Here is a 45,704-nt window from a genome sequence, read left to right on the forward strand (position 1 = left end):
ACCCTGCTGCTGGTGGGCATGGTCGACAGGGATATCGGTGATTTCCAGAAAGCCACCTTCAAGTGGGCCGTGCTCACCTCTCTGGTGATCACTGCGCTGGCACTGCTGACGGGCGCCTTGTCCTTCATGGTTTGAAGCACTCAGGGCGCCGCTTGCGGGTACGGTGATATCCCACTTCTGGAACTATCGTGCTGTTTCAAGCAATCGATTTTGTCATTTTACGACCCCTCTCCAAGCCCCATTGAGCTGCATAAATCAAAGGTTTCAGGGCGCGTCGGGATTTCTCGCAAAAAGCACTGATGGCACGTTGACTCTCCCCTTAGGGGGAGACTTTAGACTCCCGGCCCCCGATAGATCTGGCCTCAAAACAGCTTTTTTTTGGCCCGATGACTTTATTCATTCAATGCGGCTTTTGTAGGGAAACACTCAATGAATAATCCGTTGGAACTGGACAGCGTTATCAGCAGTACACAGGAGATTCTTGCGCAGTTGCTGGTATTGGATAGGGGCGACGTGACAGAGCACAGCAGTATCGTTGACGACCTCAGCGCCGACTCGCTGGACATCGTCGACCTGAGCTTCCAGCTGGGCCGTCAGTACGGTTGCACCTTGCCGAAAACCAGCGTGCTGGATCACGCGGTAGCGGTGTTCGGCGACGCCACCCGGTTTGTCGAAAATGGCCGAATCACGCAGGACGGCGTGGCCTTGCTGGAGCAGAGCCTCAGCGCTTATGCGCCGGGCCAGTTGCACGTGGGCATGCAGCCGGGCGATGTCTTCTCGGCCACCACCGTGCGTAACTGGGCGCAGCAATGCCATAACGTGTTCAACCACCTCCCCGAAACCTGCCCTGAGTGTGGCGCGGTTCATGCCCAACTCAATGAACGCCAACAAGTGGTGTGTGGCGGTTGCAGTGCTCGCCTGACCCCTCTGGACGGTGACTCGATCTCGCGTCTGTTGGTTGAGCAGTACGCGGCCGCCCAGTTGAAGGCTTCGGCGTAGGGGGTGCCTTGATGCAGGCCCGAGAGGTTCTGGTCACCGGCTATGGACTGGTGGCTCCCACGGCACTGGATGCGGCCTCGCTGTTCACGACGATCAGCGAAAACCGTTCCTGCATTGGCCAGCACCCGGCGTTTGTCGAACTGGGGTTTGCGAACCCGGCGGCCGGATTTATCGATGAGCAACAATGGCAGGTCATCGCGGCGGCCTTTCCGGGCGACCTGCAGACCACCTCCCGCCAGGAATGGCTGGCGCATTACGTGGCCCGTCAGGCGCTGGCCCATGCCGGGTTGGCCGACGGCGCTTTTGCCCGAGTCGCCAGCGGTATTTTCGTCGGGGCCAACAAACATTGCGTGAGCGGTGATTTGCGGGACGCCAGCCGTTACATGGACGATCAGGGGCGGGTCGATCTCGACCAGTTCCTGGATAACCACACCCTCAGCGGTGGGGCGTTTGCCCGGCGGGTTGATCAGCAAACCTGCCATCTCGCCGAATGGCTGGGCGTCCGTGACCATATCTCCACACATTCCGATGCCTGTGCCGCCGGCACCATGGCCATCGGCAGCGCCTATCGAGCGATCGCCCGTGGCGAGATCGACCTGGCGTTGTGTGGCGCGGTGGAGTTGATGGCCCATGAATTGTCCTACTACAGCTTTGATGGGCTGGGCGCACTCTGCCAGCGCGTGGACTTTTCCCCACAAGAACAGAGCCGGCCGTTCATGCCGGACCGCTGCGGCTTTGTGCTGAGTGAAGGGGCGGCGCTGTTGGTGCTGGAATCCCGCGAGCATGCCGAGCGTCGTCAGGCCTGTTCGCTGGGCCGGGTGCTGGGTTACGCGAATCTGTGCGAGGCAGAGAAAATCACCTCCAGCAGCCGCGACGGCAGCAAGTATGCCGCCTGCATGACGGCGGCCCTGGCCGATGCCGAACTGACCAGTGCGGCTGTGGACCATGTGAATGTTCACGGTACGTCGACACAGGCCAATGACCGTTGCGAGGCCCTGGGCCTGGCGCAGGTCTTCGGCGAAACCCTGGAGCAGATGACGTTCACCGCCAACAAATCTGCCGTAGGGCATTCGTTGGCCGGCAGTGGTGCCATTGAGGCGGTGCTGTCGTTGATGAGCATTCAGTTGGGCGTGGCCTTGCCGACCCTCAACTTTCAGCCGGAAAAATCCGAATTTCCGGAGTTGAAATTCCTTTGCGAACCGTTGCAGCAACCGATCAATGTCGTGCTCTCCAATTCCTTCGGGTTTGGTGGCGTGAACAGTTCGTTGGTGCTGGGCAGGGCATGACATGACCAGATCCAATTCAACCGCTGTTTATATCACTGCGGCGTCGGTACTCAACGCCGCCGGTACTGAATGTACGCCTCGTGACAGTCAACCTCAGGCCGCACAACCGCTGGATTTCGACCCGGCACGTCTGGCCCATTGTGTTGCAGCGCCCGCCTTGCCGGCGGGTGTGTACGACCGCAGACTGTCCCGTAGCCTTGAGCCTCAGGGCGCGCGCCTGCTGTATTGCGCCGGCCGTCTCGCCGAGACCTTGCGTGGGCTGGAACTGCCCGACGAGCGGATCGCATTGACCGCTGCCATTCCGGAAGTGGATGGCCCCAGCTCGTGCTGGGATGCAGTGCAGGCCATTGGCGCACAACCGGCAGATCTGTTGGCGCAATTCTTTGCCCACACACCGCCACTGCATGCGCTGATGATGCTCAATAGCAGCGTCATGGCCCACGCGGCTGAGGCCTTGCGTTGCAAGGGGCCCATGGGCGGTTTTTGCTCCCAGGGCAATGCGGGGCTGGATGCTTTGATGGAGGCCGCTGCCCATCTGAGCGAAGGTCGTGCCGATGCTGCCGTCGTCGTCAGCAGCAGTCCGAACATCACCCCGGCGTTGTACCTGCGTGACGCTACTCACCCACCTGTGAACCCCGGCCCGTGGGTTTTCGGCGAAGGTGCTGCGGCACTGTTGCTGACGACCAACCCAGGCAGCGGTGCTCGATCTGCGTTGCGTATTGCCGGGTTTGCCCGTGGTTACAGCGCGCAACCCGAGCGTGGACTGGCGGTTGGTCGCGACGTCATTGAGCGCGCTTTGAGCAACGAAAAACTGTGCCTCAGCGATGTCGGGCAAGTCGTCGCCGATGCACAGGATCCGCAGATTGCCGCGTTGTTTACCCTATCGGGGCACACCCTCGAACACTCCAAGGCGTTGCTAGGTGACTTGGGCGCCAGCGCCTTGCTCAGTGAAATCGCTGTGACCTGGGCACTGGATTGCAGCCGTTACACGCTGTTGCTCGAACACAGCCGAGGCGGACATTGGGGCGCGGTGCTGCTGGCCAGAACGTCGTCGGACACAGAGACAATGGAGAGTTACCCATGAGCCCCACACGGATCGTGATCACGGGCATGGGCGCCGTCACCGGCTTCGGTTTCGAGTGGCAGTCCATGTGGCAAAGAATGTTGGCCGGCGAGCATTGCATTCGGCCATGGCAACCGGAAGGCGTCGAGGCGGGTGCGTTCCCCGTGCGTTACGCAGCGCCCGTGGATATGGGCTTGATGCCGGCACACTTGAAAGACCATCCGGCCTGGGGATTGTCGCTGGAAAAACGCACCCGCTTTGGTTGGGTCGCGGCCACCCAAGCCATTGCTGATAGTGGTCTGAGCCCCGAACAGTTGCGTGGCGCGGCGGTATTGGCAGCGTCCGGCGCACCTGCTCATCGTTTGCAGGACATGCTGCTCAGCCTGGCGGATAACCCGGCACAGGCGCCGTCCTGGGCTCAATTGATGGCGCGACAGGCGCAGGTCGATCCTGACAGTTCACTGTGTCAGAGCAACGACCGCCTTGCGCGGGTGATTGCCGATGGCATCGGCAGTGAAGGCCCGGTGATCAACGTCAGCAGCGCCTGCGCGGGAGCGTCCCAGGCCATCGGCAATGCATTCCAGATGATCCGTCGCGGCGAGGTCGAGCTGGCCATTGCCGGGGGCGCCGATTCGGTGCTGAGCCTGGACACCATGACCGCGCTGTATCTGCTCGGCGCCGCCAGCAGCGAACAGCGTTGGGGCACCGAACTGTGTCGGCCGTTCGACCGCCATCGCAGTGGCTTGATTGCGGGTGAAGGCGGTGGTTTCGTAGTGCTCGAAACCCTCGAACGGGCGCTCGCCCGAGGGGCAACGCCTTACGCCGAAGTGCTGGGTTTCGGCAGCAGCCTGGATGCCTACAAAATCACCGCACCCGACCCGCAGGGCCGGGGCGCGGTGCTGGCGATGCAGGCGGCCCTGACGGATGCCGGGCTGGCGCCGCAACAGGTCGATCTGATCAATGCCCACGGTACGTCGACACCCCTCAACGATGCCGCCGAAACCCTGGCGATCAAGACCCTGTTCGCCGAGCGCGAACATTATCGGCGGTTGCTGGTGACGGCCAACAAATCCCAGTTCGGCCACCTGATTGCGGCCGCCGGAGCACCGGAGTTCATGCTCACGGCCCTGGCCTGCCGGGATGATCGGGTCACGCCGACCCTGAACCTGCAGGATGCCGACGAACAATGCGACCTCGACTACTGCGCCCACCAAGCGGTCAAGCGCAAGGTCGACGTTGCCCTGAGCAACTCCTTCGGTTTCGGCGGCCTCAACACTTCACTGGCGCTGGGCAAGTACCGGGAGGCGCCGCGATGAAACAGGCGGTCGCGATTGCCGGTGCGGGTTGCGTGTTGCCCAGCGGCTGGGGTGTCGAGTCTTTCTGGGCGGCCGCAACCGAAGGGCGCAGTGCAATTACGGCGCTGAACGCCCGACGGTTCAGCAGCCAACGCGTGGTGGCGTTCGGGCAAATTCAGGATCAGGACCACCAACGCAGCCGACAAGACCTTGCGCAAAACCTTCAGCGTTACTGCACGCCGGCAGTGATCTGGGGTGTCAGCGCGGTACGTCAGGCGTTGGAAGAAGCCGGCCTGGCCGATGAGCAGCCGGATGTCCGTTTCGGTTTGTATTGCTGTCAGGGCGGCTACACCCATCCGTCTCTGGAATCCTATGCCGAGTTGTTGCACGGCTGTCGGCAGGACGGCGTCGCCGACATGGCGGCGTTCGCCAAACGGATCCTGCAAGACCGTGCCCAGGACCCTTTTCTGGTGCTCAAAGGCTTGAGCAACTGCTTGCTGGGTGTCACCAGCCTGGCGCTGAAACTGGTGGGTGAGTGCAACGCCTATATGCAAGGTGTCGCCGGCAACCTGGCAGCCTTGCGTGAGGCTACGGCCGCTTTGCAGGCTGGCCGGATTGACGCGGCAATCGTTGTCGGTGCGGGCAGCGAGCTGGATGCCCTGGCGCTGTCCGGGTTGGTCCAGGCGGGTGTCATCAGCGCCAACGGCTCGAACACGCTGCTGCCGTTTGACCTTCGGGGCACCGGCGGCATTGCCGGGGAGGGCGCGGCAGCGTTGGTGCTGCGCCGGCGCGAAGACCTGCCGGCCGGTCCTCAGGCGTGCCTCGCCGACATGACGGCCCATGCCACCCTCGGTCGCTTGAGCCTGCCCGACAGCCCAACCGATGTGTTGGTGTGCAGCGGCACCGGCGATGCGCACAAAGACCGCGTGTTGTGCCAGACGCTGGCCCTTGCGCGCGCCTCGCACATCACCAGCGGGTTGGCGATCAACGGCATTCTCAGCGCGGCGCCGAGCCTGGTGGATCTGATGCTTGCGCGTTGCGCATTGCAGGCCCAAAGCGTGCCGCCGATTGCCGGTTTGCAGCAACCAGTGGCGAACCTGCCGTTCATTCAGGGCGCGCCCCACGCCGCGAGCCTTGCGCATTGCCTGGTGCTGAACCGCGACGACAACGGATTCAGCGCCGCCTATCAAGTGCTCTACAGCGCAAAGGCCACTCAGGACTGCCGCTGACTACCGCCTCTTTTTTACTTTCAAGGGATATGACTGTCATGGATTATCGCGATTTCGTTCGGCCCAAATTCGTCGGCCTGCTCCAGGCACTGGGCCTGGAGTGTGAATTTCAGCGCGCCCTCGGTAGCCAGTTGTTCTACCGCAACCCCAAGGGCGACATGGTCACGGTCACCGACTTTCTCGGCGGTTACGGTGCGGCACTGTTCGGCCACAACGACCCACAGTTTGTCGATCAGCTATGTGCGCTGCTGCGCAGCGACGTGCCGTTCAACGCACAAATGTCGATCCGCGGTGCGGCCGGGCAATTGGGGCGAGCGCTCAGTGACGCCTTCAATCGCGAACTGAAGAACACCGAACGTTATATTTCGACTTTCTCCAACAGTGGCGCGGAGGCGGTGGAAATTGCCGTCAAGCACGCGGAGTTCCGTCGCCAGAAGAGCCTGCAGAAGCAGTTCGACGACATCGATTTCACCCTGGCCAGCCTGACCGCCAGCGAACACGCTTACCGCGAGCTGGATGTGGCCGACCTCGACCTGCCTGCAGGTGTCCTGCCAGCCACCCTGAACAGCGTGACCTTGCGTCAGGTGGTTGAAGCCGTTCGCCAACACAACCTGGCGCAGTTGCACATCGAACCGGTATTCGTCGCCCTGCGCGGCAGCTTCCACGGCAAATTGGTCAATACCGTTCAACTGACCTATGGCCGTCAGTACCGCGCGCCGTTTGCCCGTTTTGGTCTGAACGTCGAGTTCATCGACCCACAGCAGCCCCATCAGTTGCAGGAATTGCCGGCCCGGCACACGCACCACTGGTTGAGCCTGCAATGGGACGGCGAACACCTGAACGTACTGCAACTGCCGTTCAGTGCGATTACCGCCGTGTTGATGGAGCCGATTCAGGGCGAAGGCGGTATCAACGAGTTCGCGGCGGAGTTCTATCTGGGGCTGCGCAAGCTGTGTAACGAGCAACAATGCCCGCTGGTAGTCGATGAAGTTCAGTCGGGTTTTGGGCGCGCCGGGACGTTTCTTGCCAGCAGCCAGTTCAACCTGCAAGGCGACTATTACTGCCTGTCCAAGGCCCTCGGCGGCGGCTTGATGAAAATCGCCGCGACGGTGATCCGCAGCAGCCACTACGAAGGCGAGTTCAGCTACATCCACAGCTCGACCTTCGCCGAGGACGACCCGTCCTGCCATATCGCGCTGTCGGCATTGCGCCGGTTGTTCGCCAATGACGACGCGATGCTCAAAGACATACGCACCAAGGGCGCCTACCTCAAAGCCTCGCTCAATGAACTGAAGATGGCCTATCCGGATGTGATCGCCGATGTGCGCGGGCGTGGCTTGCTGGTGGGTCTGGAATTGCACGACTTGAGTGTCAGCAGCTCGCTGGTACAGGCGTCGGCCCAGTACAACGATGCCTTGGGTTACTTGATCGCCGGTTACCTGTTGCAATTCGAAGCGTTGCGGGTAGCACCGTCGGGCAGCAACTCCAACGTGATTCGCCTGGAGCCGCCAGCCTGTATCACCCTGGGCGAAGTCGACGGGCTGATCGCTGCCCTGCAACGGGTCTGCGACATGCTGCGCCGTGGCGATGCGTTGCCGTTGGCGGCGGGTATCTGCGCGGACTCGATGCCCACCGTGCCAGCCCGTCAGGACGATTTTCGGGTGGCCGAGCCCGTTGAAAACATCGATGCCAAGGTCGAAATCGTCGCTCGGGTAGCGTTCATCAACCACCTGATCGATGCCGATATCCTCGGTGACGTCGATCCCTCGCTGGCAGCCCTGAGCCCGGAACAAAAACGCACGTTCATCAATCGCACCAAGCCTGAACGCCGCGCTGTGCCAGTCGGCCCGGTGATCATTCGGTCGCGCCTCGGCATGGCGGTGGAGTTCACGTTATACCCGCTGTGCATGGACTCGGATGCCATGGCCGAGTACATCCGCAGCGGTGACCTGGACAGCATTCGCGAAGAAGTCGGCAGGCGTGTCACCGATGCCCGCGCCGATGGCTGCAACATCGCCGGCCTCGGGATGTACACCTCGATCGTCACCAACAATTGTCAGGCGCTGAAGATTGCCGACATGGCGCTGACGTCCGGCAACGCCCTGACCATCGGCATGGGGCTCGAAGCCATCGAGCAAGGCTGTGTACAGCAAGGTCTGGCACTGCGCGAGCAAACCGCTGCCGTTGTCGGTGCCGCCGGTAACGTTGCGTCGACCTATGCCTCGGTGCTGTCCGCCACCGTCGATCACCTGATTCTGATTGGCAGCGGTCGTGACGGCTCGGTTCGGCGCCTGGAGAAAACCGCGCAACAGATTTACGCCGACGCGGCCCGTTCGATTCTCAAAGGCACAGCCGAACACGACCGGTTGGCGCAGCGACTGCTGAGCCTTGATGGTTTTTGTGGCTTATTGCACTCACATGGCCAAAAAGCCGACCTCGGTTTGCACATCGCCCGCCTGGTGGATGAGCGCCTTGGCGCGAACGCCTTCATCACGGTCACCAACGATCTCGACGCCATCAAGGGCGCACGGATTGTCCTGTGCGCTGCCAATGCGCCTCAGCCGTTCCTCGGTGCCGAACATTTCGCCGAGCGCAGCGTGATCTGCGATATCGCCGTGCCGCTGAACGTCCATCAAGACCTGCCGAGCCAACGCGAAGACGTGCTCTACATGCACGGCGGCATCGTCCAGACGCCGTTCGACGACGGCCTGGCGCCCAACGTGCGGGCCTATCTGAAAAAAGGTCAGCTGTATGCGTGCATGGCCGAGTCGGTGTTGATGGGCTTGTCTGGCATGAGCCAGCACGGCTCCTACGGCGATATCAGCCGTGAGCAAGTGCAGCAGGTCCGCGCACTGGCCGCGACCCACGGCTTCACCCTCGCGCAATTCAAAACTCAAAATTCACTGTAAGGAGCGGTCATGACTCAGAAAATAGCTGTCGTGACCGGCGGCAGTCGCGGCATTGGCAAGGCCATCGTGCTGGCCCTGGCCGGCGCGGGTTATCAGGTTGCCTTCAGTTATGTCCGTGACGAGGCGTCAGCCGCTGCCTTGCAGGCGCAGGTCGAAGGGCTCGGCCGGGAGTGCCTGGCCGTGCAGTGTGATGTCAAGGAAGCGCCGAGCATTCAGGCGTTTTTTGAACGGGTCGAGCAACGTTTCGAGCGTATCGACTTGTTGGTCAACAACGCCGGTATTACCCGTGACGGTTTGCTCGCCACGCAATCGTTGAGCGACATCACCGAGGTCATCCAGACCAACCTGGTCGGCACGTTGTTGTGCTGTCAGCAGGTGCTGCCCTGCATGATGCGCCAACGCAGCGGGTGCATCGTCAACCTCAGTTCGGTGGCCGCGCAAAAGCCCGGCAAGGGCCAGAGCAACTACGCCGCCGCCAAAGGCGGTGTAGAAGCATTGACACGCGCACTGGCGGTGGAGTTGGCGCCGCGTAACATCCGGGTCAACGCGGTGGCGCCCGGCATCGTCAGCACCGACATGAGCCAAGCCCTGGTCGGCGCCCATGAGCAGGAAATCCAGTCGCGGCTGTTGATCAAACGGTTCGCCCGGCCTGAAGAAATTGCCGACGCGGTGCTGTATCTGGCCGAGCGCGGCCTGTACGTCACGGGCGAAGTCTTGTCCGTCAACGGCGGATTGAAAATGCTATGAGCGCACGCACGATTGTGATTACCGGCGCGGCCAATGGTATTGGCCGCGCCGTCGCGGAAAATTTCGCAGCCCAGGCCGAGCACCTTTTGATCTTGCTTGATCGGGATCTGGCAACCTTGCAGAGGTGGGTCACCGAGGGCGAATTTGCCGCTCGCATCGAAACCCATCAAGCGAACATCGCCGATCTCGCCAGCCTGCAACTTCTGTTCAAGGGCCTGGCCGACCGGGTTGGCTTTGTCGATGTGCTGGTCAACAGCGCCGGGGTCTGCGACGAGAACGAACCCGAAGACCTCGACAACTGGCACAAGGTCATTTCGATCAACCTCAACGGCACCTTTTACGTCACCTCGTTGTGCCTGCCACTGATGGCGGAGGGTGGGCGGATCATCAACATGTCGTCGATCCTCGGCCGGGCGGGCAAGGTCCGCAACACCGCTTACTGCGCCTCCAAGCACGGCATCATCGGCATGACCAAAGCCTTGGCGCTGGACCTGGCGCCACGGCGAATCACCGTCAATGCCATCCTGCCCGCCTGGATCGACACACCGATGCTGCAAGGTGAATTGGCGGCTCAAGCGCGCATCGCCGGGATCACCCACGAGCAAATCCTGCGCAATGCCAAGAAGAAGTTGCCCCTGCGGCGCTTCATTCAGGGCGACGAAGTGGCGGCCATGGTTCGTTATCTGGCGAGCCCGCAGGCGAGTGGTGTCACGGCGCAAAGCCTGATGATCGACGGCGGTGCCGGGTTGGGAATGTAGCCATGGCTCGACTGGGATTGAACCGCGGCCTTTTGGCCGCGCTGGTCAGCCTCGGCTCGCCAGTGGCGATCGCCGAGTGGTTGCCGGAGCATCATGAAGCGGAGATCGGCGTTGCCACGGCCGTGCGTCTGCACGGTGACGACCAGGTCACGCAAAAGGCCGTGTACCTCAAGTTCAGCCTGGAGGATGCCTGGGACAGCGGCTACTACAAGGCCAAGGGCCGAGCCCGTTACGACTTCCGTTATGACGGCAACAACCCATACAGCGCGCAAGCCCGGGACGATTACCGGGCGACTGCCGATTGGCGGCACCTGTACTGGGGGCTCTACGTCGGTGACGGCGAGCTGACGGTGGGCTGGCAGCAGGTGGTGTGGGGGCGTGCAGATGAATTACGGGTGCTCGATCAGATCAACCCGCTGGATTATCGCGAGGGTGTGATCGGTCTGTTGGAAGACAGCCGCATCGCCGTGCCGATGATTCGCCTGGTGCAGCCGGTCGCCGAGTGGGAGCTGGAAGCGCTGGTGATCACTGATTTTGTGAAAAACCAGGCGCCGGCCGTCGGCAGCGAGTTCGATGCCCCGATCTTTGCCACACCCGATCCGCAGATGTTCGTGGTCGATTCGCGGCCCGGTTATGACGGTCACAGTGGCTTCGGTTACGGCGCCAGTGCCAACGGCCAAATCGGCACGGTGGATGTCAGCTTCGTTGCCCTCAACGCCCGCCAACAGGACCCGGTTTACGCCGTCGAAGGCCAGACCGAAGAGGGCCTGATTCGCCTCGAACGGCAATTCCCGCGCTATTCCATGGGCGGCGCCGGTGTGGCCATCGATGCCGGCCACAGCATCGTGGTACGCAGTGAAGTCGCCTACTTCGACAATTGGCGCGTCACCAATCCTTACCGCGCTTACGGCAGCGACCAGACGGCGATGACCAAGTCGCTGCTGGGCGTCGATTACCTATTGCGGGACTGGCTGATCTCGACGCAGTGGCAACATCAGCGGCTGCTCGACTGGCAGCCCGGCATGGTCCAGGGCAAGCGCGACGACCTGTTCACCGTGTCTGCCGAAGGCTCGCAGTTCCAGGATCGCCTCAAGACCCGTCTGGTTTTTGGCATGTCGCCGCCAGCGCAGGACGACAGTTTCGTTCAGGGGATCTTCACCTACAAACCGGTGGACTGGCTCAAGTTGGGGCTCGAAGTCGATGTGTTCTTCGGCAAGCCCGACCGCCAGTTCGGTGCGTACGACAACCGCGACCAGGTGCGCTTGTCCGCCGGTTATCTGTTCTGACCACACCGGTGCGGTGTGCGAACCACTCAAACAATGAAAAGGAAATCGCCATGTTGCCCATCTTCAAGACCCTGACTGTAAGCGCACTGCTGCTGAGCGCCGCTGCCGCCATGGCAGCTGAAACACGCACGGCCGACGACATCATTCGCCAGGCCCGGGACCGCGATGACGGCAAGAGCTTCATGTCCCAGGTGTCCCTGATCCTGATCGACAAGCAAGGTAACAGGCGCATCCGCGAGTTCAGCTACCTGCAAAAGGATTACCCGGACAGCGACAAATTCACCATGTATTTCTCCGCGCCGAGTGATGTGCGTGACGTCGCGTTCCACATCGAAAACCCGCGCGAGGTCCTGGGCCTCGAAGACAGCCAATGGATGTATTTGCCGGTCAGCCGACAGACCCGAAGGATTTCCACCACCGACAAACGCGGGGCGTTCATGGGGAGCGACTACTCCTATGCCGACCTCGACAAGATTCGCGCCGAAGACTATCGCCAAACGCTGGTTGGCGAAGAGCAGTTGCAGGGCCGCGATTGCTACGTGATCGAGCGTGAGCCGGCGACGCCTGCCGTGTTGGCCAAGACCGGCTACAACAAGCTCAAGGTCTGGGTTGACAAGAAGAACTCACTGGTGCTGCGCCAGGACTTCTTCGATGTAAAAGGTGTGATGTTCAAGCAGATGCGCACCCTGAAGACTGAAACCATCGACCAGATCGACAGCATTACCTTCAGCGAAACCGAGGACTTCATCGCCGGTACGCGCTCTCAGCTGCGCTTCAACCAGTTGCAGTACAACGTCGCGCTGGACGACCGCCTGTTCACGCAGACCGCGATCAAGCGCGGGCTGAAAGCCGGCGACTTGCCGGAATACGCCGTGTCTGCCCGCTAAGCGCCGCTACCGATTCATCTGGAACCCTCATTCATGGAAAGATACCTGAACTTCGTCGAGCGCTATGCGCGGGCAATTGTGTTCGTGCTGGTGGCGATCACCGCCTACTTCACCTACACCCTCGGCACGCTGATGTCGGACACCAATCCGTATCTGCTCAAGGACACTCACCCGGCGCGCAAGACGATCATTGATTTGCAGCGCGAGTTCACCGGCACGTATGACTCGGTCATGGTGGCGCTGAACAACCCCGAGAGTGTCTTCAACACCACGTCGCTGAACGCCCAGTTCGAACTGTCCCAGGCCATACGCCAGTTGATGCTGGCGAACGATGAGGACCGTGTCGAACTGCAGCGCATCGTCGGCCTGCACAGTGGCGACCCTGATGCTCAGGCTTTGCTGGTGCAGATCCTCGCCGAGGGTTTTTCGCAGAACGATTACGCTGCCGCCAAAGCGCTGCGCGACCTCGGGATTGCCCGGCACTGGGACAGCCATGACCTGCAGTTCCTGAGCTTTCTTGCCGAGCGGCTCAACCCGATCCAGGAAATGGCCTCGATGGCTGACCTGGAGAACATCAGCTTGAGTGCCGATGGCGAGTTGTGGATCCACAAGACCCTGCACGCCCTGGATATGGACCCGATCAAGGTCGAAGCGCAGATCATGGGCAACGAGCAGATGGTCGGTGGCGTCGTCTCGGCGGACAAGAAAGTCGCCATGGTCGTCGCCGAACTGGGCACCAAACAGGACGATGCTCAGGCCCAGTTGCGTGCCTATCACCAGGTCCGCGAGATCATCGCGAAGTACCAGGCCGCCCACCCGGAGTTCACCGACGAGGTGTTCATCGCCGGCATGCCGATCTTCATTGCGGCCCAGCAGGAAATCATCGATCACGACCTGGCGATGCTGTTCCCGATCGTGTTCCTGCTGGTGACCTCTCTGCTGGTTTTCTTCTTTCGCAAACCACTTGGCGTGGTGCTGCCGCTGTTCAATATCCTGTTCTGCACCATCTGGACCCTTGGCCTGATGGCGCTGCTGCGTGTGCCGATGGACTTGCTCACCAGTGTCTTGCCGGTGTTCCTGTTCACCATCTGTTGTGCCGACGCGATCCACGTCATGGCCGAGTATTACGAACAGCTCAATTCGGGTAAGTCTTTCCGCGAAGCCAACCGTGAAACCCAGCGCCTGATGGTCACGCCGGTAGTTTTGACAACGGTCACGACTATTGCGACGTTCCTGATTTCCACCACCAACAACATTGTCAGCATCCGCAACTTTGGCGTGTTCATGTCCATCGGCCTGACGGCGGCGCTGATCATCTCGTTGCTACTGATTCCGGCGTGGATTTCGATCTGGGGCAAAGATGCCGTCCCGCGCAAAGTGCAACTCAAAGCGTCGCTGATCTCCCACTATCTGGTGGTGTTCTGTGCCTGGCTGATTCGCTGGCGCAAGCCGGTATTGCTGGTGACCCTGCCGTTGTTGGCGATGATGACGGTGTTCACGTTCAAGGTCGATATCGAAGACTCTGGCATTGCCTACTTCAAGAAGGACAGCCCGGTGCGGATGTCCGACGAGTTCATCAACCGGGCCGGAGTCGCGGGTACATCGCCGGGCTGGATCGCTTTCGACACCAAGACTCCGCGTGGCGCGCTGACCACTGAAACCGTGCAGTTCCTCGAACGTCTGGACCAGTTCATCAAGGCCCAGCCGAACGTGAGTTACACCTATTCGGTGGCGACCTACATCAAGCGCATGAACCTCGTGCTAAACGACATGAACCCTGCTTTCCTGCGGGTGCCGCAGGCGGTGGAGCAGGTGACGGTGGTCGATGATGACGGCAAACCGGAGACCTTCGATGTCGATGGCAACTCACTCATCGAACAACACATCATGATGTTCGAGAACGGTGGCGGTACTGACTTGCAGAACGTGCTCAATGCCGATTACTCGAAGGCGGTGACGCTGTTCACCATGACCTCCTCTGTGGCGGGCGATTACCAGGCGATGCTCGATAAACTGGACGCCTGGCTGGTCATCAACAAACCGGCCAACCTGCAAGTCACCCATGCCGGTACGCCGTACATATGGACCGGGGTGTTGCAGGAAATCACCCAGGGTCAGGTGCTGAGCTTCTCGCTGGCGTTGCTGGCCGTGACCTTGATGATGATGTTCTGGCTCAAGTCAGTACGCCTGGGCATCCTCGGCATGCTGACGTTGTTGACCACGTCGGTGACGGTGTACGGCAGCATGTACCTGTTGGATATCGAGTTGAACATCGGTACCACACTGGTGACGTTCCTGGTGGTGGGCGTCGTGGATTACGCCGTTCACCTGCTGTCACGGATCAAGATGCTGGTGCAGAAGGGCATCGAGATCGACGAGGCCATCCTGGCGGCCATGCAGGGCGTCGGGCGCTCGACGGTGGTCAACGTCGTGATCTTCTCGATGGGCTTTGTCGCGCTGCTGTTCTCCGCCTACAAACCCGTCATTGACCTGGGGGTATTGGTGATACTGGCGCTGTCATCCAGCGGCTTCATGACCATTTTGTTGGTCACGCTGATTTCGCCGTGGTTCTTTGCCTCGATTGTGCCGCAGCCAGCCGTGCAAGAGGGCGAGCAGCCGGGGGATGGGGCTGTGCCAGGCTAAATCGACGGGGCGCCTGCGTGCTGAAAACGGCACGGGGCGCCATGGCCGTTCAGGGGCGGCGGAGCGGATTCAGCGGGCCTTTTCCAGGTGTTCGAACTGGCATTGCATCTGAGCATCCTTGAGGCTCAGCTCAAACTCAACCAAGCCGTCATGCACTTGCTGCAATGCCTGGATCTGCCCCATCAATTCCTGCTTTTTGTTATCGATGGCCTGCATGGCCAGATCCCAGGGCAGCTCCTGGCCGCGATGATCCTGCAGAATGGCCTGCATTTCCTTGAGCTTGAAACCGAGTTGCTGAGCGCATTTGATGAAGGTCAGCAGCTCTACGCTTTGCTGGCTGTAGATGCGGTACTTGCCTTCGCGTTGCGGTGGGGGCAACAGGCCGATTTCTTCGTAATGGCGGATGCTTTTGACGGTGGTGCCCGACAGCTGGGCGGCTTTGCCGATGTACATGAAAATCCCTTTTTTGACGCATCAGAAGCGAAAAGATGTCGCGTGCTCGTACAGGCGCGCGACATTTTTGCACAAGCGTCAGGGGGGGGGAAGCCAAGTTGGACAAGGCGTCACAGCAGGGAGGCTCGGCTGGACAGTGCAGGGGCACGGCCCGACCGGGGCCGATCAGCGGCTGGCGACTGCCTGGACTTGTTTGAGCCAGGCTTCACGCTGTTCCGGCCTGGAGCCCAATACCGGACCGAAGGTCAGGGTTTTCAGGGGTTTTATGCCGCAGAACTCCAGGGTGGTCTTGCGCATTTGGTGCAGGCCTGGCATGCGATACACCCACCGGTAGTACCACGGCGGCGTGTCCATGGTCACCAGAAGGTGAGCCGTGCGGCCCTTGAGCAGCTTATCCGGGAAGGGCGAGCCCTTGCGGTACTTGAAGGCAAAACCGGGCAGAAACACGCGGTCGAAGAACCCCTTGAGCAATGCCGGAATGCCGCCCCACCAGATCGGGTATACCAATGTCAGGTGTTCGGCCCAGGTAATGTCGTTCTGTGCGTTGATCAAATCGGGCTCAAGCAACTGGATCTGGTTATAGCCATCGTGCAAGACCGGATCGAAATCCAGGGTGTCCAGGCGCAGCAGGCGCACCTCATGGCCTGCTTGCGTGGCAGCCTCGACATAACGTTCGGACACAGCGCCGCAAAAGCTGTCGTTCGAAGGGTGGCCGAGGATTACGAGCATGCGTTTGCGCTTCATGACAAACTCCAGGTAATGAAGTGCCAAGGGTAAAGTCTGCCCCTTACGGTAGAGTCAAGCCTTGCCGGTTAGCGGTAGAGGCAAACAGTCCAGCAGCGCTCGGGTGTAGCCCGGCAAACCGTTGAATGAAGGGGCGCAGAAACGCAATGTGCGTTTTTCCGGCAGCTACGAGTGGATTACAGTGGAAGCACCGAGGGGGCGGTGTCGAACGTGCAATCCCTCACCCAGTCGCGCAGCTTATGCTTTGGGCTCGTCCCAGTCGCTACGCGTCGCAGCAGTCAGCGTATCCCAGTCATCAGGAGGGTTGCCGCGGCCCAGCATCTTCTCGAATACGGCGTAGGGATCGGATTTGCTGCCTGCGGACCGTAGAGTATTTTCGTCGTTCACCCATGCGTAGACGATGACCTTGGACCTTGAGTCGTAGCGAAAGAACAGCCGAAAGCGCCTACCGATTTTCGCCCGCCGCCAATGTCGGTAGGCGGTGCCCAGCGTGTTGCCTTGGCGGAACTCGTCACGGCCCGGGTCGGCAGGCACAGCCTCCATGATCAGATGGCTCAATGCCCGAAACAGCTTGACGTTGGCGTTGCTTTCAAAACCTTGCGGGTCGTTCTGCTCGGCCCGGGCGGCGGCTTCTTGCAATTTGCGTAGCTGTAAAGTCACACCTTCATGGAACAACAGTGTCCAGCCATGTCGCAGCATCAGATCGCGACCTCACCGTCGATATCTTCGTCCAGATTTACAGCGTGGCCCGCATTGGCGAGCATGGTTTGCGCCAGGTCTTCCGGCAGGGTGGTGAGGTTGCGCCCGCTTCGGATATCAGCCTCCAGCAAACCCAGGAATGCACCGATGGCAGGGTCCTCATGGATGGATTCTACGCGGCTGACCACGACTTCCCCGGCGCGTACGTCGAATGCGATCTTGCCACCCGTGTCGAGGCCTAAAAGCTGGCGAACGGACTTGGGCACTGTGACCTGCCCCTTCGAGGTCAACGTGGCGATTTCGTGGATGGCAGGCATGAACGTTCTCCCAGATGTATTGATTGAATGGTAAGGAATAATCCTTACACGGTCAATCTTGGTTTTCTGCTGATCAAGCATAGGCGGGGAGGACGCTCAGTAGCGCCGCAGGATGAGTTACACCACCTCTCGGGACACGATCCTCTAAAGACTCTCAGGGTCCCCGAAGAACATCTGTATCCGCGACCGCAGCCACCGCTCCGCCGGGTCATTGTCCTGTGCCCCGCGCCAGGCCATGTGCAGTTCGAAACTGCGCACGGGTATCGGCAGATCCTCGGCCCGCAAGCCGCCGGCGGCCGTCAGTGCATCCGCCGTGTAGTCCGGTACCGTCGCCACGATATCGGTGCCTGCCAGCAAGCTCCCCAGCCCGTTGAACTGCGGCACAGCCAGCACCACGTGGCGCTTGCGGCCGATTTCTTCCAGGGCTTCGTCGATGAACCCGGACAAGTCCCCGGCAAACGACACCAGCGCATGGGGCCGGGCGCAGAAGTCATCCAGGGTGATGCTGCCGGGTACGCTGTCGGCGCGCAGCAGTTTCGGCATGCTGCGGCGCAACACCTTGCGCTTGGCGTTGGCCGGCAGTTCGCTGGTGTAGCTGACCCCCACCGAAATCTCGCCCGAGGCCAGCAGGGTTGGCATCAGCAAGTAGTTGACCCGTCGCACCACCAGCACGATACCGGGCGCCTCGGCGCGAATGCGCTTGAGCAGTTGCGGCAACAAGGCGAACTCGGCGTCGTCCGACAGGCCGATGCGGAACACCGCATTGCTGGTGGCCGGGTCGAATTCGGCGGCGCGGCTGACTGCAGTGGAAATCGAATCCAGTGCCGGTGACAGCAGGGCGAAGATCTCGTGGGCCCGTGCCGACGGCTCCATGCTGCGCCCCGTGCGCACGAACAGCGGGTCATCGAACAGGTTGCGCAGGCGCGAGAGCGCCGCGCTGATGGCCGGTTGGCCGAGAAACAGTTTTTCTGCGGCACGGGTCACGCTGCGCTCGTGCATCAGCGTTTCGAACACGATCAGCAGGTTGAGGTCTACACGACGCAGGTCGTTTCGATTCATCGGTGCGCTTCGCCTAATGTGGGGCAGAGGTGAATCTTAAGGCCAAAGGCTGTTACCCTGCACGGGTTTAGGGGGACCAATCGCAGGGAAAGTCAGGTGCCCAATCGATGACAAGCATGTCGACTATTAATGCCCACTGATGGTCTAACGGGCAAAGCCCGGATAGAGTCAGTGGTAATTAGAGGTTCACAAAGGCGAGGTATGCGATGTCCCGCATGATCCGTTTCCACAAGTTCGGCGCTGCCGACGTGCTCCGTTGCGAAGAGCAGGCCGAACCGTCACCCGCTGCCGACGAGGTGCAGATCCGCGTCGAAGCGGTTGGCGTCAGCTGGTATGACGTGCTTTGGCGCCAGAATCTGGCACCGTCCCAGGCGCGTCTGCCAGCGGGGATCGGTCACGAAATGGCCGGGGTGGTGACTGCGGTCGGGGAAGGGGTCGATGACATTGCCGTCGGTGACCGGGTTGCCAGCTTCCCGGCTACCAGTGCCAACGACCACCCGGTGTACGGCGATGTCATTGTACTGCCCCGTACAGCCATCACGCGCTACCCGAATGTGCTCACCCCGATCGAGGCCAGCGTGCACTACACCCCGCTGCTGATCGCCTATTTCGCCTACGTCGACCTGGCACGGGCCAAGGCCGGGCAGACAGCACTGGTCACCGATGCCAGCCATTGCGCCGGGCCTGCCTTCGTGCAGCTGGGCAGGGCCCTGGGGCTGAAAGTGTTCGCCGCCACCAAGGAAGCGGCGCAGCGTGACTACCTGCTGGGCTTGGGCGCAGACAAAGTGATCGTCACCGAAGAGCAAGACCTGCTGCTGCAGATTGGCAAGTACACCGATGGCCGGGGTGTGGACATGGTGCTCGACGGCATGGGCGGCCCGCAGATGTCGCTGTTGGGTGATGTGCTGGCGCCGCGTGGCAGCCTGGTGCTGTACGGTCTGCAAGGCGGCAACCAGACGCCATTCCCGGCTTGCGCGGCATTCCAGAAGAACATTCAGTTCTATGTGCACTGCATCGGTAATTTCACCGGCAAGCCAGAGCTTGGCATCAGCCAGGATCAGGTGGCACTGCAGCGTGCCTTGCGCGATATCAACCAGTTCACGGCCGACCAGCTGCTGACACCGCAGATCATCAAGGTGTACCCGTTCGAACAGGTGGTCGAGGCGCATCGCTACATGGACCAATGCCCGTGCGGCGGGCGCGTCGTGCTGGACATGGCGCATCACTGACGGTGGATGGCGCAAGCGGCGAACCCGGGCAAGGTCCCGGGTTTTTTGTGCGCGGGATAAAGTGATTCAACACTTAAAGTAGGACTGTTCCTACAATAAATCACGATATGGACTACATATAAGTCCGTATCTTTCGGGAAGTCAGAAATATCCCGGCAAATAATCAGCCTTGAACGCTTTCGCCTTGCGAGTCACTGTGAACTGACACGTATGCTGAATGGTTTTTTTACCCTGAACTGTATCTTCAATTCGCGCTGCCTCCCTCTCGATAATGGCCCAATGATAGTTTGTGCAAGGAACGTGGGATGAGCATGGCTATGCCTGATATAGAGCAGTATGTGACAGCGACAGGCCATCGCAGGGGCGGTTTTTTCTCGATGGCTTGGCGACAGTGAAGGGTTACGTCATTACTTTCATTTTGTTGTAAGAAATTTCTTCTAGGTAAGTTTGGCGCATGTTCACGTGCAAATGTTAGGTGCCGCATGCGCTGGCTGCATGAAGTTGATGAGGTGATTGCGTGACTGCTATTCACGACCAGGCGATGCATTATATCTACCAGCAAGTACTCGAGCGCTTGTTGAATCACATGTCCCAGGCGCAGCGCGCTTCCTTGCAGTTGCTGATACAACGCCTGTTGGTCGCTGCAGGCGGGCCCGAGTACATCGGTACTTTCAGCTTGCAGGTATTGCAAGGGAGCGACCGCCATAGCAGCCGGCTGCTGGCCATGTTGCGTGCCGCGCAACTGAGCATTGCGCTGCGTTCGCCGGTAACCTTCCAGCTGCGGGTATTGGTAGTCAGCCTGCCGGTTGCCGATAGCGCCACGCTGGAAGCTCACGAGCGCAGTTTTAGCGCGTTGTTCATGCAGGATGACCCGCGGGTGCAATTGCAGATGATCGAGGGGCGCGCAGTGGTGCCGTTCAGTCGTCGGCTCTCGGTAATGCCTGAGCGCTGGCTGCTGGCGAGGGACGCGATGTTGATGTTCGGCCACATGATCGATGCCAGGCCGGAAGCCCTGCTGGGCTGCCGCCTGCACCTGGAACTGGCGGGGGCCGTGGTTCAGGCCCTGCAGGCAGCGGTGCCTCCCGATGCGTTGGTCACCGCCATGCCCGGGCTCCAGCGGCGCCGATACCTGGCGTGGGCCCGGCGTAGCCTGCGCCTGGCCGGCGTGCGTGGCTCGCATGCAGTGCACCAGTGCCTGGCGGCGCTGGCCCAAGGGCTGAGCCGATTGCACGGTGCTGCTGGGGGCGCGCCGGGTGGGCAGCACGAGCCGGTTCCAGGCGCCGTACCGGAGCGCGCGCCGGTGCGGCTGATTGCTATTGATGACCTGTTGCCGCACTTGCTTGAAGAGCAGCAGCTTGACGCGATGCTGGGTTGTCACTTCGAGACGCCTGCGGATGCTTTGCCGCTGTCCGAATTCGTCGACTCGCTAGCCACGGCACAGCTGCATGAACTGCGCGCCCGCAGTCTGGAGCCGCTGGCCGGGCGCCCTGCACTGAGGCTGGCAGGGCAGGCGGGTGGCCGCAAGCAGTGTGACGCCGCGCCGTTGCTATTTGGCAAAGCTTATGGCATCAACCAGGCCCAACTGGTGTGCCTGCTGTTCAGCCCGTTTGCCAGGCAGGGGAAAAACCTCGAGCGGTTCTTGCAGTGTCGGCACGCCGACATGGTGGTGGCGTTGCCGTACCTGCACAGGGCCTTGCAAGGCAAACCCTGCCCCGATGCAGTCAAAGCCTGGCTGGTGAATACCAGTGGCTTGCCGTTGGGGCAACTGCGGCAAATTTATGATGGGCAGTTGCCGTTGGCGGGATGGCGCCTGCTTAACAACCTGGCCCGCCGCGATGCACACCTGAGGCTGCTGCCACAGCTGGCGTTGGGGCGGCGGCGTGGTGTTGCGGGGCTGCCTTGATGGGGCGAGCGGCCCCAGGCGAGTTCGCGTATCGCAAGGTGTATCGCTACCTGGAAGCGTTGATCGATCAAGCTGCAGGCGTTGGCACATGCCGGTTGCCGTCATTGCGTGAGCTGTCCCGGCGGCTGCGGGTGTCGTTGGCCACGGTACAAAGTGCCTACAGCCTGCTGGAAGAGGAGGGCCGTGTACACTGCCTGCCGAGGTCGGGCTATTACGTACAGAACGGTGGCAAAGATCAGGCCGTGGCCGTGGCCCGGCAGCCTCCCTTGCCGACGCAGCCACTGTTGGAGCGCATGCTGCTTGGCCACGAACGGCGTTTGGCCCGTCAGCGTGACCGCAGCGTTGCGTCCTGGGAAGCGCTGGGTAGCGCCCGTTTGCGCAATGCCGTGGCTGAGCGATACACCCGCTGCTCCAACCAGTACTGGCATGCCGATGACGTCCATCTGGCCCCCGATGTGCTCGCGTTGCTGGAGACGCTGCTTGCGGCGCTGGCCATGCAAGGTGGTACCGCATTGGTGCATTCGCCCTGTTGCTGGCAAGTGTTGCGCGCCCTGGCGCGTGCCGGCATGCGCGTGCTGGAAACACCACTGGATGCCCGTGGCAACCCAGAGCTGCACGCATTGGCCAAGCTGCTGGGAAGCGAGCCGGTAAGCCTGCTGGTCATGCCGTCATGCCTGGGCATGCCACAAGGGCGGCTAGCTTCACCGCATTACCAGCAGCAGCTTGGACTTTTGCTTGACCAACACCCTGTATGGCTGCTGGAAAACGACCTGGACAGCGAGCTCTGTTATGACGGGCCGCCGAGCACACGACTGCGTGACTGGATCGACCCGCGCTGGCTTTTGGTGATGGGCACGTTCGAGGCCGCAGTGGGGGCAGAGGCGCCGTATGCCTATTTACTGAGCCGTGACCCTGTGTTGGCCAAGGCATTCGCTGAACGGGCGTTTCGGCTTGCGCCGCTACGTTTGCAGGCGCTTGCTCACATGCTCGGCAAGGGGGAAATCGAAACGCAGCTGTTACAGCTACGCACAGACTTGCAAAGGCGTACGCAACACCTGGCGGATGTACTGCAATCGCAATTCGGCCAACGGGTGGTTTTCGACATGCCGCAAGGTGGGCAAATGCTGTGGGTGAGCTTTTGCCAGCCGCTGGCGTGGGACGGTATTGCCGCAGCGTTGGCAGGCTCTGCATTGCACGCACTACCGGGCGAGCAGTTCGGCCTGCCGGGGCATTACCCTCAACACCTTGCGCTGATCTGGCTGGGGGGGCGCCCGGATGAACTGCAACTGGCGGTAAGGCGACTGGCGCAGGCGCTGGAGGCGCGCTGCGGGCGAAACACCCGCTTCTCAAGTTGAAATCAAGACGCTTGCAGGTGCCGCCAAGTGCTGCGAGAGAGCCGACAAGTAAAATGACGGCCTGTAAACCTCAAGGCTCATTCGCAGCACATAGAGCCACCTGCAGGGGGCGTAAATTGAGCACTCCTCAGGGTTGCTCTTGCCCCTGACGCAAACGGGTACTGATCAGCGCCGCACCTACCAGCAACGCCGCAATGACCCACAACCCGTTGCGGGTGCTGCCGGTAGTCTGCTCGATCAAGCCCATCACCGACGGCCCGACGAAGCCGCCAAACAGACCGCAGGTGGTGACGAAGGCGAGGCCCGCCGCCAACGCACTGCCGCTCAGTCGGCTGGAGGGGAAGACGAAGATGATCGACTGCACCACGAACAGCATCAGCGCGGTCAGGGAAAACCCGAGCAGGCCAATGAACGAGTTGGCCAGCGATGCCAGCAGCAATCCGGCCGCCATGGTCAGCAGGCCAAGGAACAGCAGGGTGCGGCAGCGGCGCGGCGAGGTGGCCAGGCGTGGGAAGGTAGCTGCGCCAATGGCTGCTGCAATCCACGGCACCGCTGTCAACAGGCCGACCTGGAAGGGCGAAAGCGCAGCGTAGGTGCCGATAATGCCCGGCAGGAAGAAAATCACCGTGTAGATGGTGATCTGGTGCACGAAGTAGACCGCGATCGCCAGCCAGATCTGCCGGTCGCGGAACATCTGCCCCAGCTTGCTCTGCTGCGGTGCGGCCGCCTGCTCTGCGGCCAGGCGGCGCTCGATGTCCTGGGCGTCGGCAGCCGTCAGCCAAGGCGCCGAGGCTGGACCGTCCGGCAGCTTCTTCCACACCACATAGGCCAGGGCTACGGCGGGCAGGCCTTCGAGTACGAACAACCATTGCCAGCCATGCCAGCCCAGTACACCGTCCAGCTCCAGCAGGGCACCGCCCAGCGGGCCGCTAAGGATGTTGGCCAGGCACACACCCAGCAGGAAGTACCCCGTGGCACGGGCGCGTTGTTCGCGGTCGAACCAGTAGGTCAGGTACAGCATTACCCCGGGGAACAGGCCAGCTTCGGCTACCCCCAGCAACAGGCGCATGATGTAGAACGAGGTCTCACCCTGAACGAAGGCCATGCCCGCCGAGAGCAAACCCCAGGTAATCATGATACGGGTGATCCAGAAGCGCGCGCCCACCCGGTGCATGATCAGGTTGCTGGGCACTTCGGCCAAGGCGTAGGTAAGGAAGAACAAGCCCGCGCCCAGGCCGTAGGCTGCTGCCGAAAGGCCCAGGTCGATGCCCATGCTGGCTTTCGCCAGGGCGATGTTGGTGCGGTCAAGAAAGCTCATCACGTAGACGACGATGAGCAGTGGCATCAATTTGCGTAGCAGCAGGCCGTTCAAGCGCTGCTCATGGGTGGTGGCAGGGGCGCAAGCCGCTGCGCGGGTGAGGGTTGTCATTGTTTTTTTCCCCGTGAAAAAGTGCTGGTGGTGTGCCGCGCAGCAGCGGCACACTCAGGTCTGTGGGTCAGGAACGGTTGATGTCGAGCCACACTGCGCCGTTGGGGTACTGGTAACGTTCCAGGGTCTCAGCGTGCATCTCGATGCTGTAGCCAGGGCGTTGTGGCGGCATGTAGCGCCCGCGATGGATCACCACCGGGTCGATGAAGTGCTCGTGCAGGTGGTCGACGTACTCCAGCACCCGGTTGTGCAGCGAGGCAGACACCGCGATGTAGTCGAAAAGCGCGATGTTCTGCACATATTCGCACAGCCCGACGCCACCGCCGTGCGGGCAGACCGGCACGTCGTACTTGGCGGCCATCAGCAGCACGATCAGGACTTCGTTCAGGCCACCCAGGCGGGCTGCGTCCAGTTGGCAGAAGTCCAGTGCACCGGCCTGGAACATCTGTTTGAACATCACCCGGTTGTGGCAATGCTCACCGGTGGCGACACCGATTGGCGCAATGCGCTGGCGAATGGTGGCGTGGCCGAGAATGTCATCGGGGCTGGTCGGTTCTTCGATCCAAAGCGGTTCGAATGCGGCCAGGCGGCGCATGTTGGCCACCGACTCTTCGACGCCCCACACTTGGTTGGCATCCATCATCAGGGTGCGCTCCCAGCCGATTTCGTCGCGCAGGATGCTGGCGCGGCGGATGTCCTCTTCCAGGTCGGCCCCGATCTTCTGTTTGATGTGGGTCCAGCCGTCTGCCACGGCCTCGCGGGCCAGTTTGCGCATTTTCTCTTCGCTGTAGCCCAGCCAGCCCGGGGCAGTGGTGTACCCGGGGTAGCCTTCACGCAGCATGTGTGCCTCGCGCTGGGCTTTGCCCGGCGCCTGGCGGCGCAGCAGGGCGATGGCCTCTTCGGGGGTGAGCACGTCGGTGACGTAGCTGAAGTCCAGGCAGCGCACCAGCTGCTCTGGCGTCATGTCGGCCAGCAGTTTCCAGACAGGCTTGCCCTCATGCTTGGCCCACAGGTCCCACACTGCGTTGATGATGGCGGCGGTGGCCAGGTGGATCACGCCCTTTTCCGGGCCCAGCCAGCGCAACTGGCTGTCGCTGACGGTAAAGCGATGCCAGAAAGCGCCCATGTCGGCGCTGATTTCTTCGAGCGTAAGGCCGACGATCAAGGGGGCCAGCGACTGCACCGCCGCCGCGCATATCTCGTTGCCACGGCCAATGGTGAAGGTCAGGCCATGGCCTTCGAGGGCGGCAGCGTCGGTGTGCAGCACCACGTAGGCCGCCGAATAGTCGGGGGCGCTGTTCATGGCGTCGGAGCCATCCAGCGACAGCGAAGTGGGGAAACGGATATCGCGAACGCTCAGGTGGGTAATGCGTATGCTCATGGTCGACTCTTGTTCTGCTCAGGCACAGGGAGACCTGACTGTAGGTTGTCGAGCGATACAGGCATAATCGCCAAATCTTAATCAGTGATACCGGATTCGATATGTCTCGCTTGCCACCTGACAAGGCCCAGGCGCCTGCCAGCCTCGGTGCCTTGAAGATTTCCAGCCGTCAGATCACGTTGCTCAATGCCCTGGGTGAATTCGGCAACCTGCGCCGCGCCGCCGCCGCGATGCACACCACGCAACCGGCCGCCAGCCTGTTGCTACAGCAGCTTGAGGAGCGCCTGGGGGTACGTTTGTTCGAGCGCCTGCCCCGGGGGATGCAAGCGACGCTGTATGGCGAGGTGATGATTCGCTATGCGCAAAACGCATTGCATGAGTTCGATCATGCCCAGGCGCAAATCGCCGAACTGGCGCGCGGTGCGTTGGGCCTGGTGCGGGTGGGCAGCGTCATGGGCCCGGTACCGGGCGTGCTGACCAAGGCGGTGCTGGCCTACAAGCGCGACCAGCCCAAGGTACGTATCTCGCTGGAAGTGGGCACCAGCGACACCTTGCTGCCGGCCTTGCTACGCGGTGATTTCGATATGGTGGTGGGGCGCCTGCCGGACCAGAGCGACAGCCAGGAACTGAATATCGAGCTGTTCGACGGCGGTGAGCAGATGCGCGTGATTGCTCGCGCAGGTCATCCCTTGGCGACAGCCACAGGGCTGCAGTTGGCCGACCTGGTGAGCTTGACGTGGATCTTGCACCCCATCGGCAGCCCGATGCGCCGTCGCGTCGAAAGCGCATTGCAGGCCGGCGGCATGGTGCAGTCGCTGGATATCGTCGAAACCGCGTCGATCCTGGCGACCACTGCCATGCTCGAAGCGTCCGAAATGATTGCGGTGGTGCCCAATGACGTGGCCCAGCATTATGCCCGCTATGGCATGGTCGCCATCCTGCCGGTGGAGTTGCCCCTGGCGATGGCCAACCTCGGCGTGCTGACCCTGCGCTCGCGGCCCAACTCGGTTGCCCTTGATACCTTGCTGCGCTACCTGCGGGCACAATAACTTTCACCTGCATGAGGCCCTGCGTCTATGCCGCCGGACATGACCCATTCCAGTTTTTGCAACTGGATCCGTTACAAGCACCTGGTGTTGATCGACACCCTGGCGCGCACGCGCAACATGCACGCCACCGCCACGCGCATGAACCTCAGCCAGCCGGCGCTCAGCAAAATGCTGCGTGACCTTGAGGAGCAGTTCGGCTTTGCCCTGTTCGAGCGCCTGCCTCGCAGCATGCCCCCCACCGAGCTGGGTGAATACGTGGTGCGGTACGCCCAGGGTGCCCTGGCCGAGTCGCAACAGTTCGTCGACCAGGTCAATCGCCTGCGCAACGGCGGGCACGGTTTCATCCGCGTTGGCGGGATCTTTGCCGCGACCGCATTGGTATTGCCGCAGGCCATCGCCGCCATCAAGGCGCGAAGCCCGTTACTGTCGATTGAAGTGGTGGAGCATTCCAGCGATCACCTGCTGACCATGCTCGAGCAGAACAAGCTGGACATCATGATTGGCCGCTTCACCGAGGAACGCTTCGGTCAGCTGTTCGACTTCCAGCCGCTGGAGCCTGAACCCTTCAGCCTGGTGGTGAACAGCGAGCACCCGCTCAATCAGCTCGACAACACACCGCTTGAGGCGCTAGGCGATTGGCCGTGGGTGCTGTACCCGGTGGGTACGCCGATCCGCAACCGCCTGGAGCAGGCGTTCCGGGTGGCCGGAATCGCCACGCCTGCCGACTGCGTGGAGACCATCTCCATGCCCATGTTCCTGCAGTTGCTGCAATCGGCACCGATGATTGCCATGCTACCGCGCTCGATGGTGGCCGCGCAGTTGGCCAGCGGGCAGTTCAAGGAGCTGCGCAGCCCTTTGCAGGTGCCCGCGCTGGAGTATGGAGTGGTCACCCGCAAGGATGAACCGCTCAGCGCCTCCGCCAGGGCGTTTGTCGAGATTCTGCTGGAGGGCGCGCAGCGACGGCGGCAATCTCCGGCAGATGCCTAGCCGATTGAAGATCACGCACCGAAATACCCTTGCGATAACTCCAGGTTATCGCTCGATCGGATCATCTCATTGGGAATGCGGCACCAGGCTTCTTACAGTGGCTACAGCCATAACAAGAAGTCAGCCGCTCCGCCCTGAGAGGTCCCATGCAACTGATTGCCAAATCCAGTGACCCCGCCGTCATCCGCCTCAACCCTTTGGACAACGTCGTCATCGCCCGCCAGGCCCTGCTGCCAGGCGTGCGCCTGGATGCCGAGGCGACTACCGTGCGCCAGCCCATCCCTTCAGGCCACAAGCTCGCCACCGAGCCTGTGGCGCAGGGCCAGCCGTTGCGCCGTTACGGGCAGATCATCGGGTTTGCGTCCCAGGCGATCGACGCTGGCGACCATGTGCACGTGCACAACGTGCAGATGGGCGATTTTGCCCGCGACTATGCGTTTGGTGTCGATACCCGCAGCCTGCCAGGCAGCGCCGCGCAGTTCCAGGGCATCGTGCGCGCCGATGGCCGTGTCGCCACCCGCAACTACATCGGCATTCTCACCTCGGTAAACTGTTCGGCAACCGTGGCCCGGGCCGTGGCCGACCATTTCCGCCGTGACATTCACCCCGAGGTGCTGGCCGACTACCCGAATGTCGACGGTGTGGTCGCCCTGACCCACGGTGCCGGCTGCGCAGTCGACCCGAGCGGTGAAGCCTTGAGCCTGCTGCGCCGCACCCTGGCCGGGTACGCCGTCCACCCCAACTTCGCTGCCGTGCTGATCATCGGCCTGGGCTGCGAAACCAACCAGATCGAAACCCTGCTGGAAACCCAGGGCCTGCAGGCGAGTGCGCAACTGCGCGCCTTCACCATCCAAGGGGTCGGGGGCACCTCTAAAACCATCGCTGCCGGTATCGCCCAGGTCAAGGCGCTGTTGGCCGAGGCCAATCAGGTACGGCGCCAGCCAGTCAGTGCCCGCCACCTGGTGGTCGGCCTGCAGTGCGGCGGCTCAGATGGCTATTCGGGGATCACCGCCAACCCGGCACTGGGCAATGCCGTTGACCGCCTGGTGGCCGCCGGTGGTACCGCCATTCTCTCCGAAACCCCGGAAATCTATGGTGCCGAGCACTTGCTCACGCGGCGCGCGGTAAGCCGTGAGGTGGGGGAGAAGCTGGTGGCGCGCATTCGCTGGTGGGAAGACTACTGCCAGCGTATGAACGCCGAATTGAACAACAACCCCTCGGCCGGCAACAAGGCAGGGGGGCTGACCACTATCCTCGAGAAATCCCTGGGCGCAGTGGCCAAGGCAGGCTCCAGCAACCTGGTCGATGTGTATCAGTATGCGCAAGCCGTGCGTGCCCAGGGCCTGGTGTTCATGGACACCCCCGGCTACGACCCGGTCTCGGCCACCGGTCAGGTGGCCGGCGGGGCCAACCTGATCGCCTTCACCACCGGCCGCGGCTCGGCCTACGGCTGTGCCCCGGCGCCATCGATCAAGCTGGCAACCAACAACCGGGTGTTCGAGCACCAGCAAGAGGACATGGACGTCAATTGCGGCGGCATCGCCGATGGCTCCACCAGCATCGAGGAGCGCGGCGCATTCATCTTCGAGCAGATGCTGCGCATTGCCTCCGGGGAACGCAGCAAGAGCGAACAGCACGGCTACGGGCAAAACGAGTTCGTCCCGTGGCAGATCGGCGCCGTGACCTGATCGACCGCTCCCGTCCCATTTGCGAGGCAACTGCAATGATTCAAACCACACGGTACAACGTGCAAACGCTTACCACGTTTGTCGAGCAACTGTTCATGAAAGCCGGAGCCGACGTGGACGTCGCCCAGGTAGTGACCCGGGTGCTGCTCGAAGGCGAACTGCTCGGCCACCGTACCCATGGCCTCAACCTGGTCAGCCGCTACATCGACGGCATGCTCAGCGGGCAGGTCAAAGCCCGCGCGCAGGCGCTGGAACAGGTCGCCGACAGTGGTATTTCCAGCCTGTTCGACGGCCATTATGTGTTGGGGCCCTATTGCGTCAGCCGGGCACTGGATTGTGCGGCCGCAGGCGCGACCAAGCAGGGCATCGGTATTGCGGTAGTACGTCGCGCTGCCCATATCGGCTGCCTGGCCGCCTACCTCAAGCCATACACCGACCAAGGGTTGCTGGCCATCGTCTACTCGTCGGATCCGTCGGTGGGGTTGGTCTGTGCTCATGGCGGCATCGACCCGGTGTACACCCCCAACCCGATTGCTGCCGGTATCCCGACCCAGGGTGAGCCGATTCTGCTGGATGTCAGCATGTCCACCGTCACCCTCGGCCTGGTCGGCCAATGCCGCGATGCCGGCCGGCGTGTGCCGCACCCGGTGCTGGTGAGCAATGACGGGCAGCTCAGCGATGACCCGGACGATTTCTTTACCCGCCCGCAAGGCAGCATCCTGCCGCTCGGCGGCCAGGCCTTTGGCCACAAAGGGTTTGGCCTTGCGCTGTTGGTCGAAGCCATCACCTCGGGGCTGGCCGGCCATGGGCGCAAGGATGCACCGGGTCAGTGGGGCGCCTCGGCCACTGCGCTGGTGATTGACCCGCGCATGTTCGGCGGCCTGGAGGCGTTCATCGACGAAACCAGCTTCCTGGGGGGATTGGTTCTGGCAAGCCGCCCGCTCGACCCCGAACGCCCGGTACGCCTGCCCGGGCAAGCAGGCCTTGCCCTGCGTCGCCAGGCGTCGGAGCAGGGCGTGAGCCTTTCGCCGCAGCTGATAGCCGACCTTCAGCGCGTGGCTGGGCAGTTGCAACTGCCGGGACTTTTCCAATGATGCACAGCAAGGGAACACACATGACTGATCGAACGAACGTCAATCAAACGCTGCCACTGAGCCATGATGCCAGCGTTTTTGACAGCGGCAGCTGGGTAGGGCGCGTCTGGTTGCCGGCGCAGGGGCCGGCGGTGGTGCTGGTGAAAGCCGGCGCCGTCTACGATATCAGTGCCCACGTGGCGACCGTCTCGGCGCTGCTGGAAGTGGACGATCCGGTGGGCTACCTGCGTGCCTTGCCACTGGCCGAACCCTTGATTGCGCTGCCGGCATTGCTGGGCAACAGCGATCCCACACGGCGCACCCCGCACCAGCCGTGGCTGCTGGCGCCGATCGATCTGCAAGCGGTGAAGGCCGCCGGTGTGACCTTCGCCACCAGCCTGCTGGAGCGTGTGGTAGAAGAACAGGCCAAGGGCGACCCGGCCAAGGCCGACGCCATCCGTGACACCCTGGCCAGCCGCATCGGCGCCGACCTGTCGCAGATCGTGCCCGGTTCGGCTCAGGCCGAAGCGCTGCGCAAGGTGCTGGTAGAGCAGGGCCTGTGGTCGCAGTACCTGGAGGTGGGTATAGGCCCGGATGCCGAAGTGTTCACCAAGGCCCAACCGCTGTCCGCGGTTGGCCACGGCGCCGACATCGGCATCCACCCCAAGTCCAGCTGGAACAACCCAGAACCGGAAGTGGTGCTGGCCGTGTCGAGCAATGGCAGCATCAAGGGCGCCATGCTCGGCAACGACGTCAACCTGCGTGACTTCGAAGGGCGTAGCGCGTTGCTGCTGTCCAAGGCCAAGGACAACAACGCTTCCACTGCACTGGGCCCGCTGCTGCGGTTGTTTGACGAAAGCTTCGGCCTGGACGATGTGCGCGCTGCCGAGGTGGACCTGCGGGTGGAAGGCGAGGACGGCTTTGTCCTGTCCGGGCGCAGTTCCATGCGCCAGATCAGCCGTGACCCGCAAGACCTGGTGCAGCAAACCCTCAACGAAAACCACCAGTACCCTGACGGCCTGGTGCTGTTCCTCGGTACCCTGTTCGCCCCCAAGCAGGACCGCGATCAGCCGGGTAACGGCTTTACCCACAAACCGGGTGACGTGGTGAGCATCAGCAATCCGCAACTGGGTACTCTGTGCAACCGCGTGACCACCAGCGATCTGGCACCGCAGTGGGACTTCGGCCTGCGCGCGTTGATCGACAACCTCGGCCAGCGTGGCCTGCTGGAGGTCGCGGCCACCGCCCGCCCGCTTTGAACGGCTCGCTGCGTCAGGGAGGGGCGCAGCATCATCGAGGGATCGTCAAGGCGCTGACAGCGCGGCAACAATAATAATAAAGGTCATCACATGAACCCAATGAAGAAGTACCAGCGCATTACCGTCGTGTTCCTGCTGCTGATCGGCATCGTCAACTACCTGGACCGTAGTGCGCTGTCGATCGCCAATACCTCCATCCAGAAAGACATGATGATCAGCCCGTCGCAGATGGGCATCCTGTTATCGGCGTTTTCCATTGCCTATGCCTTTGCCCAGTTGCCAATGGGCATGATCATTGACCGCCTGGGCAGCAAGATCGCCCTCGGCGCCTCGTTGCTGGGCTGGTCGGTTGCCCAGGCGGCGTTTGGCATGGTCAACAGTTTTGCCGGGTTCATGGGCCTGCGGGTGTTGTTGGGGATTGGCGAGGCGCCGATGTTCCCATCGGCGGCCAAAGCATTGTCGGAGTGGTTCGACGCCAACGAGCGCGGCACCCCGACCGGTGTGGTCTGGTCGTCGACCTGTCTTGGCCCCTGCCTGGCGCCGCCTTTGCTGACGCTGTTCATGGTCAACTTTGGCTGGCGCGGCATGTTCATCATTACCGGCGTGATCGGCGTGGTGCTGGCGCTGTGCTGGCTGACCTTCTACAAGAGCAAGGCCCGTTTTCTGGCAGAGCTTGCCGCCGAGGGCAAACCGCTGCCGAGTGAGCGCCAGGCTGCGCCCGCCACTGTAACCGCGCCGAAGGCTTCGTACTTTGCCGGCTGGCTTGATCTGTTCAAGCACCGCAGTACCTGGGGCGCGGTGTTGGGCTTCATGGGGGTGATCTACATGCTCTGGCTGCACCTGACCTGGCTGCCGGGCTACTTCGAGCGCGAGCATGGCCTGGACCTGTACAAGACCGCCTGGGTGGTGTCGCTGGCGTATGGCTTCGGTGCGGCGGGTACCATCGTTGCCGGGCGCTTCTGTGACTGGCTGGTAACGCGTGGCATGAGCGTGCTGGGCAGCCGCAAGTTCAGTGTCATCACTGGCCTGGTGCTGGCAGCGCTGTTCACCTTGCCACTGTCGTTCGTCACCGGCCTGACGGGGTGCATCATGCTGCTTTGCCTGGCGCTGTTCAGCATCAATATGGCCAGTGCCACCGCCTGGATGATCGTCAACACCATTGTCGACAGCCAGCGCGTGGCCTCGTTTGGCTCGATCCAGAACTTCGGCGGTTACATCGCAGGCTCGGTGGCACCGATCGTGACGGGCTTCAGCATCCAGTACTCGGGCTCGTTCACCACAGCGTTCATGATCAGCGCGGTGGTAGCGCTGTGCTCGGCGGTGGCGTACTTCCTGCTGCTTCAGGCACCCATTGGCCTCGCCAAGGTCGAGGCGGGCGCGATGGCTGGCGCAACTGAACAGGCGTGAACGCTGCGGGGGCTGCAATGCAGCCCCTGAACCATTGGTTGATGGTGAGGCGACCCGCGGCGCTTGTCATGGAGGGGTATCTGTATGTATAAACAGTGCCTGTTGCCGCAACCTGACCTCCACCCGTGATCGCCCATTCCGTCGACGACCCGTTCTACTACCTGCATAACTTCCGGCAGGTCGTGCTGTGGGTCGAACAGCGCTACCAGGACTTGCTCGATGACCAGGAACTGGCCTTCATCCGTGCCTTCAGTCAACTGCAAGCGCCAGCCCAGGCCTTGATGGTGCGCATGGTGATGCGCAAAGGCGAGTTGTTTCGCAGCGATCGGCTCGACTACGCCGAAATCGGCGATACTGCGCTGGCGCTGCAGCCGTTGCTGGCCCTCGGCTGGGTACGGGAGCCCGAGCAACTGGACCTTGAACAGCTATTCGCGTTGCTGCGCAAGGAAGAACTGGCCCGCTGCTTCGCCCGGCAACTGAGCCGCCCGCGCGCGGCCAAGCATGAATTGTTGGCACAGCTGCAACCCCTGGCGCTGGCGGCCCGGTCACTGGTCGAATGGTTTCCTGACAGCGAGGTGCGCATCCTCCAGTGGTGCCTGCAACCTCTGTGCGACCGCATACGCCTGCTGTTTTTCGGCAACCTGTACCAGGACTGGTCAGACTTCGTCCTCGCCGACCTGGGCTTGCTGCGTTACGAGCAGGTGCCGTTCAGCTCCGATTCTCGTGCCTTGCAGCAACGTGACGATGTCGACCTGGCCATGGCGCTGCACCAGTGCGCCGAGCGCCTGGAGCAGGGCGGCGACCCCCTGCCGATCCTTGCCACCCTGCAGGGCCTGCACAGCAGCAACCCCTGGCTGGCCCGGCGCCATGCGCGGCTGCAATTCGCCGTGGGCCAACAATGCGAACGCCTGGGTGAATGGGACCTGGCCACGGCTGTGTATGCGCAGTGCAACCATCCCCAGGCGCGCATTCGCCAGGTGAGGGTGCTGGAGCGCAGCGAACAGTGGCACCTGGCCCATGCTCGGGCGTTGCAACTGGCTGCGGCACCTGCCAATGCGCTGGAGGAGCAGGCGCTGCAGCGCATGCTGCCACGCCTGGCGCGCAAACTCGGCGGTCCGCCACAGCGGCGCCAGCGCACCACGCCGCTGGAACTGATCGAGCTCGAACTGCCCTGTGGGCACGCTGCGCTGGGCGTTGAAGAAGCCGTGCGTCAACACCTGATGCAAGAGGGGGGGCATGCGCATTACGTGGAGAACACGCTGTTCAACAGCCTGTTTGGCCTGTTGTGCTGGGAGGCCATCTTCGCTCCGGTGCCCGGCGCATTCTTCAACCCGTTCCAGGCCGCGCCACAGGACCTGCACGACAGCGACTTCCAGCAACGGCGCAGTGCACTGTTCGAACGCTGCCTCGGGCGGCTCGACGAGGGTAGCCATCGCCAGGCGATTCTCGACTGCTACGTGGCCAAACAGGGGCTGCAGTCGCCGTTCGTGTCCTGGTCCATGCTCAGCGATAAACTGCTGGAGCAGGCCTTGGCTTGCCTGCCGGCCGCAGCGCTCAAGCAATGTTTCCTGCGCCTGTTGCAGGACATTCGCAACAACCGTACCGGCATGCCCGACCTGATTCAGTTCTGGCCCGAGCAGGGCCGTTATCGCATGGTCGAGGTCAAGGGGCCCGGTGACCGCCTGCAGGACAATCAGCTGCGCTGGCTGGAGTTCTGCAGGCAACACGGCCTGCCGGTCGCGGTGTGCCACGTGCGCTGGAGCGAAACACTTTGAGCTACAGCGTAGCGGTGCGCGCCTTGTGTGAGTTCAGCGCCAAGGTCGGCGACCTGGACCTGCGCTTCACGCCATCGCCCACTGCCCAGGAGGGTATCGAAGGGCATCAGCGGGTGGTGGCACGGCGGGCTGCCGGCTACGAGTCGGAAATCGCCCTTGAAGGCCAGTTCGAAACCCTCAGGGTGCGGGGTCGCGCCGATGGCTATGACCCTGGCAGCAATCGCCTGGAAGAGATCAAGACGCACCGTGGTGACCTGGCGCGTCAACCGGCCAATCACCGTCAGTTGCACTGGGCACAGGCCAAGGTCTATGGCTGGTTGATGTGCCAGGCACGACAACTGCCCGCCATCGAGGTGGCGCTGGTGTACCTCGACGTGGACAGCGATAGCCAGACGCTGTTCACGGAGCACTGTTCGGCTGCCGAGTTGCAGGCCTTCTTTGAAACCCAGTGCCAGCGCTTTCTGGGCTGGGCCCGATGGCAGCAACGACGCTTGGCCGAACGTGACCAAGGCCTGCTGGCGCTGAGTTTCCCCTACCCACAGTTCCGAAAGGGCCAGCGGCAGTTGGCTGAAACCTTGTACAAGGCGGTGAGCACCGGCCGTTGCCTGATGGCCCAGGCCAGCACCGGCATTGGCAAAACCCTCGGTACCTTGTTCCCGCTGCTCAAGGCCATGGTGCCGCAGCAGCTGGACAAGCTGTTTTTTCTCACCGCCAAGACACCAGGCCGGGCACTCGCCCTGGATGCCATGCGCCAGATCACCGATGCCACGCCGCAACCTGCCCTGCGCACATTGGAGTTGATCGCCCGCGACAAAGCCTGTGAGTATCCGGACAAGGCCTGTCATGGTGAGTCCTGCCCCTTGGCCGCAGGTTTCTACGACCGTTTGCCGGCTGCGCGCGAGGCTGCAGCAGCACTGCCGTTGCTCGACCGCACAAACCTGCGTGAAGTGGCTTTGGCGCACCAAGTGTGCCCGTACTACCTGGGCCAGGAGATGGCACGCTGGGCCGACGTGCTGGTCGCCGACTATAACTACTACTTCGATGCGCATGCTTTGCTGTTCGGCCTGACCCAGCTCAACCAGTGGCGAGTGGCAGTACTGGTGGACGAAGCGCATAACCTGGTCGAGCGTGGGCGCGGCATGTACAGCGCCAGCCTTGACCAGGGCCAGCTGCTGGCGTTGCGACAGAGCAAACCGCCTGGGCTGGTCAGTGCGCTGGACCGCCTGAACAGGCAGTGGAACGCGCTGTATAAAGAGCAGCGTGCGCCGTACCAGGCCAGCGAGTCGCTGCCCGAAGGCCTACTGCGCGCCCTGCAGCAGTGCGTCGGGGTGATTCAGGAACAGATGAACCAGGCCCCCACGCACATCGACCCCCAGGTGTTGCAGTTCTACTATCAGGCCTTGCAGTTCTGCCGGGTTGCCGAGCTGTTCGACGAGCACTTTCTGTTCGACATCAGCCAGCGCCAGGGCCCGCGCAAGCGGCGGCTGGCCACGCTGTGCCTGCGCAATGTCACCCCGGCGCGGCTGCTGGCACCACGCATGCAGGCGGCGCGCAGTGTGACGCTGTTTTCCGCCACGTTGAGCCCACGGCACTTCTACAGCGACCTGCTGGGCATGCCAGCCGATACTGCCTGGCTGGACGTGGCCGCACCGTTCCGTGCTGAACAGCTGGAGGTGCGCATTGCCAGCCAGGTGTCCACCCGTTACCAGCAGCGCCAAGCCTCCCTGGCGCCGATCGTTGACCTGATTGCCCGGCAGTATGAGCGCATGCCGGGTAACTACCTGGCGTTCTTCAGCAGCTTCGAATACCTGCAACAGGTGGCAGGGCTGTTGGCCGAGCAGCATGGGCAGATTCCGCTGTGGTCACAGGAGCCGGGCATGGACGAGGCAGCCCGCCAGGCATTTCTCGATCGCTTTGTCGCCGATGGCCGAGGTGTGGGCTTTGCCGTATTGGGCGGCGCTTTCGGCGAAGGGGTGGATTTGCCCGGCACGCGGCTGATTGGCGCGTTTGTCGCTACCCTGGGGCTGCCTCAGGTCAACCCGGTCAACGAGCAGTTCAAACAGCGCCTGGGGCGGCAATTTGGCGCGGGTTTCGATTACGCGTACCTCTACCCGGGCGTGCGCAAGGTGATCCAGGCGGCGGGCCGGGTTATTCGGGGTGATCAGGACCGTGGTGTACTGGTGCTGATTGACGAACGCTTCGCCGAGCCGCGGGTGCAGCAGATGTTTCCAGGGTGGTGGGCGGCGGCTATTGTCTAGCGGTCTTTCGCCTTTGACGATCAGTCGCAATCAGGGGGGGATCAAACCACCCACCAAGTTCCCCTCATGGCACACCGCCGCAAGGCGGCCCAAGCGCGTCAACCGGGCATTCCGTCTGCCCGGGGCCTTAGCAGGATGGGCAGGTAATGGCGCAGGAACAGCAACAGCGCCAGGCTCCAGCACAGTGCCGAAGCGCTTACCCCCAGCGATGTGAACAGCGGCAGAATCACCCGGGCCAAGGTCGCCAGTTGCATCAGGGTAAAGGCCCAGGCAATGCTGGTCGGCACCTGCAATGGCCTGCCGGTGTGGCCCAGGCTGACCCGCGCCATCATGGCCAGGATCAGCCCGGTCATGGCGCCAACGGTCAGCGCGTGGGTCACCAGGCTCGGGCTCAGGGCCACCCCGCTATGCCACAACGCCATGCCCAGGCAGGCCAGGGCGAGCCAGGCGTAGGCCAGGTGTAGCGACCACAGCAACGGTACGCGCCACAGGCCACGGTCGTGCCACAGCACCAGTCGGGTCGCGTGCAGCGCGAACAAGGCAAAAAACAGCACCGCCAGGCTTGCTTGCGGCGTATCGGCCAGGCCAGTGGCAAACGCCAGCGGTACTGCGACGCTGAGCAACAGGCAGGCTCGGTCCAGCCATGGGCGGGCAGGGGCCGCGCCAAGGTGACCCAGGCCACGGCGGGTAAAGAATGGTATGACCCGGCCGCCGAGCACGGTCATCATCGCCGTCACCAGCCACAGCCCGGCAAATATTCCACGACGCTGCCACAGTTCGTCCTGGTGCAGCCAGCCGGCCAAGGTCAGCCATTGGCAGGCGGCAATCAACAGCATCAGTACGACGATCGGGTAGTTGTTGCGCAGGCGCCGTTGCAGGATCGGTCGTGCCAGGCTCAGTGCCACCAATGGCAGGAAGCTGCCTTCGACCAGTACCAGCAAGCTACCCGGTAGTGGCATAAACCAGCTTACCCGCCCCAGCAGCCAGAGCAGGAACAAACCCTGCAGCGCCCGCCCGCTCAAGCCGGGGATGCCGCTCCAGTTCTGCACGGCGGTCAGCAGAAAACCCGCGATAATGGCGGCGGCGAAGCCGTAAAGCATCTCGTGGCGGTGCCAGGCGAGCATACCCCCGGGCGGTGCAGGGGCCAGTGCCCCAGCCAGTACGCCGGCCCACAACAGCAGGGCGATCAGCGCAAACAAACTGCCACCCAGGAAGAACGGGCGAAAACCCAGGCTCCAGACGGCTTGGCGTGGGCGTGAAGCAGTGGGTTGCAAGAGCATGGGCAGTCCTTGGTTCGTTCAGTAGGCTTCAATTGGGGTAAGATCACGATCCGTGCCACTTGCAAAGCCCTTGAATATCAAGGTGATGGCACTTCTCAGGGTCCGAATGACACGCGCGTGTTGCGGTCATTCAGACTAGCTTGTATGTCGTTTTGACTTGCTTCAGGGTTTGCCTGGTTCAGTGCCGGCTGACGCTTCGCTACAGGATTCACGTTTTGTCCGACCTCTCGAAAAATCCGCTGCTGCAGTACATGGCCCGTCTGGCCCCATCCAGCCAGCAAACCATGCGCTACATTCTTCAGGACGCCGCCGACCGGCTAGGTTTTGTCGACTGCAACATTGTCGATGTGCCTTGGCATCGGCTCGAGCCGGGCCATGTGATTGCACTGGTGGCTGCCCTGCGTGCCGATGGCTACGCGCCCAACAGCTCGTCGCTGTACGTCAACGCGATTCGCGGGGTGATGAACGAGGCCTGGCGTCAGGGCCTGATCGACCACGAGCAGCTGTTGCGTATTCGCGAGGTCAAGCCCGCCACGGGCAGCCGCCTGCCGCCAGGGCGCAACCTGCGCCGCAGCCTGATCCGCGAGCTGATGGATGTGTGCGCCGCCGACCCGCGGCCACAGGGGGTACGTGATGCGGCGATCATTGCCTTGCTGTACGGCACCGGCATGCGCAAGTCGGAGTCGGTCGACATCGACCTCGACCAGGTCGACTTCGAGGCGCGCAGCCTGCAGGTAGTGGGCAAGGGCAACCACCAGCTGGTCAAGTACGCACCGCCATGGGCGTTCGAGAAGCTGCAGGCCTGGCTTGAACTGCGCCGCCAGGAGCTGCCTGCCGGGGCGGAAGATGACCCGTTCCTGTTCAACCGCATCCGTCGCGGCAACCACATTACCCGGGCGCGCATTACCAAGCATGCAATCTACTACATTGCCCGCCAGCGCGGCGCGCAGGTGGGGGTGAAGATCATGCCGCACGATTTTCGCCGGGCATTCATTACCCGGGTGATCGAAGAGCACGACCTGTCGATTGCGCAGAAGCTGGCGCACCATGCCAATATCCAGACCACGGCCATCTACGACCGGCGTGATGACAACGAGCGTCGGCGTGCCGTGGACCGCTTCGATTACTGAGGCTTGATATTGTGGGGCTCAAAGCAGCCCCATTTTCACGTATGCCGGCACCGAAACAGGGCCGACACACGCCCCTGCTTTGTGCGCCATTCCCCCGCATGCCCGATGCCAGAGCGGGCACAGCACAGGTTTCATCATCGTTCACCTGCGAAGTTGGCCCGCAACCTGCTATATCCAGCCTGCGAATTTGATCGAGTGGTCAGGCCGTGCGCGCTAGCAGGCGCCCGCGCCGGACCCTCTAAACGGCCAGCAGGCCACGGATTTCAGGGGCCGCAGGATGTCGCTCGCGGAGCAGATCGAACAACAGCAAGACGATGCGGGCTGGAGTGCTCACCTGCAGTTGCGCTTTGTCCAGCGTGACGGCGTGACCCGCCTTGGTGCGTGGAAGCATTTCGGACCTCTTTTGGTGCAGCGGCCTTTCTATCCTGAAGGTGCGCCGTGCCATGTCTATGTCCTGCACCCGCCAGGCGGCATCGTCGCCGGCGACCGCCTGGAACTGGACATTCACCTGGAGCCGGGTAGCCACGCGCTGCTGACCATGCCCGGCGCCAGCAAGTTCTACCGCAGCATCGGCCCGACCGCGCGGTTGGCCCAACGCTTCCACATGGCCACGGGCAGCACCCTGGAGTGGCTGCCGCAGGACAGCATCTTCTTCTCCGGCGCCCGCGCCAGCCTCGCCAGCCGTTTTACCCTCGAGCCGGGCGCCCGCCTGCTGGCCTGGGAAACCCTGTGCCTGGGCCGTCCGGTCATGCACGAGCGTTTCGACCACGGCGCCCTCGACAGCCTTTTGCACATCGAACTACCTGACGAGGTTGGCCTGCATGAGCGCCTGCGACTCGCAGGCGGGCACCTGGACAAGCTGGGCGGGCACCCGCTACTCGCCACCTTCTGCGCCGCACCTGCCGATCAGGCAGTGCTGGAGCAGGTTCGCCCGCTACTCGATGAACTGGGCAACCCGGCCGGTGCGACCCTGCTCGGGTCGTTGCTGGTGATCCGCGTGCTCGACCATGACAACCAACACCTGCAACGCACCCTGCAACGCCTGTGGCATGTGCTGCGCCCGGCCATCCTCGGCCTGCCAGCCTGCCCGCCGCGTATCTGGGCTACCTGAGAGAGCGCCATGGAGCTTACCCCGAGAGAGAAAGACAAACTGCTGCTGTTCACTGCCGCGCTGCTGGCGGAGCGGCGTCTGGCCCGTGGCCTGAAGCTCAACTACCCGGAGGCCGTGGCGCTGATCAGTGCCGCGGTGCTCGAAGGCGCCCGCGATGGCCGCACAGTCGCCGAGCTGATGAGCCTGGGGCGTGAAGTGCTGACCCGTGAGCAGGTGATGCCCGGTATCGCTGAAATGCTTCACGACGTGCAGGTTGAAGCGACCTTCCCGGATGGCACCAAGTTGGTGACCGTGCATGACCCCATCGTCTGAAACCGCCAAGGAGCGTCGCATGATCCCAGGTGAAATCCAGGTCGCCGCGGGCGACATCGAGTTGAACAGTGGCCGAGAAACGGTCAGCGTCAGTGTGGCCAACCATGGCGACCGGCCGGTGCAGGTCGGCTCGCACTACCACTTCTATGAGGTCAACGACGCGCTGGTGTTCGACCGGGCGCCCACCCTGGGCTTTCGCCTGGACATCCCGGCCGGCACTGCCGTGCGCTTCGAGCCGGGTCAGGCGCGTACCGTGCAACTGGTGGCTTATGCCGGCAAGCGTGAGGTCTATGGTTTCCAGGGCAAGGTGATGGGCGCGCTGGAGGGCAGGGTATGAGCCGTATTTCCCGTCAGGCCTATGCCGACATGTTCGGGCCCACTGTTGGCGACCGCGTGCGCCTGGCCGACACGGCGCTGTGGGTGGAGGTCGAGAAAGACTTCACGATCTATGGCGAAGAGGTGAAGTTCGGCGGCGGCAAGGTCATTCGCGATGGCATGGGGCAGGGCCAGATGCTGGCGGCCGAGGCCATGGACCTGGTGTTGACCAATGCGCTGATCATCGACCACTGGGGCATCGTCAAAGCCGACATCGGCATCAAGCATGGGCGCATCGCGGTGATCGGCAAGGCCGGCAATCCCGATGTGCAGCCAGGCGTGAACGTACCGGTCGGGCCAGGGACCGAGGTGATCGCGGCCGAGGGCAAGATCGTCACCGCCGGTGGTGTCGATTCGCATATCCACTTCATTTGCCCGCAGCAGGTGGACGAGGCATTGAACAGCGGTGTCACCACGTTCATCGGCGGTGGAACCGGGCCGGCCACTGGCACCAATGCCACCACCTGCACGCCCGGCCCCTGGTACCTTGCGCGCATGTTGCAGGCTGCCGACAGCTTGCCGATCAACATCGGGCTGCTGGGCAAGGGCAATGCCTCGCGGCCGGACGCGCTGCGCGAGCAGATTGCCGCAGGTGCTGTCGGGCTCAAGCTGCATGAAGACTGGGGCTCTACGCCAGCAGCCATCGACTGTTGTCTGGGCGTGGCCGAGGAAATGGATATCCAGGTGGCGATTCACACCGACACCCTCAACGAGTCGGGCTGTATCGAAGACACGTTGGCGGCCATCGGCGACCGTACCATCCACACCTTCCATACCGAAGGTGCCGGTGGTGGCCATGCCCCGGACATCATCCGTGCGGCGGGGCAGGCCAACGTGCTGCCATCCTCGACCAACCCGACCCTGCCGTACACGATCAACACCGTGGACGAGCACCTGGACATGCTCATGGTCTGCCACCACCTGGACCCGAGCATCGCCGAGGACGTGGCCTTCGCCGAGTCACGCATTCGTCGCGAAACCATCGCTGCCGAGGACATCCTCCACGACATGGGCGCCTTTGCCATGACCTCGTCCGACTCCCAGGCCATGGGCCGGGTTGGCGAGGTGGTGCTGCGCACCTGGCAGGTGGCGCACCAGATGAAGCTGCGTCGCGGGCCGCTGGCACCGGACACCCCATACAGCGACAACTTCCGGGTCAAGCGCTACATCGCCAAGTACACCATCAACCCGGCACTCACCCATGGCATCGGTCACGAAGTGGGCTCGGTGGAGGTCGGCAAGCTGGCCGACCTGGTGCTGTGGTCGCCAGCGTTCTTTGCGGTCAAGCCGGCTTTGGTGCTCAAGGGCGGGATGATCGTCACCGCTCCCATGGGCGACATCAACGGCTCCATACCCACCCCCCAGCCTGTGCACTATCGGCCGATGTTCGGCGCGCTGGGGGCGGCGCGGCATGCCACACGCATGACATTCCTGCCCCAGGCGGCAATGGACCGCGGGTTGGCCGAGGAGCTGAACCTGCGCAGCCTGATTGGCGTGGTCAACGGCTGCCGGCGGGTACGCAAACCGGACATGGTCCACAACACCCTGCAGCCGCTGATCGAAGTCGATGCGCAGACCTATCAGGTGCGTGCCGATGGCGAGCTGCTGGTCTGCGAACCGGCCAGCGAACTGCCGCTGGCCCAGCGCTATTTTCTGTTCTGAGGAGTACCCATGATTGTCTTGAGCCGCCGTATCTCCGAACCCGGCACGCGGGTTGTCAGTGGCACTGTCACCCTCGACGTGGACAGCCGTATCAAGAGCCGCCTGCGAGTAACCCTGGACGATGGCCGCGAAGCCGGGCTGATGCTGGAGCGCGGCCACCTGCTGCGCGGAGGTGAAATACTGGCCGATGCCGAGGGCACCCAGCTGATCCGCGTGCTGGCGGCGCCCGAGGCGGTGTCGACGGTGCGCTGTGCCGATCCACACCTGTTGGCCCGCGCGGCCTACCACCTGGGTAACCGCCATGTGCCGCTGCAGATCGAGCCCGGGCTGTTGCGCTTCCAGCACGACCATGTGCTGGACGACATGCTGCGGGGGCTGGGCCTGACGGTAGAGGCCGAACAGGCCCCGTTCGAGCCTGAAGCGGGCGCTTACCAAAGTGCACCGCATGGCCACAGCCACAGTCATGCCCATGGCCACGATCACCCGTTCGTACGCCTGCCTGTCCATTCCTGAACTGCCTTGGAGCAACCGATGAAAAAGACTTTCGCCTTGTTTCTTTTGATGCTGGCACTGCCAGCCTTCGCCCATCCGGGCCATGACAGCAACCCACTGCAGGACGGCCTGCTGCACCCGCTGACCGGGCTCGATCACCTGCTGATGCTGCTGGGCACCGGCGTGCTCGCCGCGTTGACCCGGCGCAACCTGACCTTGCCCCTGGCGACCCTGGCCGCCATGTTCGGTGGCGCCGTGTGCGGTCACCTGTTCGGCGATGTGCTGGGTATGGAAACCCTGATTGCCGTGTCGCTGCTGGTGGCTGCCGGGGCGGTGCTGCTGCCGAGCCGCCAGTCGCTGCTGGCCATGGCCATGCCGGTGTTCGCCTTGTTCCATGGCTGGGCCCATGGCGTAGAAGCCACGCCGAGCGCGTTCTGGCAATTCAGCGCAGGGTTTGTCGCGGTCAGCGGCTTGCTGCTGGCGGCGGGCTTTGCAGTCGGTTGCCTGCTGCGCCGCCACAGCGGCCTGCAGAAGGCCTTTGGCGGTGGCCTGTTGGCCGGCGCCGCGCTGGTGCTGGCCGGTTGATGAACAGCGACCTGGCGCTGCTGCGCCTACTGCAGTTGGCCAGCCCCGGCTTGCCGGTGGGTGGTTTTACCTATTCGCAAGGCCTGGAGTGGGCGGTCGAGGCCGGCTGGGTTCGGGGCGTGGACAGTTTTGTCGGCTGGCAGCGTGAGCAGGTTCACGACACCCTGGCCTGCCTCGACTGGCCGGTGTTGGCGCGTCTGTACCACGCCTGCCAGGCTGAGGACGCCGAAGCGTTCGGCCACTGGAGCCGGTTCTTGCTGGCCAACCGCGAAACCGCCGAGCTGCGCCTGGAAGAACAGCAGCGCGGCGCAGCGCTGGCGCGGTTGCTCGACGGCTGGCAACTGGGCCAGGCACCAGCCTGGCGTGCCAGCCTTGAGCTGACCCAGTTGGGCGGTATGGCCTGGCTGGCTGCACACTGGGCCATCCCGTTGCGCCAGCTGGCATTGGGCCATGGCTTTGCCTGGTTGGAGGGCGCGGTCATGGCGGGCGTCAAGCTGGTGCCATTCGGTCAGCAGGCTGCCCAGACCTTGCTGCGCGACCTTGGCGCCGAATTGCCCGCTGCACTGGACCAAGCGCTGGTCCTGGGCGATGACCAGCTCGGCGGCGGCCTGCCGCTGCTGGCCATCGCTTCATCGCGTCACGAAACCCAATACACCCGTTTGTTCCGTTCCTGAGGACTGCCTGCATGCAAAGCTATCAACAACCCCTGCGCGTCGGTGTCGGCGGCCCGGTCGGCTCTGGCAAGACCGCTCTGCTGGAAGCGCTGTGCAAGGCCATGCGCGATCACTACCAGATCGCCGTGGTTACCAACGACATCTACACCAAGGAAGACCAGCGCATCCTCACCGAGGCCGGCGCCCTCGAGCCGGAGCGCATCGTTGGCGTTGAAACCGGTGGCTGCCCGCACACGGCCATTCGTGAAGACGCCTCGATGAACCTGGCGGCGGTCGAAGCGTTGGCGCGCAAGTTCGGTAATCTTGAAGTCATTTTCGTGGAAAGCGGCGGTGACAACCTCAGCGCCACGTTCAGCCCGGAGCTGGCTGACTTGACCATTTACGTGATCGACGTGGCCGAGGGCGAGAAGATCCCGCGCAAGGGCGGGCCAGGCATTACCAAGTCCGATTTCCTAGTGATCAACAAGACCGACCTGGCGCCTTATGTCGGGGCTTCACTGGAGGTGATGGAGCGCGACACCCAGCGCATGCGGCCGCAGCGGCCCTGGACCTTCAGCAACCTGAAGAAGGGCGAGGGGTTGCAGGCCGTGATCGATTTTATCGTCGAGCGCGGGATGCTGGGTGTGCGAGCCTGACAGATCGAGGTCTCTGTGCGGGCATGTCCGTGAAGAAACCAACGCGGTGGATGGCACCGGCTCTGCCGGTGTTCGCGGGTGAACCCGCTCCTACGACGGGCTGTGTCCAACCACCGATGGGTATCCACCACCCATCTGTGTAGGAGATCACCCAGCCCTTCCGGGCTGCGCTGTCGCGCAGCAAACATTGAAGTACACGACTTCAGATTTGCAGTGGCGCTGACATTTTGTAAAAGAAAAGGCGGCTGGCCCGGTAGGGCCAGCCGCCTTTTGCTTTGTTA

39 protein-coding genes and 1 pseudogene are annotated in these 45,704 nt (G+C 62.6%); 32 read left to right on the top strand and 8 right to left on the bottom strand.

The features are described 5' to 3' along the window. The 12 genes and pseudogenes from FQ668_RS13195 to FQ668_RS13250 all read left to right on the top strand — a co-directional run. Positions 1 to 135 (top strand): annotated as a pseudogene (locus tag FQ668_RS13195) (damage-inducible protein CinA); the annotation flags it as partial. Between the two features lie 294 nt (positions 136 to 429). After that, positions 430 to 999 carry an acyl carrier protein gene (locus FQ668_RS13200; protein ID WP_019437185.1) on the top strand — a complete coding sequence of 190 codons (570 nt, stop codon included), beginning with the start codon at positions 430 to 432 and terminating at the stop codon, positions 997 to 999. 11 nt (positions 1,000 to 1,010) lie between these two features. Continuing rightward, entirely contained in the window at positions 1,011 to 2,285 is a 1,275-nt protein-coding gene (locus FQ668_RS13205) for a beta-ketoacyl-[acyl-carrier-protein] synthase family protein (RefSeq protein WP_019437184.1), read from the top strand. A gap of 169 nt (positions 2,286 to 2,454) precedes the next feature. Then, the gene (locus tag FQ668_RS13210) at positions 2,455 to 3,369 is read left to right on the top strand and encodes a beta-ketoacyl synthase (RefSeq protein ID WP_014591314.1); all 915 of its coding nucleotides are present in this window, start codon (positions 2,455 to 2,457) and stop codon (positions 3,367 to 3,369) included. Then, positions 3,366 to 4,664, top strand: a complete 1,299-nt coding sequence (locus FQ668_RS13215; RefSeq protein WP_014591313.1) for a beta-ketoacyl-[acyl-carrier-protein] synthase family protein — start codon at positions 3,366 to 3,368, stop codon at positions 4,662 to 4,664. Before FQ668_RS13210 ends, FQ668_RS13215 begins: the two co-directional genes overlap by 4 nt. Continuing rightward, on the top strand, positions 4,661 to 5,872 hold the full coding sequence (locus tag FQ668_RS13220; protein WP_019437183.1) for a beta-ketoacyl synthase N-terminal-like domain-containing protein: 1,212 nt from the start codon (positions 4,661 to 4,663) through the stop codon (positions 5,870 to 5,872). The genes FQ668_RS13215 and FQ668_RS13220 overlap by 4 nt, the downstream gene beginning before the upstream one ends. Before the next feature lie 38 nt (positions 5,873 to 5,910). Next, a complete protein-coding gene (locus tag FQ668_RS13225; RefSeq protein WP_019437182.1) occupies positions 5,911 to 8,781 on the top strand; it encodes an aminotransferase class III-fold pyridoxal phosphate-dependent enzyme in 2,871 nt (956 codons plus the stop codon). Positions 8,782 to 8,790: 9 nt separating this feature from the next. Continuing rightward, positions 8,791 to 9,528 carry a 3-oxoacyl-ACP reductase family protein gene (locus FQ668_RS13230; RefSeq protein ID WP_019437181.1) on the top strand — a complete coding sequence of 246 codons (738 nt, stop codon included), beginning with the start codon at positions 8,791 to 8,793 and terminating at the stop codon, positions 9,526 to 9,528. Continuing rightward, positions 9,525 to 10,286 (top strand): SDR family NAD(P)-dependent oxidoreductase, encoded by a 762-nt coding sequence (locus FQ668_RS13235; protein ID WP_019437180.1) that lies wholly within the window; start codon positions 9,525 to 9,527, stop codon positions 10,284 to 10,286. Before FQ668_RS13230 ends, FQ668_RS13235 begins: the two co-directional genes overlap by 4 nt. 2 nt (positions 10,287 to 10,288) lie before the next feature. Then, positions 10,289 to 11,572 (top strand): DUF1302 family protein, encoded by a 1,284-nt coding sequence (locus FQ668_RS13240; protein ID WP_023389244.1) that lies wholly within the window; start codon positions 10,289 to 10,291, stop codon positions 11,570 to 11,572. Positions 11,573 to 11,622: 50 nt separating this feature from the next. Beyond that, on the top strand, positions 11,623 to 12,459 hold the full coding sequence (locus FQ668_RS13245; RefSeq protein WP_014591307.1) for an outer membrane lipoprotein-sorting protein: 837 nt from the start codon (positions 11,623 to 11,625) through the stop codon (positions 12,457 to 12,459). 33 nt (positions 12,460 to 12,492) lie between these two features. Beyond that, on the top strand, positions 12,493 to 15,102 hold the full coding sequence (locus FQ668_RS13250; RefSeq protein WP_019437178.1) for an RND family transporter: 2,610 nt from the start codon (positions 12,493 to 12,495) through the stop codon (positions 15,100 to 15,102). 69 nt (positions 15,103 to 15,171) lie between these two features. Here the strand turns inward: FQ668_RS13250 and FQ668_RS13255 are convergent, their stop codons facing one another. The 5 genes from FQ668_RS13255 to FQ668_RS13275 all read right to left on the bottom strand — a co-directional run bounded on the left by FQ668_RS13255 (position 15,172) and on the right by FQ668_RS13275 (position 18,374). Next, positions 15,172 to 15,555, bottom strand: coding sequence for a MerR family transcriptional regulator (locus tag FQ668_RS13255; RefSeq protein WP_003253954.1), 384 nt, complete (start codon positions 15,553 to 15,555; stop codon positions 15,172 to 15,174). Positions 15,556 to 15,720: 165 nt separating this feature from the next. After that, the gene (locus FQ668_RS13260) at positions 15,721 to 16,299 is read right to left on the bottom strand and encodes an NAD(P)H-dependent oxidoreductase (RefSeq protein WP_014591305.1); all 579 of its coding nucleotides are present in this window, start codon (positions 16,297 to 16,299) and stop codon (positions 15,721 to 15,723) included. Between the two features lie 237 nt (positions 16,300 to 16,536). Next, positions 16,537 to 16,998, bottom strand: coding sequence for a type II toxin-antitoxin system YhaV family toxin (locus tag FQ668_RS13265; RefSeq protein WP_014591304.1), 462 nt, complete (start codon positions 16,996 to 16,998; stop codon positions 16,537 to 16,539). Then, positions 16,998 to 17,315, bottom strand: a complete 318-nt coding sequence (locus FQ668_RS13270) for a type II toxin-antitoxin system PrlF family antitoxin (RefSeq protein ID WP_014591303.1) — start codon at positions 17,313 to 17,315, stop codon at positions 16,998 to 17,000. Before FQ668_RS13270 ends, FQ668_RS13265 begins: the two co-directional genes overlap by 1 nt. A 144-nt stretch (positions 17,316 to 17,459) precedes the next feature. Next, entirely contained in the window at positions 17,460 to 18,374 is a 915-nt protein-coding gene (locus FQ668_RS13275; RefSeq protein WP_014591302.1) for a LysR family transcriptional regulator, read from the bottom strand. 206 nt (positions 18,375 to 18,580) lie between these two features. On the opposite strand from FQ668_RS13275, the gene FQ668_RS13280 reads away from it, so the two are divergent. The 3 genes from FQ668_RS13280 (at position 18,581) to FQ668_RS13295 (ending at position 22,861) form a co-directional block, all read left to right on the top strand. Next, on the top strand, positions 18,581 to 19,603 hold the full coding sequence (locus FQ668_RS13280) for a zinc-dependent alcohol dehydrogenase family protein (RefSeq protein ID WP_014591301.1): 1,023 nt from the start codon (positions 18,581 to 18,583) through the stop codon (positions 19,601 to 19,603). 517 nt (positions 19,604 to 20,120) lie between these two features. Beyond that, a complete protein-coding gene (locus FQ668_RS13290) occupies positions 20,121 to 21,506 on the top strand; it encodes a hypothetical protein (protein WP_019437176.1) in 1,386 nt (461 codons plus the stop codon). Continuing rightward, positions 21,506 to 22,861, top strand: coding sequence for a GntR family transcriptional regulator (locus FQ668_RS13295; protein WP_019437175.1), 1,356 nt, complete (start codon positions 21,506 to 21,508; stop codon positions 22,859 to 22,861). The genes FQ668_RS13290 and FQ668_RS13295 overlap by 1 nt, the downstream gene beginning before the upstream one ends. Positions 22,862 to 22,988: 127 nt before the next feature. Here the strand turns inward: FQ668_RS13295 and FQ668_RS13300 are convergent, their stop codons facing one another. After that, positions 22,989 to 24,290 (bottom strand): MFS transporter, encoded by a 1,302-nt coding sequence (locus FQ668_RS13300; protein WP_019437174.1) that lies wholly within the window; start codon positions 24,288 to 24,290, stop codon positions 22,989 to 22,991. Between the two features lie 67 nt (positions 24,291 to 24,357). Continuing rightward, on the bottom strand, positions 24,358 to 25,671 hold the full coding sequence (locus tag FQ668_RS13305) for an L-fuconate dehydratase (RefSeq protein ID WP_003253941.1): 1,314 nt from the start codon (positions 25,669 to 25,671) through the stop codon (positions 24,358 to 24,360). 101 nt (positions 25,672 to 25,772) lie between these two features. On the opposite strand from FQ668_RS13305, the gene FQ668_RS13310 reads away from it, so the two are divergent. The 8 genes from FQ668_RS13310 (at position 25,773) to FQ668_RS13345 (ending at position 37,167) form a co-directional block, all read left to right on the top strand. Then, a complete protein-coding gene (locus FQ668_RS13310; RefSeq protein ID WP_019437173.1) occupies positions 25,773 to 26,720 on the top strand; it encodes a LysR family transcriptional regulator in 948 nt (315 codons plus the stop codon). A 27-nt stretch (positions 26,721 to 26,747) separates the two neighbouring features. After that, a complete protein-coding gene (locus tag FQ668_RS13315) occupies positions 26,748 to 27,707 on the top strand; it encodes a LysR family transcriptional regulator (RefSeq protein ID WP_014591296.1) in 960 nt (319 codons plus the stop codon). 146 nt (positions 27,708 to 27,853) lie between these two features. After that, on the top strand, positions 27,854 to 29,395 hold the full coding sequence (locus tag FQ668_RS13320) for a UxaA family hydrolase (protein WP_014591295.1): 1,542 nt from the start codon (positions 27,854 to 27,856) through the stop codon (positions 29,393 to 29,395). 35 nt (positions 29,396 to 29,430) lie between these two features. Further along, complete coding sequence (locus FQ668_RS13325; RefSeq protein WP_144180289.1) at positions 29,431 to 30,489, top strand: Ldh family oxidoreductase; 1,059 nt, start codon at positions 29,431 to 29,433, stop codon at positions 30,487 to 30,489. Positions 30,490 to 30,509: 20 nt separating this feature from the next. Further along, complete coding sequence (locus FQ668_RS13330; protein WP_053868159.1) at positions 30,510 to 31,727, top strand: fumarylacetoacetate hydrolase family protein; 1,218 nt, start codon at positions 30,510 to 30,512, stop codon at positions 31,725 to 31,727. A gap of 99 nt (positions 31,728 to 31,826) precedes the next feature. Beyond that, a complete protein-coding gene (locus tag FQ668_RS13335; protein WP_053868160.1) occupies positions 31,827 to 33,134 on the top strand; it encodes an MFS transporter in 1,308 nt (435 codons plus the stop codon). A 125-nt stretch (positions 33,135 to 33,259) separates the two neighbouring features. Next, a complete protein-coding gene (locus FQ668_RS13340; RefSeq protein ID WP_019437169.1) occupies positions 33,260 to 34,909 on the top strand; it encodes a VRR-NUC domain-containing protein in 1,650 nt (549 codons plus the stop codon). Next, positions 34,906 to 37,167, top strand: a complete 2,262-nt coding sequence (locus tag FQ668_RS13345) for an ATP-dependent DNA helicase (RefSeq protein WP_014591290.1) — start codon at positions 34,906 to 34,908, stop codon at positions 37,165 to 37,167. The genes FQ668_RS13340 and FQ668_RS13345 overlap by 4 nt, the downstream gene beginning before the upstream one ends. A 98-nt stretch (positions 37,168 to 37,265) precedes the next feature. On the opposite strand, the gene FQ668_RS13350 is transcribed toward FQ668_RS13345, so the two are convergent. Beyond that, a complete protein-coding gene (locus FQ668_RS13350) occupies positions 37,266 to 38,447 on the bottom strand; it encodes an NnrS family protein (RefSeq protein WP_019437168.1) in 1,182 nt (393 codons plus the stop codon). A gap of 215 nt (positions 38,448 to 38,662) precedes the next feature. On the opposite strand from FQ668_RS13350, the gene xerC reads away from it, so the two are divergent. From xerC to ureG, 9 genes are all read left to right on the top strand, one after another. Beyond that, on the top strand, positions 38,663 to 39,577 hold the full coding sequence (xerC, locus tag FQ668_RS13355) for a tyrosine recombinase XerC (protein WP_014591288.1): 915 nt from the start codon (positions 38,663 to 38,665) through the stop codon (positions 39,575 to 39,577). 277 nt (positions 39,578 to 39,854) lie between these two features. Beyond that, positions 39,855 to 40,688: an urease accessory protein UreD gene (locus FQ668_RS13360; protein WP_019437167.1), complete on the top strand. Its 834-nt coding sequence runs from the start codon at positions 39,855 to 39,857 to the stop codon at positions 40,686 to 40,688. A gap of 9 nt (positions 40,689 to 40,697) precedes the next feature. Continuing rightward, positions 40,698 to 41,000, top strand: coding sequence for an urease subunit gamma (locus FQ668_RS13365; RefSeq protein ID WP_003253929.1), 303 nt, complete (start codon positions 40,698 to 40,700; stop codon positions 40,998 to 41,000). Between the two features lie 19 nt (positions 41,001 to 41,019). Continuing rightward, positions 41,020 to 41,337: an urease subunit beta gene (locus FQ668_RS13370; protein ID WP_014591286.1), complete on the top strand. Its 318-nt coding sequence runs from the start codon at positions 41,020 to 41,022 to the stop codon at positions 41,335 to 41,337. Then, a complete protein-coding gene (ureC, locus tag FQ668_RS13375) occupies positions 41,334 to 43,037 on the top strand; it encodes an urease subunit alpha (protein WP_014591285.1) in 1,704 nt (567 codons plus the stop codon). Before FQ668_RS13370 ends, ureC begins: the two co-directional genes overlap by 4 nt. A gap of 9 nt (positions 43,038 to 43,046) precedes the next feature. Beyond that, positions 43,047 to 43,550, top strand: a complete 504-nt coding sequence (gene ureE / locus FQ668_RS13380) for an urease accessory protein UreE (protein ID WP_019437166.1) — start codon at positions 43,047 to 43,049, stop codon at positions 43,548 to 43,550. 18 nt (positions 43,551 to 43,568) lie between these two features. Next, entirely contained in the window at positions 43,569 to 44,114 is a 546-nt protein-coding gene (locus FQ668_RS13385) for a HupE/UreJ family protein (RefSeq protein ID WP_014591283.1), read from the top strand. Next, positions 44,114 to 44,788, top strand: a complete 675-nt coding sequence (locus tag FQ668_RS13390; RefSeq protein WP_019437165.1) for an urease accessory protein UreF — start codon at positions 44,114 to 44,116, stop codon at positions 44,786 to 44,788. Before FQ668_RS13385 ends, FQ668_RS13390 begins: the two co-directional genes overlap by 1 nt. Positions 44,789 to 44,799: 11 nt before the next feature. Next, positions 44,800 to 45,423, top strand: coding sequence for an urease accessory protein UreG (gene ureG / locus FQ668_RS13395; protein ID WP_003253923.1), 624 nt, complete (start codon positions 44,800 to 44,802; stop codon positions 45,421 to 45,423). The last annotated feature ends 281 nt before the right edge of the window (positions 45,424 to 45,704 follow it).

The organism is Pseudomonas sp. Kh14 (genome assembly GCF_900291005.1).
GTDB lineage: Bacteria > Pseudomonadota > Gammaproteobacteria > Pseudomonadales > Pseudomonadaceae > Aquipseudomonas > Aquipseudomonas alloputida.

Excerpts from the sequence above, each read along its gene's own strand:
- FQ668_RS13365 (WP_003253929.1), top strand. The coding sequence starts at position 40,698 with ATGGAGCTTACCCCGAGAGAGAAAGACAAACTGCTGCTGTTCACTGCC.
- FQ668_RS13260 (WP_014591305.1), bottom strand. The coding sequence starts at position 16,299 with ATGAAGCGCAAACGCATGCTCGTAATCCTCGGCCACCCTTCGAACGAC.
- FQ668_RS13200 (WP_019437185.1), top strand. The coding sequence starts at position 430 with ATGAATAATCCGTTGGAACTGGACAGCGTTATCAGCAGTACACAGGAG.
- FQ668_RS13270 (WP_014591303.1), bottom strand. The coding sequence starts at position 17,315 with ATGCCTGCCATCCACGAAATCGCCACGTTGACCTCGAAGGGGCAGGTC.
- FQ668_RS13350 (WP_019437168.1), bottom strand. The coding sequence starts at position 38,447 with ATGCTCTTGCAACCCACTGCTTCACGCCCACGCCAAGCCGTCTGGAGC.
- FQ668_RS13295 (WP_019437175.1), top strand. The coding sequence starts at position 21,506 with ATGGGGCGAGCGGCCCCAGGCGAGTTCGCGTATCGCAAGGTGTATCGC.
- ureE (WP_019437166.1), top strand. The coding sequence starts at position 43,047 with ATGATTGTCTTGAGCCGCCGTATCTCCGAACCCGGCACGCGGGTTGTC.
- FQ668_RS13205 (WP_019437184.1), top strand. The coding sequence starts at position 1,011 with ATGCAGGCCCGAGAGGTTCTGGTCACCGGCTATGGACTGGTGGCTCCC.
- FQ668_RS13245 (WP_014591307.1), top strand. The coding sequence starts at position 11,623 with ATGTTGCCCATCTTCAAGACCCTGACTGTAAGCGCACTGCTGCTGAGC.
- FQ668_RS13385 (WP_014591283.1), top strand. The coding sequence starts at position 43,569 with ATGAAAAAGACTTTCGCCTTGTTTCTTTTGATGCTGGCACTGCCAGCC.
- FQ668_RS13255 (WP_003253954.1), bottom strand. The coding sequence starts at position 15,555 with ATGTACATCGGCAAAGCCGCCCAGCTGTCGGGCACCACCGTCAAAAGC.
- FQ668_RS13305 (WP_003253941.1), bottom strand. The coding sequence starts at position 25,671 with ATGAGCATACGCATTACCCACCTGAGCGTTCGCGATATCCGTTTCCCC.
- FQ668_RS13280 (WP_014591301.1), top strand. The coding sequence starts at position 18,581 with ATGTCCCGCATGATCCGTTTCCACAAGTTCGGCGCTGCCGACGTGCTC.
- FQ668_RS13310 (WP_019437173.1), top strand. The coding sequence starts at position 25,773 with ATGTCTCGCTTGCCACCTGACAAGGCCCAGGCGCCTGCCAGCCTCGGT.
- FQ668_RS13275 (WP_014591302.1), bottom strand. The coding sequence starts at position 18,374 with ATGAATCGAAACGACCTGCGTCGTGTAGACCTCAACCTGCTGATCGTG.
- FQ668_RS13330 (WP_053868159.1), top strand. The coding sequence starts at position 30,510 with ATGACTGATCGAACGAACGTCAATCAAACGCTGCCACTGAGCCATGAT.
- FQ668_RS13360 (WP_019437167.1), top strand. The coding sequence starts at position 39,855 with ATGTCGCTCGCGGAGCAGATCGAACAACAGCAAGACGATGCGGGCTGG.
- ureC (WP_014591285.1), top strand. The coding sequence starts at position 41,334 with ATGAGCCGTATTTCCCGTCAGGCCTATGCCGACATGTTCGGGCCCACT.
- FQ668_RS13390 (WP_019437165.1), top strand. The coding sequence starts at position 44,114 with ATGAACAGCGACCTGGCGCTGCTGCGCCTACTGCAGTTGGCCAGCCCC.
- FQ668_RS13315 (WP_014591296.1), top strand. The coding sequence starts at position 26,748 with ATGCCGCCGGACATGACCCATTCCAGTTTTTGCAACTGGATCCGTTAC.
- FQ668_RS13370 (WP_014591286.1), top strand. The coding sequence starts at position 41,020 with ATGATCCCAGGTGAAATCCAGGTCGCCGCGGGCGACATCGAGTTGAAC.
- FQ668_RS13220 (WP_019437183.1), top strand. The coding sequence starts at position 4,661 with ATGAAACAGGCGGTCGCGATTGCCGGTGCGGGTTGCGTGTTGCCCAGC.
- FQ668_RS13250 (WP_019437178.1), top strand. The coding sequence starts at position 12,493 with ATGGAAAGATACCTGAACTTCGTCGAGCGCTATGCGCGGGCAATTGTG.
- FQ668_RS13225 (WP_019437182.1), top strand. The coding sequence starts at position 5,911 with ATGGATTATCGCGATTTCGTTCGGCCCAAATTCGTCGGCCTGCTCCAG.
- FQ668_RS13300 (WP_019437174.1), bottom strand. The coding sequence starts at position 24,290 with ATGACAACCCTCACCCGCGCAGCGGCTTGCGCCCCTGCCACCACCCAT.
- FQ668_RS13335 (WP_053868160.1), top strand. The coding sequence starts at position 31,827 with ATGAAGAAGTACCAGCGCATTACCGTCGTGTTCCTGCTGCTGATCGGC.
- ureG (WP_003253923.1), top strand. The coding sequence starts at position 44,800 with ATGCAAAGCTATCAACAACCCCTGCGCGTCGGTGTCGGCGGCCCGGTC.
- FQ668_RS13325 (WP_144180289.1), top strand. The coding sequence starts at position 29,431 with ATGATTCAAACCACACGGTACAACGTGCAAACGCTTACCACGTTTGTC.
- FQ668_RS13230 (WP_019437181.1), top strand. The coding sequence starts at position 8,791 with ATGACTCAGAAAATAGCTGTCGTGACCGGCGGCAGTCGCGGCATTGGC.
- FQ668_RS13235 (WP_019437180.1), top strand. The coding sequence starts at position 9,525 with ATGAGCGCACGCACGATTGTGATTACCGGCGCGGCCAATGGTATTGGC.
- FQ668_RS13320 (WP_014591295.1), top strand. The coding sequence starts at position 27,854 with ATGCAACTGATTGCCAAATCCAGTGACCCCGCCGTCATCCGCCTCAAC.
- FQ668_RS13215 (WP_014591313.1), top strand. The coding sequence starts at position 3,366 with ATGAGCCCCACACGGATCGTGATCACGGGCATGGGCGCCGTCACCGGC.
- FQ668_RS13240 (WP_023389244.1), top strand. The coding sequence starts at position 10,289 with ATGGCTCGACTGGGATTGAACCGCGGCCTTTTGGCCGCGCTGGTCAGC.
- FQ668_RS13265 (WP_014591304.1), bottom strand. The coding sequence starts at position 16,998 with ATGCTGCGACATGGCTGGACACTGTTGTTCCATGAAGGTGTGACTTTA.